Raw genomic sequence first — 57,671 nt, forward strand, 5'->3', positions numbered from 1 at the left:
CGTTATGAAAATGGTTTTTATTGAGGGTTTATGAAACATACAATTAGTTTATTTATTACATTATTAGCGTTTTGGCTGCTTAATTCGGGTCATTACTCGCTATTGATTTTATCCCTTGGATTAGCATCTATAGTATTAACCTTAATTATTGCTCATAAAATGGATGTGGTTGATCAAGAATCGCAACCTCTGCACCTAACACGTAATATATTTGGCTACTATATATGGCTTATCAAAGAGATTATTCAAGCAAATATCACTGTTGTTAAACATATTTGGCTTGGAGAACAGAGTATATCACCCACCCTAAAGAAGATAAAAATCAGTCAGCAAACAGATATGGGAAAAGTAATATATGCCAATTCTATTACCTTAACTCCTGGTACTGTTGCTATCGACTTGTTTGAAGATGAAATTATTGTACATGCCTTGTTGTATAAGGATATTGAATCGTTAGAAGCCGGTGAAATGGATCGCCGCGTAACTATGTTGGAACGCTAATGTTAATTGCTGCTACGCTCGCTATTTTTGTCGCTATGATTTTAGCAATCATTAGAGGCATTGCTGGGCCAACTTTATACGACCGTATTTTAGCGGTAAATATGTTTGGTACTAAAACCGTGTTACTTATTTCTTTATTAGGTTTTGTAATGGGCAGACCTGAATTTGTGGATATTGCCATAGTGTATGCACTGATCAATTTCATCAGTGTTATCGGAGTATTACGTTACTCAGATACTAATCAATTTAAACATACGCCTAATGATGATGAATCGATAGAAAAGGAGCTTTAAATGGATATTGTAATAACTATAAGTAGTGGCTTCTTTTTATTAGTTGGTGGCTTTCTTTGTATTTCAGGCGGTGTTGGTCTTTTACGTTTTCCTGATTTTTATACGCGCATGCATGCCGTTGGTGTGACAGATACCTTGGGTGCCGGAATGATTTTGATAGGGCTTATGATACTTAGCACAGATTTATTAGTGCTTGCTAAGCTAGTTATGGTGTTGCTTTTAACATTACTTATTGGTCCTACAACAAGTCATGTTTTAGCTAAAGCCGCGTTTCATAATGGTTTAAAACCTCAAAAATTAAATAATCAGGAACAAAATAATAATAAGGAGATATCCTCATCGAACCCTTAATTAATATTATTTTACTTACCTTATTAGTCATTGTTGCAATTGCGATAATCCGATCAAAAGATCTGGTTGTAGTCGTTATGCTTTTAGGTATTTATGGACTTATATCTGCAAGCTTTTTTGTTGCTATGGACGCGGTAGATGTTGCTTTTACTGAAGCTGCTGTAGGTGCGGGTATTTCAACTTTACTCATGTTGGTTGTTATTGCTATGACTGGACGAAAAGAAAAAACTAATCGTCATAAGCCATTGTCTGCTCTGTTCATTGTTTTGATAACTGGAGGATTACTAATATACGGCACCTTAGATATGCCACATTTTGGCGACCCTGATGCGCCAGTTCACAAACATGTGGCGCCTCGTTATATCAATGAATCAATGGCAGAGGTTGGTGTACCTAATATTGTAACTTCTGTACTTGCTAGTTATAGAGCATTCGACACTTTTGGCGAGGTGGTGGTTATATTCACTGCGGGTATTGGCGTGTTAACACTATTATCAGTTGCACGTCGTAAAGAAGATGAAGAAGAAACTTCATTAATAAATGATTCTATGCATGAGCAACATTTGGTTATTCGTATTGTGGCAAAAATGTTGATCCCTTTTATTTTCTTATTCGCGCTATATGTTCAATTTCATGGCGATTTTGGTCCTGGTGGGGGGTTTCAAGCAGGTGTGATATTCGCTGCCGCTATTATTTTATATGCAATGTTATTTGGTTTAAGTACTGCACGTAAGGTTATCAATCAAACGTTTATACAGCTGATTGCTGCTATGGGCGTGCTGCTTTATGGTTGTGTTGGTATTGTTTCTTTAATGAGCGGTGGACATTTCTTTGATTATAATGTGTTAGCGAGTGACCCTATTGCGGGCCAACATTTGGGTATTTTATTAATCGAATGGGGCGTAGGTTGTACTGTTGCTTCAGTGATGATTATTATATTTTTCAACTTTGCTGGGCGACAAGAGTTGCATCAAAATAACGAGCACCTGAAGAATAAGGAGCCTTCGTAATGTTAATGGATCTTTTCAATCACTGGGTCGTTATCACTTTGATGATGAGTGGCTTATATATAGTTATTGCGCAAGGCAATTTAATTAAAAAAATTGTTGGTCTAGCGGTTTTTCAAACATCGGTATTCATATTTTATATCAGCATGGCCAAAGTTGAAGGAGGGACAGCCCCTATTTTAGCTGACAATATAACTCAATATTCTAACCCTTTACCTCATGTACTTATTCTTACTGCCATTGTTGTGGGTATTGCTACTACTGCTTTAGGTTTGTCATTAGTGGTTCGTATAAAAGAAGCTTACGGTTCAATTGAAGAAGAAATTATTCAACAACAAGATAATGAAGCCTTGGCCGAAAGTAACTTGGAGAAAAAAGCGTGATAGAACATTTACCTATTTTACAGGTGATTATTCCGCTTATGGCGGCACCTATCTGTTTGATTTTTAAACGCGCTCAACTGGTTTGGTTATTTTCACTCTTTGCTAGTGGTTTGGCATTTGCGGTAAGTATTTTGTTATTACAACAGGTAATGACATCAGGCGTAATTAGTTACGAACTAGGGGGATGGCAAGCACCATGGGGTATAGAGTATAGAGTTGATAGGCTCAACGCTTTTTTACTGTTGATTATTTCAGGCATAAGTACGGTTGTTTTATTTGCTGCTCAAGCTAGTATTGAAAAAGAAATACCTAAAGATAAGCACATTTATTTTTACGTTCTATATCTACTATCCCTTACTGGTATGTTAGGTATTGTAGCTACGGGCGATGCTTTTAATGTGTTTGTATTTTTAGAGATATCATCGCTATCTGCTTATGCATTAATCGGGATGGGGAAAAAAAGACAAGCGCTTTGGGCTTCGTATCAATATTTGATCATGGGAACCATAGGTGCCACATTTATTTTGATTGGTATTGGTTTGATGTATCAAATGACCGGCACACTCAATATGCATGACTTGTCGCAACGTTTACCTGAAGTCACACAAACTCGTACCGTACTAGCTGCGTTTGCTTTTGTGATTGTTGGTGTATGTTTAAAATTAGCTATGTTTCCACTACATTTATGGTTACCGAATGCTTACGCCTATGCACCCTCTATTGTAACTGCTTTTTTTGCCGCAACCGCAACCAAAGTCGCTGTTTATTTACTTATTAGATTTACTTTCTCAGTATTTGGTATCTCTTTTTCTTTTTCTACTATTCCATTACAAACTGTGTTCATGGCACTTGGCCTGATCGGTATTTTTTCCGCTTCAATATCTGCTATATATCAAAGTAATGTTAAGCATCTTTTTGCGTATTCAAGTATTGCTCAAATTGGCTATATGATTGTGGGTTTTAGTTTGAGTACCTTATCAGGTTTGACTGCAACATTATTGCACTTGTTCAATCACGCGTTAATGAAAGGCGCAATATTTTTAGCCTTAGCTGCGGTTGTTTATCGAGTAGGTAACGTTGAACTTAATAACCTTCGAGGCTTAGGTCGTAAAATGCCATTTACTATGGCGGCAATTGTTGTTGGTGGGTTAAGTTTAATTGGCGTGCCATTAACGGTTGGCTTTGTCAGCAAATGGTATTTACTGATAGCGTTAATTGAGCAAGGTTGGTGGTCTGTTGCTGTACTTATTCTTTTAGGATCAATGTTGGCGGTTATTTATGTGTGGCGAGTTGTAGAAGTCGCTTATTTTAAAGAACCACTTGATAACAACTTAACAGTTAAAGAAGCGCCTATGAGCTTTCTTATTCCTATATGGACGCTTGTCATCGCTAATATTTATTTTGGTATAGATACTCGCCTTAGTGTACAAGTAGCTGAAGCTGCTGCTCAGAGTTTATTTGGAGGTTCATTATGAATCTTTCCTTAGAATTAATGCTTCAACTCACCATTATTATCCCTTTTTTGGCGACGTTGGCTATTGCTGCAACAGGAAAATGGCCAAATGTTAGAGAAAGCGTAACTATTGCGGCTAGTTTAGCCCTGATATTTTTAGTTGTTAATTTATATCAAGGTTTATCAGCAGGAGAATCTATCAGTGTTTTCTGGTGGGAGCTTTTACCTGGTTTAACTATTAGCTTTGATATTGAACCACTGGGTATGTTGTTCGCGTTAATTGCTAGCTTCCTTTGGCTGGTTACAACGTGTTATGCCATTGGTTATATGCGCCACCACGAAGAAGATAATCAAACACGTTTTTATATCTGTTTCGCCATAGCAATAAGTGCGGTGATGGGACTGGCTTTTTCAGCGAATCTTTTCACCTTGTTTATTTTCTATGAAGTATTAACTCTATCTACTTATCCTTTAGTTACACATGCAGGTACTGAAAAAGCTAAAAAGGGTGGGCGAATATATCTTGGTATTTTGCTTACAACTTCAATCGTTTTCTTCCTACTGGCTATTGTTAGTACGTGGTTTGTTGCTGGCACATTAGACTTTAAACTTGGCGGTATTTTTGCTGATGATGTTGATAAAGTAGTTGCGGGTATTTTATTAGTACTGTTCATTTTTGGCATTGGCAAGGCTGCCATTATGCCATTTCATCGCTGGTTACCTGCAGCTATGGTTGCACCCACTCCCGTGAGTTCGCTCTTACATGCCGTTGCGGTGGTAAAGGCAGGTGTATTTACCGTGCTAAAAGTATGTATATTTATTTTTGGTTTAGATTTACTGGCTGTATTACCAACAACCCAGTTTTTACTATATTTAGCTGGCGCTTCAGTATTACTTGCCTCAATCATTGCTATGCGACAAGACAATTTAAAAGCAAGACTGGCATATTCAACGGTTAGCCAATTGGGGTATGTAACAATAGGCGCTTTATTGGCAACCACATCAGGTGTTATTGGGAGTTCTATGCATATCGCTATGCATGCTTTTGGTAAAATAACCTTGTTCTTTTGTGCAGGGGCAATTTTAGTCAGTTTACATAAATCAAAAATTAGTGAAATGCGCGGTATTGGTCGCCAAATGCCTTTAACTATGTTCGCCTTTTTTATTGCTAGCCTTAGTATTATTGGGGTTCCTCCTACTGGGGGAACATGGAGCAAATGGTATTTAATGATGGGAACAATAGAAACTGAACAATTTGTACTCATGGTAATTTTAATGCTGAGTTCTTTACTTAACATTGCGTATTTATTGCCTATTCCGTTCCATGCTTTTTTTCCTAATCTTATGTCTTTTAAAGCATCTATGAATGTTACTCACAATGAAACCTCTGACAATAAATTGTCGGGTTTTGATATAAAAGAAGCTCCTTTGCCTTCATTGATCGCTATCGTTGTAACAACAATGGGTTGCTTAATGTTATTTATTTACCCCCAACCTTTATTTGAGTTGGCCTCAGCCGTTTTGACCGGTAGGGAATAGTTCATGAAAGATGAAAAAAAATACCTATTTGATGATCCTAAAAACATAAAGCGTTTAATGCATATCTTCTATGCATGTTGTGTTTTATTGGTTGTTTTGGATTTCGTTATTCATCGTCATACCATGCACGAATGGGACAAGTTATGGGCTTTTTATCCTATCTATGGTTTTGTAGGCTGTGTGGTTTTAGTTATTGTTGCGAGTTGGATGCGAACTTTCCTTATGCGCCCTGAGGATTATTATGACAATCCCACTAAAACAACTAAAGACAATTTGATTAAAAAGGAAGAACAACATGTGGATGACTGAGCTTCCGCCATTTGTACCTTTTTTCATTGGTGCATTACTTTTATTATGTACTCGCGGTATGTTGCGAGGTGCAGTAATGATCGCAATACCGATCCTCAGTGGAATGCACTTATGGATGATCCCAGAAGGAATTCACTTACAGTTTGCTTTTCTTGATTATCAATTAACGCCCTACCGCGTAGATAAGTTGAGCATAATGTTTGGTTATGTTTTTCATATTGCGGCCTTAATCGGCATTATCTACTCGTTACATCTTCGCGATACGATGCAGCAAGTAGCAGCTATGTTATATGCAGGAAGTGCTTTAGGTGCAGTATTTGCTGGCGATTTGTTAACTTTATTCCTCTTTTGGGAGTTACTAGCATTTACTTCTGTATTTTTGATTTTGGCTCGCCGAACCCAGCGAGCTTATGATGCAGCGATGCGCTACCTTATTATTCAAGTGCTTTCCGGCGTTATATTACTTGCCGGTGCGCTTTTTTATGCACATGAAAACAATAGTTTAGCGTTTGGCTATATTGGCTTAGACAGCATTGCAGGCTGGCTTATTCTTATTGCAGTCGGTATAAAATGTGCATTCCCTTTTGCTCATAACTGGTTAACGGATTCCTACCCAGAAGCAACCGTAACAGGTACGGTATTTCTTAGTGCTTTTACCACAAAGGTTGCTGTTTATGCATTGGCACGTGCCTTCCCCGGTGCTGAAATATTAATCTATATTGGTGCGGCAATGACTTGTTTCCCAATATTTTTTGCGGTAATTGAAAATGATTTACGCCGTGTATTAGCATACAGCTTAATCAACCAAGTAGGTTTCATGGTTGTTGGTATCGGTATTGGTACAGCACTTGCGATTAATGGTGCTGTCTCTCACGCCTTTAATGATGTTATTTTTAAAGGCTTGCTCTTTATGTCAATGGGGGCCGTGTTACATATGACAGGCCGAATTAATGGTTCTGATCTTGGTGGTTTATATAAAACCATGCCCAAAACAACCATACTTTGTATCGTTGGTGCAGCATCTATTTCAGCTTTTCCTTTATTTAGTGGTTTTGTTAGTAAATCAATGGTGATGACTGCAGCCCTTGAAGAAGGCTTTAACTGGATTTGGTTAATGCTATTGTTTGCTTCAGCAGGTGTATTCCATCACGCAGGAATTAAGATCCCATATTTTGCCTTCTTTGCACATGATTCAGGTATTAGAGCAAGTGATCCACCAAACAATATGTTGTTAGCTATGGCAATTGCAGCGGCGCTTTGTATTGCTATTGGCATTTACCCACAAGCATTATATTCATTGTTACCTTACAACACAGGTTATAACCCATATGATGCAACTCATGTGTTGGCACAAACTCAATTATTATTCTTTTCTGCATTGGCTTTTGTTTGGCTTAATCTTAAAGGCATGTATCCACCAGAGTTACGTTCAACTCACTTAGATTTTGATTGGATTTATCGCCGTGCAATGCCAAATGTATTACAACAAATGTTTAGCGTTATCTGGAAAGCTGATCGTACATTACGAGATGGGGTGAAATTAAGACTTAATACCTGCTTAGGTTATTTTGCTGGTAAAAATGATCGACTAAGCATCTTACTCTCACGAAGCTACCCTATTGGTAGTATGGCTATGTGGGTTGCTGTAGTGTTAGCTGTATACCTATTACTGAGTTTTATCAAGTGAGAAGGCGTTTAGGTGGTGTATATATCCGTAAGCATTCAAGATGCAGGTTTCAGTGGGAACTAAAAATAATTTAGGCACAGGTTTCATGTTCCAAACAAAATATAAGGTCTACATCTATGTATGCAAGGCATTAAATTTACGTCATGGTTATTATCGGTAACTGCTTCTGCGTTATCCTAATATCCTACATCCGTGTAGGAACCAGACTAAAATTAATAAGCCCCATAAATTGTTTTTAGACCCATCGAAGAAGCGCTCTGAAATAGCCTCTTGAGTGGTAACGGATATATACTTTATTTATTCCAACTGATTAGGGGATTGGCGTTACTGTACTTCAGCATAAAAGCAACCGAAAGGCTGTAACTCAATGCTGTTACCAACGACTTTACCTACAGCGAGTTTATGGCCTGTTTGTTCAGTTAAGTTGTTAAATGAGCTTGTATTAAACGTTTGCGTTGTATCACTTAAGTTGAAGCATACAAGCAGATTTTGACTCTCGAAGGTTCGGGTAAATACTAATAAAGATTCATCTGAGTCTATAAATTCAATGTCGCCATAAAGTAGTGCAGGGTGCTGTTTGCGCCAATGGGTAAATGCCCTGTAGCTATTTAATACCGATGTAGGTTCAAGGTCTTGTTCGCTTACAGCTAGCGGTTTATGACTGTCGATCATAGGTAACCATGGTGTGTTTTCAGAAAACCCTGCGTTAGTCTCGTTTTTATTCCAAGGGTGAGGTGTTCTACAACCATCGCGACCTTTAAATTGTGGCCAAAAAGTTTTGCCGTAAGGGTCTTGAATGTCTTCAAAGGCAATTTCACCTTCAGGTAATCCTAGCTCTTCACCTTGGTAACTACAGACACTGCCACGTAATGATGATATTAAAGCAAATAGCATTTTGGCAAAATTTGGTGCAGCAGCTAGGTTGTTTTTAGCCCCCCAACGACTGACTACACGTTGCACATCGTGATTGCTGATAGACCAGCAAGGCCAGCCGTCAGATACGCTTGCCTCTAAAGATTTTACTACTTGCTTTATATAGCTGGCGGTAAAGTTGTCGGTTAATAAATCGAAGCTATAACCCATGTGTAATCGGCTATCACCTTGGGTGTACTCAGCCATGGTTTTAAGTGAGTCTTCAGACGATATTTCACCTAAAGCCACTGTACCTGGGTACTGATTAAGTAGTGATCTGATTGATTCAATAAAGCCTAAATTTTCATCTTGGGTATTATTAAAATAATGGTATTGATAAGCGTATGGGTTTTTCTCATCAAAACCTATGCTTTGTCTTAACTCTTTAGGTTTTGGCGGGTTGTCGCGCAGTTGAGCGTCGTGAAAACAAAAGTTAATCGCGTCTAATCTGAAACCATCCACACCACGTTTTAGCCAAAATTCAACATTGTCTAATACCGCTTGGCGAACCTCAGGATTATGAAAGTTTAAGTCAGGTTGGCTCGTTAAAAAGTTATGCAGGTAATATTGCTGTCTGCGTGGCTCCCATGTCCAACCCATACCACCAAAAATAGATAACCAATTGTTAGGCGCTGTTCCGTCTGGCTTAGCGTCAGCCCAAACATACCAGTCGGCTTTATCGTTAGTTTGGCTTTCGCGGCTTTCAATAAACCATTGGTGTTGATCTGAAGTGTGGCTTAACACTTGGTCGATCATTATTTTAATATTTAGCGCATGCGCTTTTGCGATTAGTTCATCAAAGTCGGCTAAGTTACCAAAAATAGGATCTATGTCTCGGTAGTCGCTAATATCATAACCAAAATCTTTCATTGGAGATTTGAAAAAAGGCGAAATCCAAATCGCATCTACACCTAAACTTGCAATGTAATCTAGCTTAGCAACAATACCTTGTAAATCACCAATGCCATCGTTATTGCTGTCATTGAAGCTTCGAGGATAAACTTGATAAATTACGGCTCCTCGCCACCACATTTGTTCTAACATTATTAAAGCTCCAACCGTTTGACTAAAGCGGCTTGAATTATTGCCACTCGTTATCGTATTCATATAATGTACTAAGAATACGCTAAGAAGCCCTACCTATCATAGGCTTTGCATACGTATGTATTGTGTAACATACGTATGCATTTATTTGAAAAAAAATAACCAATAGTTTGGAGAAATTAAGGAGATAAAAGAGGGGTAGAGGTAACCTACCGTTTATACCCGTTACCAATCAAGAGGCTATTTCAGAGTGCTTGAGCGATATCAATTCAAGGCAATGCTTTGTAATAATGGTCGTTCCCTTATAAAAAGTATTAACGCAGAAGTGATTTTGCTCAAGCGCTTCTTCGATGGGTCTAAAAACAATTTATGCTTCGTTATTAACTTTAGTCAGGTTCCTACACGGATGTAGGACATTAGGGTAACGCAGGAGCAGTTACCGAGAATAACCATGACGTAAACTTAATGCCTTGCCTAAATTGTTTTTAGTTCCCACTGAAACCTGCATCTTGAATAGTAACGGGTATATTTAACAGTAGGCTTTAAACCGTTAAGCTTGAAAGGGTTATTTCAGCATTGCTAATAATTTAGCATTATTAATAGGGCTATTTAATAGCAGAACTTTTACATCGTGAGCATTAACTTGCACGCTTAACTGCTTTTGTTCTGGGGTAATAGTTAACAGTTCTTTAGATTGAGCGTCTTGCCAAACTCCAGCGTTTAATAATTTATTAACAGTAATGGTTTCAGGGTTATCGCTTTTATTTAAAAAAACCAAAGCCGTTTGGTTAACGCCATCCTTTTGATAAACACGATAAAAAACAGCGGTGTTTTGCTTGAACTCTACATTCAGTTGTACACCTTTTTGTAGGGCGATGTTGTGTTTACGTATTTGGGCTATTTGGGTTAATTCTTGATGAATAATATGCTTTTTAGCGCGCTCTATATTCGCTTGTCCTAAGTAATTTCGGTTACCTTCATGCTCTGCTTTTCCAGTCATAAAGTTGATTTCTGAACCATAATAAATCACCGGAATACCACGAGAGGTAAACAACCAATTATTCGCATCAATAAAGCCATTATCGTTAGCGTTCATACGCGGCATATCGTGGTTGTCGTAAAAGGTCATTAACTCATAGGGATTTTGGTATAAACCATCAGTTAAATGTAAGTAAGAAAGCAGATCTGCATAGCTACTGTTAGGATTTTCAAACACACCCGTTATTGCTTTTTGTCCTGGAAAATCTAAAACGCTAACGCCGCCATTTTCTGGTTTAGTATGCTCTGCAATAAACGTTGCATCGTATGAAAAGCTTTCAGCAAAAATAAAGAGATCAGGATGTTGTGCGCGAAGATTGTCAGTTAATTTTTTCCAAAAATGGTGTGGCATATGTTTAATGGTATCAATACGAATAGAATCCGCACCTTGGTTTAACCAATATAAATAAGCTTTAGTAAAGTAGGCTAAAACCTCTGGATTATTTTCATTAAAGTCTGAGAGTTCACCAATGTCGGGTTTGTTATTAAAAAACAGATGCAGTGGTTCATTTTCATTAAGATCTTTTGGAGCAAGGTTTTGATGATTGGCCACTAAGGTATTGTTTTCATCATACAGCTTACCAAAAGATTTTTGATTAACCGGCATGGTATAAGAAGGTGAACCATGATTAGCAACAATATCAAGCACAAAATCTAGCTGGAAATCTTTGTTTAAACGTTGGGTAAATTCAGAAAAACCTAAGGCAGGGGAGGTTAAGTGTTCGTCTGTTTTAAAAAAGTTAACGCCCCAATAACCATGGTAACCAGTTTTTCCGCCGTCTTTAAATTTTCCGCCATAGGTAATAGGTGAACCACCTGAAAAGGCTTCATCAGGATTGTCATAAATAGGCGTTAACCACACAGAGGTAAAGCCCATATCTTTAATATATTGTGCGTTATTAATAACACCTTGAAAGTCGCCTCCAAGATAACCTACATTAGCTGTTTCGCCGTTCTCACCCACTAAAGGTCTATCAAATGTTGGATGTTCGCCGCCTTGATTTTCATGGTTATTACTTGGGTCACCATCTACAAACCTATCGGTCATTAAGAAATAAATAGCTTCTTTCGCGTAATCGTTTGTAGTGCCGTAAATGTTATTTGTGCTTTGTGTTATCGCCGCATTATTCGGTGTTTTATTGTTATCTACGGAAGAACAACTGATGGATAAAGCTCCAAGCACCATAATATTGATCAAGTTAAAAAATGGTGGCTTAGATAAGCGAACAGCATGTAAATAATTACGCATAAAAGGATCTCAAAATTGTTATTTAAAGCATGCTATGACGTTGCTAATAACTGTACAAGTTAGTGCATACGTATTCAAATAACAAACCTACTGATATGAATATTGTGGTTATATATTTCCAGCTAACTTTAATTTTTGAAAATTTATACTAGTATTATTTAAGTTGGTATAGATGAAATTTACTCGTTTGACAACAAAACAGCCACTAGAGATGATAAGCATGAAGCGTTAATTGATTGTTTATTAAAATAAATTTAAATTATTAAGTCTATACCCGTTACCAATCAAGAGGCTATTTCAGAGTGCTTGAGCGATATCAATTCAAGGCAATGCAATGCTTTGTAATAATGGTCGTTCCCTTATAAAAAGCATTAACGACGAAGTGATTTTGCTCAAGCGCTTCTTCGATGGGTCTAAAAACAATTTATGGGGCTTATTAACTTTAGTCAGGTTCCTACATGGATGAGGGCATTAGGGTAACGCAGGAGCAATTACCGAGAATAACCATGACGTAAACTTAATGCCTTACATACATGGATGTAGACCTTAGATTTCGTCTGGAACATGAAATCTGTGCCTAAATTTTTTTTAGTTCCCACTGAAACCTGCATCTTGAATGGTTACGGGTATATATATATAGGGTTTTGGATGGATTATTCTTGGCTGCTTACTACAGCTTTTTTAGTGTTTTTGATGCAAGCAGGTTTTTTGTGTTTAGAAAGTGGAAAAATCCGCAGTAAAAATAGTATAAATGTTGCCGCCAAAAATATTTCTGATTTTATTGTTGCTGTAACCGTTTATTGGACTATTGGCTTTGCTTTAATGTTTGGTGAATCTTTTTATGGTTTATTCGGCACAAGCGAGTTCTTTTTTGGTGATGATCAAACACCTTTTCAAATTAGCTTCTTTATTTTTCAAATGATGTTTTGCGGTACGGCTGCCACCCTTTTATCAGGTGCTGTAGCTGAACGTATGACATATCGCGGCTATATTTATGGCACATTAATTTTGTCTGCGATTATTTATCCTATATGTGGTCATTGGGCTTGGTCATCTATTTATTCAGACAATAATCAGGGGTGGCTGGAAAGTTTAGGTTTTGTTGATTTTGCCGGAGCAACGGTTGTTCATTCGGTTGGAGGAAGTGTGGCACTTGCCGCCGTATTAATTATTGGCCCTCGATTAGGGCGATTCAATCCTAAGAGAAAGTTTCCACAAGGAAGTAACTTACCTATTGCTGTATTAGGCGTTTTATTGATTTGGTTAGGGTGGTTTGGCTTTAATGGTGGAAGCACTTTAGCTCTTAATGAGCAAGTTCCAAGTATTATATTAAACACCTGTATATCTGCAGTATTTGGCGGCATATTTGCGTCAATGATTCACAACTATCATCATAAATTTATTGATGTGAGTTATATTTTAAACGGTGTTATTTCAGGCTTGGTTGCTATTACGGCATGTTGTAACAGCGTTAGCGCTAAAGAAGCTATGCTTATTGGTATTATCGCTGGTGTTGTTTTGTATTATGGAACATACGTTATTGAAAAGTTAAAAATTGATGATGCTTTAGGTGTTATTCCTGTGCATTTATTTGCAGGTATTTGGGGAACATTAGCGGTTGCTTTATTTTCCGATTTAACCGTATTAGATACAGGGTTATCACGCTTTGAGCAATTTAATGCTCAGCTTATTGGTATTTTTTCTATCTTCTCTTTCAGCTTCATTGTTAGTTTTATTTTGTTCAAAATAATTGATCATTTTGTTCCACTGCGTGTGTCAGCTAAAAATGAAATGATCGGTATGAATATTTCAGAGCATAGAGCCTCAACTGAGCTCATCGACTTACTTGATTCAATGCGTTTACAGCAAACGGAAGGTGAGTTTTCAGCTTCGGTACCCGAAGAGCCTTTTACAGAGGTTGGTCAAATAGCTAAGCAATACAATAAGGTTATTAAACGCGTTAATAATGAAATTACACAACGAGATAATGCTATTGATCAATTTCGTTCTAGCGAAAAACGCAAAAGTGCCATCTTAGATTCATCAATGGACAGTATTGTAACCGTTGATTTACATGGCAATATTCTTGAGTTTAATCCTGCGTCAGAAAAAATATTTGGCTATTTAAAAAGAAGTGTTATTGGAAAAAACTTTATCGAGCTATTTATTCAAGAAGATGAGCAAGAAGCAATTAAAGAAAGTTTAAAGCATCAATTTTCTACGGCCCAAGGACTTTTACATAATAGAAGAAATACCATCACATTAAATAGCCAAGCCAGTGGCGAATTTCCCGCTGAGGTATCGGTAACAAGAACCAATTTAGGTAGCGTTTTTAAAAATGAATTTACCTTACATATTCGTAATATTTCTAGGCAATTAAAATTACAAAATAAGCTAAAACAATTAGCATATAGCGATTCATTAACGGGCTTATATAACCGAACTTATTTAATGAACTGCTTAGAAAGTTTTATTAAAAAACCGGTCAATGATACACAACACATTATTCTTTTCTTTTTAGATTTAGACCGCTTTAAACAAGTTAATGACACTTTAGGTCATAAAGCAGGAGACATTTTGTTATGTGAAGTTGCTAGCCGATTAATTGAAGTAACACGTTCTTCAGACATTATTGCTCGCTGGGGAGGCGATGAATTTATTGTGATGATGGAAGGTGAGTTAAGTTCACTTGACGCAATAAATAAAGCGCAAGAAATATTAAGTGTGTTACGTAGCCCTATTGAATTAGAAGGGCATATGGTCAATATATTAACCAGTATCGGTATCGCTTTATCTAAAGTGGTAAAAGCCAATGCGCAAGAGTTAATAAAACAGGCTGATATGGCAATGTACCATGCTAAAAAAAATGGCCGTAACAATTTTCAATTATTCCAGCCTGACATGGAACATGTTGATATTATCAACTTTACTTATGAACAAGACATGAGAAGCGCAATAAATGATCCTGAGCAATTCCATTTTGTTTATCAGCCAAAAGTTAATGAACGTGATCATGTTATTGGTTTTGAAGCCTTAGCTCGTTGGCTACACTCTGATGGTAATTATATTTCGCCCAGTATATTTATTCCTATTGCTGAAAATTCAGAAGCCATTATTACGATAGGCGAGTTAGCCATAAAAAACGTTTTAGAACAACAGATGCAATGGAGTCAGCAAGGATTAAATATTGTGCCCATATCGGTGAATATTTCAGGAAAACACCTAATTTCAGGGCAACTGATTCCTTTTATAAAAGCGCAGTTATCAAAAAATAATATCTCGGGTGAGTTTTTAGAAATAGAAATAACAGAAGGCGTGTTATTAACAGAGGTTGAAGAGTGTATTAACGTTCTTTCGCAATTAAAAGAAATGGATATTAAAATATCAGTAGATGACTTTGGGACGGGTTATTCTTCATTGAGTTATTTAAAACGTTTACCTATTGATATATTAAAAATTGATCGCTCATTTGTTAATGAATGCGCATCAACCACCGAAGACGGACAAATATGTTCAACCATTATTAATTTAGCCAACAACCTTAGTTTATCAACTATAGCTGAAGGGGTTGAAACCGAAGAACAAAAAGCCTTTTTGTTAAAAAATGGCTGTTCAAATTTTCAAGGCTATCTCTTCTCAAAACCTATCACAGTAGAGCAAGCGACGCCTTTATTAAGGTTAAAAGATATTACATTTTAATTTTAGGTTTATACGGCACTAACTAAGTTTATTAAGTCAGGAAATTGTTATTTTAAGCATGCTATACGTTGCTAATAACTGTACAAGTTAGTGCATACGTATTCAGCTGCGGTACAAAGATATTTAACGTTACTATTCAGTCTATACTGAAACTGTACGCAAAAATAAATAGGTACCTACATGCACACTGGCTTTATTATTTTTAATATTAAACATCAGCTTACTTCTTATAAAAATAGCCTGTTACTGTCGTTACTTCTTTTTTTAGGTTGTGCTTTTAGTGCTTATGCTCTCGAACAAAAACCTAACGTTACTCTAGTCGATTATGAGTTTAATCATAGCGTATTAAAAATTAAAACGGAGGAGGGCAGTGTTTGGCTTACTGCCTACGGTGAAGAAGCTATTGAAGTGGTTTATCACAACCAAAGGAATAAGAATTTACCGTCGTTTGCTATAGCCCCCTCTACACAAAAACAAAAAACAAGTGTTATTAATAAAGTTAAATCTCTTACTTTTTCAGCCGGAAAATTATCGGCAGTTATTACTAAAGTACCTTTCAATATAAGTTTTTATAAAAACACTGAACAATTGATTTCTCAAGTCCCTCAGTATCTATTAGATGATAACAAAACGAATGAATCTGTAAATAAATCAGAAGTTAAGTTGAAGTTTACATTAAGTGATGAAGAGATATTACTCGGTGGCGGAGAAAGAATACTCGGCATGAATAGGCGTGGCCATGCTATGCCACTTTATAATAAAGCTCATTACGGTTACAGCACTGAATCTAACCAAATGTATTTTGGTCTACCAGCCGTTATGTCGAATAAAAAGTATATTTTGCTTTTTGATAATTCGGCTAAAGGAATGATGGATATAGGTAAAACACAGCATAATACACTTGAATTTAACGCGGTAGGTGGACGAAATGCTTACCTTGTTATTGCGGGTGATACTTACCCTAAGTTAATTGAAAACTATGTTCACGTTACAGGTAAACAACCTTTGCCAGCTCGTTGGACATTAGGAAGCTTTGCCTCTCGTTTTGGTTACCGAAGCGAGCAAGAAGTACGTAACGTTGTTAATAAATATCAGCAAGAAGATTTTCCCTTAGATGCGCTTATTTTAGATTTATATTGGTTTGGTAAAGATATTAAAGGCCACATGGGTAATTTAGATTGGGATAAAAACGCGTTTCCAACACCGATAAAAATGATTGAAGATCTGAAACGTAAAGGCGTAAAAACCATTGCGATAACAGAGCCTTTTATTTTAAGTTCTTCAAAAAAATGGCAATCTGCTGTTGAAAATAATGCCTTAGCAATGGATAAGAATGGCCATGCTAAAACGTTTGATTTTTACTTTGGTAATACTGGCTTAGTTGATGTGTTCAATAAAAGTGGTCGAGAGTGGTTTAATCAAAGTTATCAAAGGTTACACGAACAAGGTATTGCTGGTTGGTGGGGCGATTTAGGCGAGCCAGAAGTACACCCAAGCGCTAGCATACATAGGTTAGATAACGGAATGCATGTTACCGCTGATGAAATTCATAATGTGTATGGTCATCGTTGGGCACAAATGGTGTATAACCAACAATTAGCCATGGCTCCAAATACAAGGCCTTTTGTTATGATGCGCTCAGGTTTCGCAGGTTCACAGCGTTATGGCATTATGCCTTGGACAGGCGACGTAAGCCGAACATGGGGAGGTTTGCAATCTCAAGTTGAACTGAGCTTACAAATGAGTTTGTTTGGTTTAGCTTATACGCATTCTGATTTAGGTGGTTTTGCTGGCGGAGACACTTTTAATGCCGAGCTTTATACGCGTTGGTTACAGTACGGGGTTTTTCAACCTGTGTTTCGTCCTCATGGCCAAGATCATATTGCATCAGAACCTGTGTTTCATGATGAAAAAACGAAAAACATACTCAGAAAATACGTTAAATTACGCTACCAATTATTACCCTATAATTACACGTTAGCTTACCAAAATAGCACGACAGGAATGCCTTTAATGCGTCCGCTATTTTTTGAGAATGAAGATGATCTTAAGCTAATCAATAATACTAAAAGTTATTTATGGGGAGATGCTTTTCTTGTAACTCCCATCGTTGAAGCCGATACAAAAAGTGTAAACATACCATTACCCAAAGGTACTTGGACTGATTACTGGAACGGAACTGAGTATCAAGGTAATCAAGTTATCAATATGCCTGTTTCTTTAGAGCACATACCTGTACTGGTTAGAGGCGGATCTTTTATTCCTATGATTGATAGCATTCAATCAACCCAAAATTACTCGAGTGATGCTGTTAGCTTGCATTATTACGCAGACGAATCCGTTAATTTTAGCCAAGCTAAAATGTATGAAGACGACGGTGAAAGCAATCAAGCTTTGGAAAAAGGGCTATTTGAATTATTACAATTCAGTGCACAAAGACATGGCGCAAAAAATGAAGAATTGCATTTTGTTTTTTCAAAATTAAAAAATGGTTTTGATGCTTCACCTAAAATGAGAAAGATAACCCTAGTTATCCATAATTATAAAGGAGAAGCGAAAAACATAGCGCTTGTTCAAGGCGAAAATAAAACCATATTTAAACTAGAAAAACCAAGTTCAAACAGCGAGTTAAATAAAGAACAACCGTTACATAATAAAGTGGCTCGTTGGAATGAAGAAAAGCAAACACTTACGATGAGCTTTAATTGGCAACAGCAGGATATAAACTTGTTTGTGCGTTAAATTAAAATAAAAACGAATAAATGAGCAAATACAGCATACCTGTGAATACGTATGCAGGTGATAGCGATTTAGTTTTATTGTACGTATATTATTTATTCACTAGATACACCAATATTTGCTGTAACTTTTTGATCATATCTACTTACTATTTACTTTCCATAAGAGTCTAAAAATGAGTGAAACCACAACAACCTATAATAATAAACAGAAACCTCAACTTAGTTTTTGGCAAATATGGAACGTAAGCTTTGGCTTTTTAGGTGTGCAATTTGGCTTTGCTTTACAAAACGCCAATGTTAGTAGAATACTGTCAGACCTTGGGGCAGATTTACACTCCCTTTCCTTATTTTGGTTAGTGGCCCCTGTTATGGGGTTATTAATTCAGCCGATAGTTGGTGCAGCGTCTGATCGAACATGGAATAAGTTTGGCCGTCGTATACCTTATCTTTTATTGGGGTCTGTAGCTGCGGCAATCGGTATGATATTAATGCCTAATGCGCCTTTGGTGGTAACTTTAGTGCCACCGATATTATTTGGTGCAGTAATGCTGGCGATTATGGATGCGTCATTTAATGTGGCCTTTCAACCTTTCAGAGCGCTAGTGTCAGACATGGTACCTAACAACCAACGTAATATTGGTTATTCTGTGCAATCGTTACTTATTAATATTGGTGCAGTTATTGGTTCTCTTCTACCTTTTATTTTAACGAATGTGGTTGGGTTAGATAATACTTCTTCAAGCGGTGAAGTTGCGCCATCAGTTATTTGGGCGTTTTATATTGGTGCAACCGTATTATTAGGTTCGGTGCTGTGGACTGCCGTAATGACCAAAGAATATGCACCAGGTAGTTATTCTCTTCCTGAGCTTGAAAGCTCTGCAACAAGTACCGATACAAAAGAGTCACTTGTTAAACGTTTTTCTGGTTTTGTTGGTTTGGTTAAATCAATGCCAAGTACTATGAAGCAATTGGCTTTAGTGCAATTTTTCTCGTGGTTCGCGTTGTTTATTTTATGGGTGTATACCATGCCAGCGCTAGCGCAACATATTTGGGGAATTGATGCTAAATGGTTTGATTCTCAATATTTAAAACAAGTGGGCGAGGTGCCTGAAGCGATATTATTAGCCAAAGGTGCAGCAGGCGATTGGGTGGGTATTTTGTTTGCAGCATACTCGTTATTTGCTGCGGTATTTTCTGTGTTTTTATCTAAATTAGCTAATACGATTGGTCGTAAAACTACGTATTCGCTTGCTTTATTTGCGGGCGGTATTGGTTACGTTAGTATGTACTTTTTACAAGATCCAACACTAACAACCGTTAGCTTTTTTGGCGGACAAATTGATCTTCCTCAAGGAGCTGTAAATTTATTAATTCCTATGGCGGGTATCGGTATGGCATGGGCGGCAATTTTAGCTATGCCTTACGCAATATTAGCTGGCGCTTTACCGGTGAAACAAACGGGAGTTTATATGGGGATTTTCAACTTTACTATTGCTGCCCCACAAATACTTTCAGGTGTTTTAACGGGCTGGATTTTAACTACATTTTTTAATAATCAGGCTATTTACATTATTATATTAGCGGGTATTGCGATGTTTCTTGCGGCAATATCAGTGTATTTTGTAAAAGATGATCAAAGTTCATGATTATTTAACCAGACAATTTATTAGAATTTAGGTAGCCATTATTCCCATAGGATAATGGCTCTTTGCGTTATTAAGCACCACAAGATTTTCGTACCACAAGCTCGGTCGGCATTAAACTCGCTTCTACTTGTTCACCATGAATTAATTGCAGCAGCTTGGTCACTAAAATATCACCGGCTAATTGCGTGTTTTGCTTAACAGTGGTTAATGGTGGAAAGGTAAAACTGGCAATTGCTATATCATCAAAACCCACCACAGCAACTTGATCAGGAATAGTCATTCCTTTTTCTTGTAACGCTCGCATTGCACCTATGGCTATTAAATCACTAGCGGCAAAAATAGCATCAAAATTTTCACCACTTTCTATAAGTTTACAGGCTGCGTGATAGCCTGAGTCTTCGGTGAAAATAGCCGCGATTTGTAATTTCTCATTAACAGCTAAATTATTGTTTTTTAGTGCTTGGCAATGGCCTTGATAACGCGCTAAAAATTCAGGCGAATGGTTTGAAGCATCACCTAAAAAAGCAAAGTTTTTACGGCCTTGCTTAATAACATGTTCGGTAATTTTCATACCACCTTGAAAATTATCGCAACCAATCGAAATAATAGGTAGCTCTTTTACTTCTGCGCCCCAAAGCACAAAATGTGTGCCTTGTTCTATTAATGTACGTAGTTTTTCTTCGTAATCTTCGTAGTCGCCATAGCCAAGTAAAATAAGTCCGTCGGCTTTGTTACTATCTTCAAAATCGGCATGCCAGTCGTTACTTGATTGTTGAAAAGATACGAGTAAATCAAAGCCTTTATTCGAACATGCACGCGTTATGCTGCCTAACATAGATAAGAAAAAAGGATTAATTGATGAATCATCGTTACTCGGATCTTCGAACAGGAGCAAAGCTATGGTGTCACTTTGTTGCGATCTTAAATTACTCGCATTTTTGTCAACTTTATAATTGAGCTCTTTGGCAATCGCTTGAATTTTAGCGCGAGTTTCTTCATTTACTAGCGGACTATTTCTTAGCGCTCTAGATACTGTAGATTGCGATACACCTGCCTGATAGGCAATATCAAAAGATGTGGCTTTAGCTTTCACTAATGTTTTTCCGAAAAACAATATATACCTGAATATACCTCAGAGGGGCGTTTTATACAATGAAGTGTCGTTGCGCAATTTACCCTAATATTTCTTCTGTATTTTCTATTACTATCAATAAAATAGTGGATTTATACTCATCTCGCAACTTGGATGAGATCTTGTATAATAAAGCACGTATATTTTTTGGTAACAAAAGACTAAAAAAAGCTAACTTTATCGCTTATTTATTGTCGTTTTATCACTCATTAATTAAAGAGCTATTTATGATCACTCATGAACCTAATCCAAGCTACATTGCAGACGCTAACCGTTATAAAGAAATGGAATATCCTCGTTGTGGTAAAAGTGGTTTAAAGCTACCTAAAATTTCATTAGGCCTTTGGCAAAATTTTGGTGAAGTCGATTCACAATCAAATGCGGCTAATATTTTACAAAAAGCGTTTGATTTAGGTATTAATCATTTCGATTTAGCGAATAACTATGGGCCTCCGTATGGTTCGGCTGAATCGACTTTTGGTCAAATTTTTCAACGTAATTTTAAACATTATCGTGACGAACTTATTGTTTCTAGCAAAGCCGGTTACGACATGTGGGCTGGGCCTTTTGGTATTGGTGGTTCAAGAAAGTATTTAATATCAAGTTGTGAACAAAGCTTAAAACGTACAGGTTTAGATTACTTTGATATTTTTTATCATCATTGTCCAGATCCTGAAACACCTATAGAAGAAACAATGGCAGCGCTTGATTACCTTGTTCGTTCAGGCAAAGCACTTTATGTAGGCATTTCAAATTATCGTCCGGCTGATTGTATTAAAGCGATTAAAATTCTTAACGATTTAGGTACGCCGTTGTTGATTCATCAACCAAGATACAACATGTTTGATCGTTGGATTGAAGATGGCTTAACAGATGTGTTACTAAATGAAGGTGTGGGGTCTATTGTGTTTTCACCTCTTGCTCAAGGCTTGTTAACCGACAAATACCTTAATGGTATTCCGGCTAATTCAAGAGCTGCTCGTAACGAAATAATTCATTTTAATAGTGACCAAATAACACCTGAAAAGCTAACTAAAGTGAAAGCATTAAATGCTTTAGCGTTAGAGCGCGGACAAACTTTAGCGCAAATGGCTATCGCATGGAATCTTAACAATAAAGCGGTAACATCGTGTTTAATTGGTGCAAGCAGCGCAGCACAAGTTGAAGTGTCGGTAGATGCTTTAAAGCAACAAAACTTTAGCGCTGAAGAGTTACAGTTAATTGAGAAAATATTAGCCTCGTAATAGTGTTTATTATCTAATTAACCTCAACTCGGGTTAATGAATGTTAGATAATGAATTAAAATTATTATTTATCAAAATCTTAACCTGTACCGTTGTTTTCCTAAGTTATATTAGTCTCTCAACATTGATATTTTTGTGTATAACAAGGCGAATTTCTCTATCTAATAGCTAGCTATTAGTAATAAATTCAACGAAGTTAGGCATAAAAATAGCTTGTTGAGTAACTTTGCTTATCCCGAGCTGAGGTTAATTAGCTCTAATTTGAACTGAGATTAGTTAAAAAAAAGCCTCGTGAGCCATAAAACTCATGAGGCTTTTTTATACATGGTTACGGGTATATACCCATTACTCGTTGTCTTTGTTTCCGAGCCAATTTATTTTATATAAGTCGCGACGCCTGTCTAAATAATTTCTTACTGAGCCTTCATTTTGTAATGTACTGAGTTTTTCTAAGTCAAGATCAACAATTAACGTCATTTCTGTATTTGGTGTTGTTTCGGCCATAATTGCATCATGAGGGAAAGAGAAGTCTGATGGCGAAAATACGGCAGATTGAGCATATTGAATGTCGGCACCATCTACTTTAGGTAAATTACCCACACTACCGGCTATAGCCACATAACATTCATTTTCAATAGCTCGAGCTTGTGCGCAACAACGAACTCTTAAGTAGGCATTCTTTGTGTCTGTCCAAAAAGGCACAAATAATAATTGCATACCTTTTTCCGATTGAAGTCGAGCAAGTTCAGGAAATTCAATATCGTAACAAATTAAAATACCAATTTTTCCGAAGTCGGTATCAAAAACTCGTAAATTATCACCACCTTGCATAATCCAAGCGCGTTTTTCATGGGGGGTAGGGTGAATTTTATATTGTGATTCTAGTGTTCCATCACGGCGACAAAAATAAGACACATTATATAGCTGGTTATCTTCCATAACGGGTAATGAACCCGCAATGATATTGATATTATAGCTAACGGCTAGACGAGAAATTGCTTCAATTATTTCTTCAGAAAATTCAGATAACGCTTTAATTGAATCAATAGAGTTTTGATGCGCTTCAATTCCCATTAAAGGTGCATTAAAAAACTCAGGCAATAAAGCTAAATCACATTGGTAATCTGAGAGGGCATCAACAAAAAACTCTACTTGCTGAATAAGTTCTTCTACAGACTTAAGTGGCCTCATTTGCCATTGAACACAACCAACTCTTGCTGTTTTTTTGATAGCACCAAACAAGGGCGCTTTTTCATCATCGTAATATAAATTGGTCCATTCCAGCAGGGTGGCATAACCTTTCGATTCTTTGTCTTCAGGTAAGTATTTACTAAGAACGCGCCTTACTTCGAAATCGTTTGATAACTGAAAAGTTAAAATGGGATCATAAATTTCTTTCTTTTTAACAAGCTCAATATATTTTTGAGGTGACATGTCTTTTGCATGGTTTTGATAGTTGGGTATACGCCCACCTGCCACAATAGATTTAAGGTTTAAATTTTGGCAAAGTTCTTTTCTTGCTTCATACAATCGTCTACCAAGACGCATGCCTTGATAGTCTGGATGTACCACAACCTCAGCACCATATAATACATCGCCTAATGGATCATGAGTTGTTAGGTAGGCATCACCCGTAATTTCTTCGTAAGTGTGATGATCTCCAAATTTGTCATAATCTACAACAAGCGAAAAAGCTGCGGCAATCACTTTTCCATGATCTTCAATGCATATTTGGCCTTCTGGGAAAGTAGAAAGTTGCGCTTTAAATTTTTTTTCTGGCCCAGCGCCCCCCATGTCAGGATAGATGAGTTCCATGACTTCTTTTAAATCGTCAAAATCACTTAATTCTAAGTTGCGTAAATTTAGTTTGTGTTCCGATTCATCAGTAAAAGTATTATCGTTCATTTTTATACCAAATTTTTACAATTTTTAAGTTTATTAAACTTTAAAAATAACGCCACACTTAGTGGCAAAAATAGCTGACTATATGTGCGTGGTACGAAAAACAGTCAGATATGTGTACTCTGTTGAATTAATTGCTAAGTGCTTTTTATACCCGTTATCATTCAAGATGCAGGTTTCAGTGGGAACTAAAAACAATTTAGGCACAGATTTCATGTTCCAGACGAAATCTAAGGTCTACATCCATGTATGCAAGGCATTAAGTTTACGTCATGGTTATTCTCGGTAACTGCTCCTGCGTTACCCTAATGTCCTACATCCGTGTAGGAACCTTACTAAAGTTAATAAGCCCCATAAATTGTTTTTAGACCCATCGGAGAAGCGCTTGAGCAAAATCACTTCGTCGTTAATGCTTTTTATAAGGGAACGCATTATTACAAAACATTGCCTTGAATTGATATCGCTCAAGCACTCTGAAATAGCCTCTTGAGTGGTAACGGGTATATATACTCAAATTAACATTTAATATATAAACTAAAACTATTCTTTATGCATCATTTATTAGGCTTGATGTATGTGTATTAAACCTAATAGAACGATTATGTAAGTCATGAATGAACCTGTCAGAAATAATAAATAATTTGTCACAGCGAAAGAGTTTAGAAACAAAATTGATGAGTTCTTTAGTCAAACATTTCCTAAGATAGGTGTAAGCTATTACGTTTAAGTGAGTCAGTACTAAGTAACCTGAACTCAGGTTATTTATAAATAAGGGTTTTTATTTATTCGCTAACATTCATTAATCTGAGTTGAGGTTAAGTAGAGTAATGGGTAAGTTGAGTATCAATAAATAGCGAAATTTTAATCTTTAAAATCTCGCTATACACATCTTAATTTAAGAGCCCTTAGCGGTAATAGCCAAGGAATTCAGTAACATTTTTGTGAATACTGATTAACCGATAACCGTCATTTCGTTTAAGCTAAATTCTGCAATAGCACCTTCTGTAGCTGCAGAGTAATCAGCTAAATTTGGATTAGCCATATGAGCTTGCCATAATTCACGTGTTTCCCAATTTTCATAGAAAGTGAAATGTGCTGGGTTTTCGTTATCTTGATGTAAGTCGTAATTAATACAACCTTCTTCAGCACGAGTAGCATCAATAAGCTTTATTAGTTCAGCTTTTACTAATTCAATTTTATCTTCGTTTGCTACTATTTTTGCAATAACGGTTAACTGTGTCATTTTCTATATCCTTTAATATACTCTGAAATGCGTATCTTGATTAGTAACAGGTATAAGTAAGAGCTTAAAAGCCTGATAACACTATTTTTCCGATAGATGAGCCAGACTCTAATTCTTGATGAGCAGCTCTTAAGTTTTCAGCATTAATTTTACCTAAGTTTTTACCTATCGTTGTTTTGATCTTTCCTTGGTCGATAAGTTCAGATACGCGGCTTAATAATTTACCTTGCTCAACCATATCGTCGGTTTGGAACATTGAACGAGTGTACATAAAAGTCCAATGCAGCGATAAGCTTTTCATTTTTAATTTTTTAATATCAATTGCTTCAGGATCATCAATTAAGGCGATTTTTCCAAAAGGAATAAGTTGTTCAACATAAGCATCTATGTACGCATCGGTATTATTTAAACTGGCTACATGCGTTAATGGACCAATGTTTAATGCTTCAATTTGTGGGGATAATGGCTTCGAATGATCAACTACATAATCAGCCCCTAAATCAGTAACCCATTGTTTTGAGCTTTCGCGTGATGCCGTTGCAATAATCGTTGCATTAGTTAGTTTTTTAGCGAGTTGAATAAGTATTGAACCTACACCACCAGCAGCACCTACAACTAAAATTACTTCATCTTTTTGTGCTGGGTTAGACGTTTGTTGTTTTATTTCTAAATGTTCAAATAACATTTCCCAAGCGGTGATTGACGTTAAAGGTAATGCAGCTGCTTCAGCGTCTGAGATGTTTTTAGGTTTTAAACCTACTAGCTTTTCATCTACTAACTGAAATTCAGCATTGCTGCCTTGGCGTAGTAAATCACCCGCATAAAAAACGGTATCGCCTACATTAAAACGAGTAACATCATTACCTGTTTCAACCACTTCACCGACAGCATCCCAGCCAATAACTTTGTAGTTATCATCTGTTGGCGCCACGTTTTGACGAATTTTATAATCAACAGGGTTTACTGCTATTGCTTTAACTTTTATCAGTAAGTCGTTACCTGTTGCTGTAGGTTTAGTTAATTCAATATCTTGTAAAGAGTCTGCATTGGTAATAGGTAATGATTCTTTATATCCGATCGCTTTCATTGTGTTGCTCCAAAAATGGGTAGGTATTTATTACGTTGGAGACATGATAGAGGTTAATGAGGTTTTAATGAATAGGGTAATTGCAGAATCATTATCAAAAAATAATTGATAATAAAGGGCTATTACCCGCATATAATCAAAAAATGTGGTTTGTTAGCCACCACTAATTAAAATTAACTTTCCTGTTTTTGGATCTTTATAAACTTGTCCTAACGATTCTAACCCATTTGCTTTTGCATTCGTTGGGTTTGAAAGTGATTCAGGCGCATCAACTAATTCAGTTCCTGTCGTTACTTCAATGGTTTCTGTTTTATTAGATTCTATCGAGAACTTTTCTTGTAATTCTTTACTTTGGGCAACTAAAGCTAGCATTAAGCCAAGTGCAAAAACTAACATAACATCCATTATATTAGCGAAGCCTGCGAGTGGGTCGGTGTCTTGTTCAGCAAATTGAGATGATTGCCACGATGATTTATTAGACATAATATTCTCCTAAATTTACTCAGCAGTTGCAGAAGTGATTTTCTGCCATGTTTGATCGTACCAACGTCGACGAATTCGACCTAGGGTATAAGCTACTAAACCAATCAATAAGCCAACAACTGTGGTATCGAATGCTACCGTTAACGCTGTCGCTAAAATATCGATGTTGCCAGAACCTAAGGCCGTTAATCCCGGACCTAAAGGGATCAAAGTGCCCATTAAACCTAAGATAGGGCCTGATCGCGCAAATAAGTCAATACGTTCTAAGCGTTTGGTAGCATGAGCTTGAAACTCTTGTTCAATCTCTGTGTGGTTTAATTTTGTTACTGGTGTTTTAGTTGAAATTAAAGCAGAATCAGAAGCCGAACCTTTTCTTGAAACTGAAAGAGCCGCTTGAGTAAAGGCTTTTAAAATATAATAACGCTCTGCAAAAGCTAAACCTAGCTCCCATAAAACACCTATTACGGCTAAAGCTAAAACAAAAATAACAGGATAAAGTAACCACCCAACAAACTGATGCAATAGTCCTAATATTATTCCGTATTCCATGTGCATGTTATTGCTCTCCTGTTGAAGATCTATGGGTTAAGCTTTTGGCTTTTGTTACTCCGCGATAAAAACCGAACAGTATAAAGGCGACAAGTATTAGAGCCAGCCACCATTGCCATGTTGAGTTATTTTCCGTTTCGCTTTCAGCTGTTTCGTCTGCTGGCTTTTGTTCAGCGCTAGCGGTGTTTGTATCTGTTGTTTTATCACTATCTGCGTTTTCTGGCGCAAGCTCCTCTGCTTTTAGTTTCAGCTCCGCAACTCGATGAACTTCCTCAGGTTCAACTTGTGTATCGTTACCTTTGGCTAAGGCGATAACTTGCGCGAGATCTTGCCATTGCTCGGCAGATAAATGTTGTTCTAACCATGGCAACATAGGATTGTCAGGATCTGAATGCCCACTGCCCGGTAAACCATTGGCTTTTACTAAACGTACAAAGCTAGCGGCAAGTTGCTCGATTGTGGCTTTATCCGCATCCCAAAAGTCTTTTTGAACGGCCACTAACATAATCGCAAGCATGTTACTTTTAACATGAGCGTTGTGGCCTTTTTCTAAAAACTGATCTAATTGAAGATCGTATCGATCGTCTATATAAACCGCTTTAACTTCTTCCCATGCCCAATCTCCTACTAATGTTGGATTGGTGACTTGCCAGCCCCATAAGTATTCAAGAAACTCACTGCCCATAGTACGAGCACCGGCATAGTCATGTTCCATTTGCGCTTTTAACCAAGCAGGATTTAAGAAGCGACCGCGAAGTTCTTGTCGAAGTGCAGGCCCTAAACGTTTCGTTTTTACGTTGTCAGGATCGGCATGATCAATAATATAATTCTTTGGTGGTTTACCCGTTAAGGTTTCTACCGCTAAGCTTAAGCCGCCAAGATAATCGAAAGCATCGTTGTTATCGATTAAGCCATAAAGGTTACTTGAACGACCAAAGTAAGTATTTTCCACATCACGTAAAACACGCTTAAAGGTGTTTTGTGCTGGCGTACCAAATGATGACAAACCATAGCTGTGGCCTAAACGTCGGGTATAAACTTTAGCGAGTTCTTCACGTTTTTCCCATGCGCCTGAGCGTTCTACTAAACGGTTAATACCTGCGCCATAACTACCGGGAGCATCGCCAAATACGCGTAAACTTGCGCTAATACCTGCATCTTTTGCGTTAAAGCCAGCGGCAAGTAACTCTTTAGCTTGAATCACCCAGTTAGCGGCTACTTGGTTAATTTTAAGTGATTCGTTACCACCTATGGCTTCTTTACCTAATACTTCTAATGCGTTTGTTAGTGATAAACTTAGCGCAGGGTAATCAGTTCTGATAGTGTCAGCACTGGCATCTATCGCCATTAAGGTGGCTTTGTCTAACAGTAGCATTTGTTGGCCGTATAAGTCGCGGAATAAGCCTGACGTGGTAAATACCATATCGCGACGTACTCGCTTTGCTTCATCACTTTGATTTTGCAGATCTTGGCGCTTTAAGCCTTTAACTAAACCTCGACTGTTCCATACAGGTTCAAGTCCTAACATGTCTAAACCAAAGGCGATCATTACGCCTTCATCGCGCACTACGTCAGACGCCCAAAGAATTAGCGCTTCACGTTTATCGGCTGCTTTTTCGTTATTTTCTCTTGCTGATTTTGCCATTTCTTGACCAAGCTGCCATGCAACTCGACTTGGAATTAACGAGCTATCAAGGGCATAGAAGTTACGACCTGTCGGTAAACTTGCTGGGCTTCTTATTGGATCGTTGCCTTGCCCCGGTGTGATAAAACCACCTTTTAAGCCATTGAGTAGGGCGGTCATTTCAGCTTTTGGTGAAGCGACTAATCTTGCTGTTATGTCTTTTTTCAATACGCTATCTTGGCTGTCTGCTCGGGTAAGCATTGAATTTAGCATCATTTCTACCGCATTTTCTTGCCAGTCTTTACCAAAAATATGTAAGCCTAATGGCATGAAACGTTCTTGTAAGTCGGTAAGGTAATGACCCACTTCGTGCACCATCATATCGTCGTCAACTTCTTCAAAACTTATGCCCATTACGGCAAGTTCAGCTGACATAGCTTGGGCGAGTTCTTCTTTGAGTTCGAGCTTGTCGACTTTCTCACGTATTTGTTTTACGAGTCTTTTAGCCAGCACTTCGTTATCAGTACCGTGGCTAGTTTCAAAGCTTTCTATAAGTTGTCTAAGTTGTAGTAACTCGTCGTAAAGTGGTGTGCTAGCAAGAGGTGGCGTTAGGTGATCTACCATCACAGCTAAACCACGACGCTTAGCTTGAATACCTTCGCCAACACCATCAACAATATATGGATAAACACCCGGTACATCGCCTGCGATAATACGCGAGTAATCGTCTGGTGCTAAACCTACAGAGCGGCGCGGTAAAAACTCATAAGTTGAATGGCGGCCTAAATGCACAAACGCATCGGCTTTAAATTTGTTACGTAAAAAGTGATAAAACGCTAAATATTGATGCGGCGGTGGAAAAGCTAAATTTGCGTGTAATAGCTCTTCGTTAATTTCCCAACCTCTTGGTGGTTGCGGACCAATAAAAATATTGCCGAAAGTTAAACCGGGCAAAAGTAGCTCATCATTAAAGGTCATTACTTTACCGGGTGCTTTGCCCCAGCCACCTAATCCTTCAATGCCGGTTTTTTGTAGCGCGTCAATAATTTTAGGCGCGTCACTCATACAGGTTTGTTGTTCTGGTGTTTTGATGACGTTTAAGTAACAGGTTTCTAACTGACCTAATAAGGCTAATGCGCGAGTGCGACCTTTGTGATCAACCCCTTCAAGTAAATGATGCATTTCTTCAACGGTATGATGTAGTGCATCGGATGCGAGTTTGCCTTTGTTTTGGCTAATGGCAGCGGTAAGTTGCTCGTGTAATAAACCAAACGGGCCTTGTTCCATTTCGCGCCGAACACTGGCGGGTAAGGTTTTAAACCAAGCGCTGTATTCGGCACTTGTCATACGTTCAATATGTTGGCTCATGGAAGCGAGAGCACCAGAGTCGCGTGGTAAATTTACGCCACGAGCTTGCATCATATCGAGTAGGTCTTCTTGTGATTTAGGTAGCTCGCCGGTGTTATAACCTGCGGCTTTTAATTGATTTAATATTTGCCATAACGATGCGGGAACATCTAAGTTATCGGCACCTATGTTATGACGCCCTGGAGGATGATTGTAATAAATAATCGCCACTTTTTTATCGACATTTTCTTTTGTCTGGAGTTGGTTCCAACGCTGTGCACGCGTTAATAACGAATGAATCGAGCTGGTTTCAGCGGTAACACCTTGTACACGAATACCTGTTAGCGGATCGTTACTGGCGTTTCCTGCCGTTGCAATAACTAATGGTTGGCTAGCACCTTGTAGTTCAGGCATAGCTACTTGGTAGTAGACTTTGTCTTGTGCTAATCCGTCTGACGAAAGCTGACGTTCAATGGCAGTTCGGTCACGTAGTTTTATGGCTTTGATAACAGGAACATTAAGTTGTGTGAGTAATTCGGTAACTTCTGAACGACCATCGCCACCACCAATTACAAAGTCTTGCAGCATGATCACGGCACTTAAACGATCTTTAATGGGTACTAATTGTTTAATCGCATCTACACCGGCTTTACCCCAAGCGGCGATAGCGCCTAAACATTGATTGTTATATTGAGTAGTGGCGAGATCACATATTTCGCGTAGTAGCTTAGTATCAGCAGGGCGTGCGCCACCTGCGTGATCAATTATGGCAACAACTGGTTGTTGGTTAAGCTTTGATAGTTCGGTATGGGTGAGTTGATTATAAAAGCTATTATTAATAACCCAACGTAATTCAGGTGTAGGAACTGGCGCATTGAATTTGATGTTTTCGCCTAAGGCACTAAAAATTGAAGCGAACATTTCAGCGCTGTTGTTGGCACCGCCTGCTTTCCAGTAGCCTCGGGTTTGTAGCCATATTTCTTTATTTGGGTATTGCTGTATTTGCTCTGCAAGGTCTTGAAGGAAATTCTCACCGGGTTGATTCTTAGCTATTTCTCGCATTTGTTCAGCATCAGGAAATAGTGGTGAGTTCCCAAATTGGCTTAATATAACTAAACGATGGTCGCTGTTAATAAGTAATTTAGGCTTTTTAAATTGTGTTAATAACGACTTTAAATTAGGAACGCTAGCACCGTATAAACCAAAACCTAAAATAGCTCGACTGTTGTTAATTAATGCTGAACGTTCTTCGGGTGATAACTCCCATAACTGCACATCGCTGCGAGCTTTAATGGCTAGCTGTTTTTGCTTGGGATGCGCGATATAAAATAATCGCGCGGCTTCGGCTATGGTTTCAGAGTTGCGTTGTGAAGCGAGTACGAGTAAATACTCGTCTTCTGCAGCAGAGCAAATAGAAGTAATAAAGAGTAAAGATAAGATCAAAAAACGCATAAATTCTCAAAGCCAATTAAAAATAAGGGAGAGAATTAAATAAAGAACAGCGGGTGTTTATTTGGTTCTAGGATTGAAGTAACAGTCTAAGCTCTATATTCGGATGACATAGAGTAAAGGCTAAAAATCTAGAAAGTTGCTGTGCTAAATTGAGTATTCTCGCTCAAAACAGTAGGTATCAGCATCATGTGTCTGGCTTATGTTATTGAAAATACATATTTTCAATAACAAATACAGTTGCGAGGACAGCTCCAGATTTATAACAAAAAAAGTGTTACTACTGGATTCCATGAGGCGCATTTAAACGATTTAAACATCAATAAAAATGAGCATGCTGAGAACAATGCCTTTTTACAGACTTCAGCTATTATTGTCAATAAAGCTATTTTTACATTCTCTATTTTAGTGATGAATGAGCAGATTAACATTGTTATCTTTTACTGTTTTATCTGTGTTTATTATTTTAATAATTTTCACAATTCATTACGTAAGTGACGTCGAAGTCAATATTTTTTAAATTAATTTGTATTAGTAGTTTTGGTTTTATATTACTGTTTATTAGGGTTTTTATCTGATTTGTTGTTGTGAGCCTAGCGACTTCTTTATTTTGTGTTATTGATACACTCTTGACATAAAAATGATTCCGAAGTACAAATATGGGTAAGGGCAATAAATAATCATTAAAACAGCCCTATTATTGTTCGCACATTTAACATGAATTTTTTGTACTTATTATTTTAAGTAGAGGATGAGGAATAACACATGAAGCCAGTTATACGAAATAAGCTCTTGAAAACCACATTAGCACTAGCGATTGCTAATACTTTTTTGAGTCAAGCCGCTTTAGCTGAAGAAGCTAGCGTAGAGAAAGAATCACATAAAATTGAAAAAATTGTTGTTACTGCCAACAGACACTCGCAAGACTTACAAGAAGTGTCATCTTCAATTACTGCATTAGGTTCAGATGATGTTGAACGTGCAGGTATTATTGATATAACTGGTTTGCAGCAAGTTGTTCCAGGATTAAAAGTAGGTAGCTCTGGTGGTGAAGTTAGACCCGCTATGCGTGGTGCTCGTACTAACGAAGTAGGGGTTGCAGGTACAGGTATTGCTGAGCAAATAGTCGGTATTTTCCAAGACGGTATTTATGTACCAACAACAACAGCGGGCATGGGGGCTTTTGTTGATATTGAACGTATTGAAGTATTACGTGGTCCTCAAGGTACACTTTACGGCCGTAACACTTTTGCGGGTAGTATTAACGTTATTACTAATCGTCCGAACATGGATGAAGTAGAAGGTAATATTAAAATTACTACGGGTGCATACAATCGTAGCGCTTATGAAGGGGTATTAAATCTTCCTTTAACTGATCACTTAGCAACACGCGTTGTTGTCGCTTCAGACCGACATGATGGTTATATTGAAAACCACTTTGTACCTGGTCCATCAGATGACCTACGTGAGAAAAATTCTTTTTACGCTCGTTCAATCACTCGATATGAACCTAGCCAAAATTTTAATGCTACTTTCCGTTTAGATTACTCAAAGAAAGATGCTAACTCTGAAGCTATTTGGGGTTATCAACAAATTGCGGGTTATTCATTAACAGAAACCAGCCCTGGAATTTATGACCCTGTTGCAACTGTTACTGAAGGTCATACTTATCAACCCGCTGATGTTGAACGTAATGATATTGGCCCATACGATGTATACCGAAATGGTATGTCGCTTGATAAGCAGGAAGCATTCTCTGCTACAGCAACATTAGAGTGGTACACAGATATTGCTGATTTTAAGTGGACATCAAACTACTCTGAGTTAAGTGGTAAGCAGTATTATGACAGTGACTTTAGTGATGGCGGATTAGATTTTGTTGGTGGTTTTGGCCGTCAAGATGATCAAAAAACGATTTCAACAGAATTACAAATCTCTTCAAATAATGAAGGCCCTTTACAGTGGATTGCAGGTTTATATTATTTCGATCAAGAAGCTGATTGGGAGTGGTTGTCGAGCGCAGATACTACAGGAAATGGTGTTCCAGATTCAATCGTTGTGCCTAGTTGGGGTAATCCAACTCACGATCCTCATACGTCAGATTCAATCGCTGTATTTGGTCAATTACGTTATGAGGTATCTGAGGACTTACGTTTAGTCGGTGGCTTACGCTATAACAAAGATGAAAAGAGTTTTACAGGAGATGATATTCCTGATTGGGATGATTCAGCCGTATTGTGGAAAGCTGCTGTTGAGTTTGACCAAAGTGATGATTTAATGATGTACGCATCTGCCGCTACAGGTGTTCGCACAGGTGGTGCTAATGATGGTCGTGTTGTTTCTCGTGGTGCGGATCCTCTTTATGATAACGAAGAAGTAACTTCTTATGAAATAGGGATGAAAAGTACCTTACTTGATGGCGAAATGCGTTTAAATATTTCGGCTTTCGTTAATGAATACGACGATGTTAAAGCACAGTTATTTGCTGTTGCATGTAATGATACTACTAGTACAGATACCGTGTTGGAATGTGTTGAAGCAGGTCAAACTCAAACCTTTGAATATTACGAGAATGGTGGAAGTATTGAAACGACAGGTATTGAGATGGATATGCAGTGGTATCCAACAGATAGCTTATCTATTAACGGTACGTTAACTTGGCTTGATGCTGAATTTTCAGATGACTATGCGGTAGGTAACGATCAATTACGTCCTTTATTAGCCTTGGGTAATTTTGAAGGTCGTCAAGATATTAACGATAATAGCAGTCAATTTAGTTTTGCTGGCTGGTCTCCAGCAATGGCACCAGAATACACTGTTGGTTTAGGCGTGACTTATGAAGCTGAATTAGATAATGGTGGATTTTTAATTCCACATCTTCAAGCGACATACTCTGACGATTACTATGCTTTTGATGTGAATACACCTGAAACTCGAGTTGATGCTCATGCCATTGTTAATGCACGTTTAACATGGATTATTAAAGAAGACTTACAACTTGATTTCTTTGTTAAAAACTTAACAGATGAAGCCGTGCTAACACGTGCAGTTGTTCATTCTCAAATTTTAGATGGCCAACCAATTAACTCAGTACAAGCTAACTGGAATGACCCTCGTACATGGGGTGCAAGCCTTAAGTACACTTTCTAAGACTTATCTAAAGTTTATTAGTTAAGCCCTTAAAAAACCGCAGAATATCTGCGGTTTTTTATGGACAAAGAAAGTTAGCTCGTAAATTAAATATAAGTCGTTAAAAATCAAAGTTTACGTTGCTTTGAAAATTATTACCTCCTCAACAATACTGATTTAATAGGAATGAATATGTCAAATACACTTGAAGTTGCTCATCAATTTTTTGATGCATGCGAAACTGGAAAAGGCTGGGATTTTTGTAGCAAATTTTGTCATCAAGACGCAACATTTTCATCACAAACATCTGCATTAGAAGGTATATCGTCTCTTGATGCATATTGCGAATGGATGAAAAACTTATTAATTATAATTCCTGATGGAAAATATGAATTAAAATTTATTGCCGCTGATGAAGAGCGAAATTGTGTTGCTGCCTTAGGGATTATAGAAGGCACCCATACTGGTGAAGGAGGACCTGTTCCACCAACAGGTAACTCCTTTATTGCTGATTATGCTTATAATATGGAATTCGAGAATGGGCTGATCAAACACATGACAAAAATTTGGAACGACACCATTAGTTTGCAACAACTAGGCTGGGGCTAAACATTAGAGCATTATTTTCTCCAAATAATGCTCATTTATTAGTGGTATGGGTATATACCATCAGCAAGATGCAGTTTCAGGACTTCTGAGCTAATCATGATCAAGGCACATTTTTTATTAATGGTTGCTCTTTAAAAACAGATGTAACGAAGAGCGTTTTTTGCTCAGAAGTCCCTAAAAGCTTTGTTCAAAAATTTATTTCTATCCAATTAATAAAATATTTGAACACCGTTCATCGCTTAATAATATCTGGTACAACTCATTTACATTTAGGCGTGACGGCTCAATACATTGAAAAAAATAATTTCTATTAAAGTAAAGTATGGAAATAATTTTTCTTTTTAATGACTTATTCTTGTTTAGATAATATGTTCTCGATATCATAAGACGAACATTTTGATGTTGTAGTACTAGCGTAAATTTTCTAGCAAGAGGCTTTAATATATTCATAGTTAAGCTTCTAAAAAGATATGACTGCCGGACCCTTTATTGTATTTAAAAATGTCAAATAGCAATGATCTATTTTTCCCTCAACGTAGAGTAATTATCGATGAAACCAATATTATTTCTTTTAAAAATGCCATTCGAAGATGGGCCAGAAAAAAAAATGTGGATATGCCCACCCTGTGCGCTTGTTGAGGGAGCTTTATTGTCAAATAAGCACTGGGAGGATGTTGTAGATATTCGCCGAGTAGATTTCCCAAGACCAAGAAAAGAGGTGATTGATATGTTAGGTGAAGAAAATCAAGGGCTTCCTGCACTAATAGTGGATAATGAAAATTTCCTTACAGACGCAAAGGAAATAATTAATTATTTAGCAAATGAATTTGGTGGAGCGGCAGCACTTCCGTAATTTTTAGTAAGCCGAATATACAAATCTTATTAATATACCTAAGCGCTCTGAAATATGCATCTTGATTGGTAACAGGTATAAATCGAGTATGTGTTTTATTTTTTGTGGAAATCGTATTCTATTTAGCTGCGAATAGGCAGCTAAATAGACAGTAAATAAATAACTACTTACTCGCTGGGTGTGGCTCTATATCAAAGCCCCCACAGAAGCCTTTATGATAATATTGCAATTAGGTTACTTTCCAGTTTTCTCTATTTCTTTTATTTGTTTATGTATTTCTTCTGCTTCAAAGGTTAATTCTGAGTAACTTTTTATGTCGCCATTTCTTTGGGCCTGCATGGCTTTTTCTAGTTTAGCTTCATAAAGTTTATTGAGCTTTTTGGTTGGGTCTGATTTAAATAGTGAAAACATTAAGTTTCTCGATAGCGGTAGTTAAGTAGCAATACGATTGAATCACCATAATAGATTACTTGTGGTGAGAATTAAAAAGAATGGGTCAGTTTTTCCTCTAATCTTCTCTTTAGTTTTTCTCTGTGGTTTAAAATCATTGTTTAAAGAAGGGGAGCTGTACACGGATAAGTTAATAATGAATTCGGTCAATTAACGCTATACACCTTTCTCTTGAACTCTTCTCTGTGGTTTAAAATCATTGTTTAAAGAAAGGAAGCTGTACACGGATAATTTAAAAACAAATTCAGTGGGTTAACGCTGTGCACCTTTCTCTTGAACTCTTCTCTATGGTTTAAAATCATTGTTTAAAGAAAGGGAGCTGTACACGGATAAGTTAACAATGAATTCAGTCAATTAACGCTATGTATCTTTCTCTTAATCTTTTCTCTATGGTTTAAAATCAATGTTTAAATAAGGGGAGCTGTACACGGATAAGTTAACAATGAATTCAGTCAATTAACGCTATGTATCTTTCTCTTAATCTTTTCTCTGTGGTTAATAAATTTTTTAAAAAGTAGAATTTTTAGAAGGGGAGGCGTGCTTGAATGTATATCGCTCTAAATTAAGAGCGATATACATTTAATGTTGATTCAGCGTTTATATTTATACAAACGGATAACTAAGGCCATATTGCTTGTATAAAGCTAACCAGTCTATTTGTAATTGTTCTTCTACAATATGTTTATTTTCTATAGTCAGCACTGAAATAACCGGCACACGAATACGCTTAATTTTACCGTTATCAATATAGTCGCCATCAATATGCCACTTTACTGCAAGTGAGCTTTCTGCTTTATCAACACATATGTTTTCTAACTGGCAATAACTGCGGTTCATACGATTATGTACTTTCAGTTGAAAGTCGCGTAGTTGCTTAAAACCTTCATGAGAGCCAAAGCCTGCTATTTGTATATGTGCATTATCGCTATAAATGTTTTTAAAGCTAGCGAGTTGTTTTCCTTGCCATATATTCCACCATTGATTTACCGTTTCGCTAATGCTGTTAGGTAAGTCACATACATCGTTAGGCGTGGCATGATAACTTTTAGGGTGTAACTGATGATCAAATTGACTGAGTAACAAAGGATCTGGTGTTGGCAGCGCATCAATTAAAACACTAGGCTCTTGCTGTAATAATTTGGCAAGGGCTAAGGTATCTACTACACAATGCAAACGTTTAATATGCTCGTTGTTATGCTCAAAGAAAAAAGTGATAGAAACGTTTTCGTTGTTACTTGACGATTCTTTCGATAGTTCTATATATAGTGCTGAAAAATTATCGCCCTGTATTTCTTGCTGCTTAGTTACTTGTAAAAAGCCAAATTGCTCTAAGCTTTTAAGCCATAACTTGTTTATTTGCATACTACCGTAAGCGGTAAAGTCGTGCTGTTTCCATGCCGTGCTGTGCAAAATACGAGACGATAACTGTGCTAAATCACCTTCTGTGTATAACGAGATAAGTTGATTAAACATCATTAAACTCCTTGTGCTAATAATGGTAGTGAATGACCCGACTCGCGGATCATATTAGCGTATAAAGAAATTTCATCGAATACGGTAACTTCTTTAATTATTTTCTGATTTTTTACTCGCATATGGGTACAACCTAATACAAAAAAGCGGTTACCTTTTAATGATGATAATCTGTCGATATGTGGGTTAAAGGTTCCAGCTACCGACCATCTAATGGCAATATCTATTGTGTCGTCGTCAAAGCCTGTTACGCCAATATGATCAATCGTCATTTTGGCGTCAGGGCATTGTGCTAACCACTGAATTAAGGTGCCGCTAATTTGAGCTAAACCTGTTGATTGTCTACCTCCTGGCCATTGATGCGCAGCCGCAACATGATAAAACTGCGTTAAGGTAGAAAATTGTTTTTGATTAAATAAGGTTTGCGCCCAAGCATGAACAAAGCTTTCAGTTGTCCAACTACTTTCGGTAAAGCTTAACTCTGTTCTGTGTTTTGCTTCGAGTACACGATTGTATTCACTGTTATACCATTCGTTAAAGGTATCGTTAGGTGTAAGGGCTGAAAAATGAATAGCAGCATCAATAAGATCAAGCCCTAATTGGCTGATCAAAAAGCTATTATCTCGCACTAACCATTCTTTAATTATTTTGTTTTCAAAACAAACACAATCAGCAATAGTCGTTACTCGTCCTGTTTTATTGGTGGCTAAACCAAAATCAGAATTACCTGTGTTGGTCATAATACTGGTAATTAAATGTGACGAATAATAAGTGCCGTCAGCTTCTTCTTTCCATATAACGTTTTCGCCAATTAAGCTTCTGTCAGGGAAAGCTGCAATGGTTTTTAGAGTGTTTTGAACCACTTGCTCAACACATTCAGAATATCCACCCAAGGTAAATACTGGGCAAATTTCGCCGTAATATCGGTAGCATAATCCCACATTTTTTTGTTCCCAAATGCGGTGAGTTATACGAATAATGTAATCAACAATATCAACGAATTCATCATCGAACCCTGTAAGCGCTTGTTGCTTGGTACCTGCTGGCTCTAACAACGTTGTTAGAGGTTGCCAATGTACCTGTGTTATTGATTTGTTTAACTTAATACTCATAGTTTAACTCGTTACTTTAAATGAATAGCTCAAAAGAGAATAAAAATACTAGGGTGAAAATGAAGAAGCCAAAGAGTGAATAACAGACTTTGTCGACCTTGCCTGGTACTAAATACCAACCATTTTCTTTTTCTGGTTTGCCACTATCGGCAAAGGCTTTAATTTGACCTTTAACGCTATAAGGCGAGTATTCAGCTTGTTTACCATCAATGGCAATACTGGCAATAATCGTAATAACAACGTTAACGAAAGCGCCTATAGCTGCGTACCAAGGCCATGCTACATCGGTGTAAATGGCGGTATAAGCAACAGCTAATACACCAACAAATGTGCCTACTAATAGCCCACGCTCCGTTGCGTGTTTAGAGAAAAAACCTAAACCAAACATCCCTAATTGTGCACCAACGAAATACGAGCCGACTTTACTTAACACTTCTAAAATAGAGCCTGAGCTGTGTAGGTGGTACATAATGGCAGGGAAAACAATTACCGCAGCCCAAAACACCGTGAAAACGCGCGATACCTTGAGGTAATGCTTATCGGTTTCATTAGGTTTGAAATACTTTTTATAAAAATCTAGCGTTGATACGGTAGATAAAGAATTAAATGCGGAGTCTAAACTCGACATAGAAGCAGCCATAACTGCAGCAGCAATAATACCCATTAAGCCAGGCATTCCATATTGAGAAGCAAATTCTAAAATAATGGTGTTTTCGTTTTCAAACGGTTTACCTTGATAATAGTTGTAAAACAAAATACCTAAAATAATGAAAAAGAAGTAAACAAAGAAAGCTAAAAATCCCATTAATAAGTAAGACTTTTTAGCATCACCAATGTTTTTAGCCGCTAGCGTACGTTGCACCATCATTTGGTTAGTGCCGTATACGGTAATATGGTAAAGAGTCATTGCTAATATACCTGACCAAACGGTGGTGGTATTGGCAAAATCGAAATCGAAATTAAGTGGATTGGTTTTACCTTGAGCTTTCAGTTGTGCAAGGCTTTCCATCACTGGGGTTGTACTTGTGTCGATAAGTGCGTACATAATGATACCTGCACCTAAAAACAGTATGCCCGACTGAATAACATCGGTCCAAATAACGGCGGTTATTCCTCCCATTACGGTATAAATAAGGGCTATTATAGTCACAATAAATATGGCGGTAATTTCAGGAATACCCGTAATAAAACTCAGTACAATGGAGGTCGCATAAAGTACCGCCGCTGAGCTCATAGTTTGCGATATTAACCAAATTCCTGATATTAACCCACGTGCTTTCTTACCAAAGCGTTTTTCTTGGTATTCGTAAATCGAGGCAACGCCAGCGTTATAAAAGAATGGGAAGAAAAAAGTAATTACCGCAATAATAACAAGTGGGTAATTAAGGTGAATAGCAATAACCGATAGGCCGTCTTTGTATGCCCATGCTGGCGCACCTAAAAAAGTTAATGCACTCACGTAAGTGGCAATAACAGAAATACCTATTGCCCACCAAGGGGTTGTTTTTTGTCCGAGGTAAAAGTCGTCAGACGAACTCACTTTTTTACTGACCACATAACCAAGAAAAAGGTTACCGAGTATATAAACGATTAATATCGTCCAATTTAGCATTCCAAATTCTGTCATAGATATCTCTCTTTAAGATTATATTGAAGTCTTATATTGTTACTCATTCTTCGTTGACTTCGAAGTCATTTAAACATAGCATTGTTTAAAATAATATGAAAGTAGATATTCAGTAAATTGAGTGGAAACATTTCATTTTAAGCATAAAATTAACCCAAAGGTTTAATGTAGCTGATAATTTTAACCTTATTATTTTTTTAGCTGTATTGGAAAATTGAGACTATAAATGACAAACGAACAAGAAAATAAAAACTTTATACTTGAGTATTATCAGGCGTTAGAAGCATCAACATCTGAAACAGTAGGTGATGTATTAGCTCAATATATGAGTGATGATTGCCAATGGTATGGCGTGCATCCATTTAATGAACAAAAAGGGCCGCAAGCTGTCAATGAGGTGTTTTGGCAGCCTTTTATGCATGCCTTTAAAAGCATTCAACGTCGACAAGATGTATTCATGGCTGGAGTTAGTGGTAACGACAAAGCTAACTGGGTAACGAGTATGGGGCACTTTATGGTGCAGTTCGATAAAGACTGGTTAGGTATTCCGCGTTCAGGCAGAATGGCTATGGTGCGTTATGCTGATTTTAACTGTATTGAAAACGGTAAAATTATACGCTCTGGTTTTTTCTGCGACATTATTAGTGTTATGAATCAAGTGGGTATTAATCCTTTACCGCAAGCAACAGGGCATTCATTTATTTACCCCGGCCCAAGAACTCATGATGGAATTCAGTTAGACGATAAAGATCCTGCTGAAGCTGAAAAAACCATGGCATTGCTCAATCAAATGATTGAGGACTTCTCGCAACTCAATAAAACGGCTAATGATAATTATCCACCTGAAATTTTAGAAAAAACATGGTCTAAAGACATGGTGTGGTACGGTCCTGCAGGAATAGGCGCTACTTATACTATTCCTAAGTTTCAAGAGCAGCATTCTTACCCGTTTAGGCAAGGGTTAAAAGACAAGGTATTTAATGGCCATATTTGTCGATACGCAGAAGGTAACTATGCGTGCTTCTTTGGCTGGCCTAATTTAAGCAGTACGCCTATTGGGGGCTTTTTAGGTTTACCCGGTGGCGACATAAGAGCTGACATGAGAGTGGTTGATGTATATCGTCGTGAAGGTGATAAGTTAATGGAAAACTGGGTCTTAATTGATATTCCTTATTGGTTAAAACAACAAGGTTTAGATATTTTAGAACGTAGTAGAAAAATTAATAACCCAAGTTAACGAGCGTTTATGCTTATTAAAGATATAAAAAAGGAAGCTCAATGCTTCCTATTTTGATTTTTAAAACAGCTATTTATGGTAAAGATTAACAGGCTTTACCTTGTTTTTGTTCTCTCATCATGGCAAATACATCAATACCCATTTGCATGCACATATCAATAATATCAATAGCGACCCAGTTTTCTTTAAGTAACTCACCTTCGCGGCGCCATATGTCCATAACTCGTAGCGATAATTCTTTATTGGTAGGTGGTAAACCTAACCAGCCGCCAACAGAATGTGTACCGTGCATATGTGGCCAACCACCTGTTGATACATAATTATTGTGTGCTACCAAGGTGGCTTTATGATCAACACTTCTGTCAGGGAAACTAAATACAAATGGTCCTTGATGATTATCTCTAAAGCCTTCAATACCGCGTGTAGTGCCTATTCCTGCAGGACCATACCACATAAAGTCGCTGTGCCAAAAGTTTTGTAATTGCATGCTGGCTAACGACTTTCCGTCGAAACGGCCAAGCTCATCAAGCATATCAATAACTAATTGTTGAGACTTTTGTGATTCGCTTTCATCTGCTTTGTTTGAATCGCCGTAGCATAAACCGTCCATTGTTGATGGCGGCATAATTAAACCATCGTGACCTAGGCTTTTTCTTAACGGGTTAACGCCTGCTTGGTTCATGGCATCTAAAAAGTCGAGAATAATAAAGCATTCTTTAACTTTACCTTCTTCTAGCTTTACCAGTTCGGTATAACGTAAATAGAGGGTTCTATTGGTAGCAGGTATATCAAGTAAATCTTTTGCAAAAGTACCTACAAAATAACCTGTACCGGCAATCCATTGTGCGCCTTGGTATTCACTTTCAATGTGAATAAAGGGCTTTCTTTCAATATCGGGTAGGGCGGTAATTAAAGGTTGCCAAAACTGACTTAACATTTGTGCTTTGTTATGTAGCTCGTTAATTGGAGCACTAACATTCCATTGCACATCATCAGCTACGTAAGCTTCAATATTATCGGCAGAAGATTTAAGTTGTAGATATAATTTATCTAGCAATGTTGTCATTTTATTTCTCCATCAAAAGTTTTACTTGAAATACATTTTTTGCAGAGTATCATTGAATGACTTCGAAGTCATAGTGTTTTTTTAGTTGAATTTAAATATTATGGCAAAGAGCCACAAGAGAGAGCAGCAATGGAACAATTACATACAAATCATAAAGCATTACTTAAACCATTAAGGCAGGCTTTATATAATTTTGATCGCGTATCCGTTTTAAATGAGTTGAACCACGTGTTAGCGTCTGATGCAGTGGTGAAATTATCTTATCCGTTCGAAACGTTACATGGCGCTCAAACTTTTTTCGATATAGCTTACCAGCCTTTAAATAATGCTATACCCGATCTAGAACGTAGAGAAACTATAGTCATGGCAGGCGATAGTGAAGACGGTAGTCATTGGGTTGGTATGTGTGGATATTACACAGGCAGCTTTGAAAAAAGTTGGTTAGATATTCCGCCTACAGGCCATCAAGTCTCAATGCGTTTTCATGAGTTTTACCGCATTAAAAATAACAAAGTGGTAGAAATACAAGCTATTTGGGATGTGCCAGAAGTAATGATACAAGCCAAAGCTTGGCCTATGGTACCTAGTTTAGGAAGAGAGTGGCATGTGCCAGCTCCGGCGACACAAGATGGCTTAAGTATTCAAGAAAATCATTTGTCAGCTAGCAGTATTAAGTTAGTTGAAGATATGTGTAACTCGTTAGGTAACTATGCCACAGGCGGTGTTGAAGCGATGGAACTTGAAAAGTACTGGCATCCTAAATGTAGCTGGTATGGTCCGTCGGGTATAGGAACAGGGCGAGGCATTAAAGGCTTTAGAAATTGGCATCAAATTCCGTTTTTAAATGGCATGCCTAACCGAGTGGGTGATGTTGAAAAAGGCTATTTATTTGGTGATGGAAACTATGTAGGTTTTACCGCATGGCCCGGTATGCAAATGACGATTAGTAACGACGGCTGGTTAGGTATAGCACCGGCTAATCAACAAATTACTATGCGCAGTTTAGATTTTTGGCGCTGCGAAAACGGTGTAATAAGAGAAAACTGGGTGTTAGTAGACATACTACATGTTTATCATCAAATAGGGGTTGATGTATTAGCGCGTATGCGAGAATTTAATAAAGCGCGTTGTTAGCATACTGCTAGATTTGAAGAGTACTGCAGGTGCAGTACTCTTTGTGTTTTGATCAAAGGATGATTAACCAAAAATAGCGCGCATTAAACCAATAGCTTGTTCTACGCTTTTACCACCTTTTACTTGGTTAATAAGTGTATCGCGCTTGCTGTGTAAATATTCTGGAATATCTTCCGACTCTAGCGCTTTATCTACTAGCATTTCAGCAGATTCTTTACTGCGTTTTTTAGGTGTTGCTCTTGATTTAGTCGCTGCTTTATTTAGCGCTTTATCACGAAAACGAATAAAGTTAGAGTTTTGCGCTAAATCAGCATCAGCAAATAAAAATAAATCAATTAATACCGCGCGGTTTTTCCATAAAGTGAGTTCTTTATTTTCAGCATCTACTTCTGTGCTATCAGCAACTGTTGGCTCAGCCTGATTCCACCATGCGAAAGTGTGCAAGGTTGCTATCATGTCTTGCCAGTATGATGAAAAATCAGTATTTTTAAATTTAGGGATCGACATACCTTGGCATAAAATATCTATTTTATTATTGTTTAATGCAATAAATTGGTCGGGTCTACGCATAGCTAATAAGCGTGTTGCAGCAGCTAATGGCGCTTTGGTCTTTTGTGGTTTTTCCGGAGCATACTCTTCAAAAATTTTCTGATAATCGCTAACAAAACTTTGGTAGTTTTCGTAAGTTACATCACCCGTTAAAGGAATATGAGCTAATGCAATATCAAATTTTTCTGGCGACTGTTCAAGTAATACGTGAAAAGCTTTGGCACCTTTAGTACTCGCAAACCATTCAATATCAAAATTATAAATACTATGGTCGTGTTCGCTTGTATGTTTACCTGCAAAAGCTAAACGGTCTTCTATCAGTAATTCAGCTAAAGGTTTTTCACGTATGCCATCAATATAGGTGAGTAAAAGTAAGCGTTCATCTAAAGCATGTATAGTGTTTTGCTGCTCAATAAAATCAACAAATATTGGCCATGGTGCAATACGAGCCATTTTAAACTGGCTAAGGGTAAAGCCCGCTTCAAGTACATCTTGCATTTTTTTTAATGGGACTAATTGTTCATCTTCAACAAGATCCATATTAAGATCTTCACGACATAATCTGATTAATTCCCCACACCAGCCTAAAAAATCATCTGGCCAATGTTCAACTTTTATCGCCATCAAATTTAAGCTCAGCGGCGGAACATATTTAAGGAAATTTTGATAAACCTGATTTTCAGCTTCAGACAATGGCATTTCTACGGGTAAAGATAACAACTTTTTCATTAAATTCTACAAACTCTAGTAGGAGGACTATTTTCAGTCATATTGGCTACAACAATGAAAATACAAAGGGGAATATGGATCATACGCACTTATCAAGGCATTGCAAATAATAGTAAAGCATAAGACCACACGGAAAAATGAGATTTAGCCCGAAATGATTATTTGCAATGAATAAAAGGCTTTTATTAAGGAGTAATAAAAACATATTGAAAAATAAACTAATAGAATCATATGTTTAATTTTTATTTAAATTTTTATGAAAAAAATTTGGAATAAACATCATGCACCAACCGTTACCTTAGTGAATTTACTAAAAACTCTCTGAGGACAACATTATGATGAATTTAACTAAAACAGCTTTATATATTTCATGTGCACTAACAACAACTGTATTTGCAAATACTGACGCAAACTTAACTTTTTCAAAAAACAGCAATACACAAGCTGAATATCAAGCAGAGCAAACTCAACTTGATACTTCGTCAAATATGCAAAACGATGCGAGTGCGTCATCTGAGCAACAAGTTGCAACAGATACAAATCAATCAGCACAAGCAAGCGAATCAACGCAAAGTAATAACCAACTTATGCTTGCAGACAATAATAGTCTTGATGCAAATGCTGATAAAGAGAACGGTGCAGAAGGTGGTGGCTCAGTAACAAAAGAGTCAACCACAGAACCTAAAACGGAAACGAAAGAAAACACCAACACAGCCAAAGCTAATTCTGAAAGCGAAACGAGTAGTGAAACATCAATGTCGTTAGATAGCGCATTGTATACTGAAACGTTAACGAAAACGGGTACACAATTACAAACTCAGTTAGGTGAAAGTCAAACCTTGTTGCAAGAGTCGTTAACATCAGGTGTTACAACAAGTCAAAACGTGCTCTTAGCAAGTGGCGAAAAAATAGACCTTGCTGTAACCGGTAGTGCGCAACAAGCTACAGCAATAGGTAATAATTTGTCATCAAGTGTTGAACAAAACACAAGCGTTATTGTAGAGCAAGCGATTGATCATACCGTTAATGCCAATTTAGCTGGCGAGTTATTAAGTAGCACAGAAGCACTCACTAATGCGGAAGTAAACAATGTATTAACGCAAACTATTAGCGCGACAATTAATGCCACTACTGAGCAAAGTGTGAATAGCAGCCTGACTCAAAATATATCAGACCAAATTAACAATGCAGTTGCCTTAACGGTTGATAACTCAGTAGACAATGCGATTAACGCTAGCTCAGGCTTAGGTATCTAATTTACCTCATAAAAAGGCGAGTTCCCCTCTCGTCTTTTCTTTCACTTTTTTAATTTTATTTATGCCGTATTCTGGAGCATCCACATGAAAAAACTTAACCAACCTTTAATCATTAGCACATTATTCGTTTCAGCGATTGCTAGCGTAGTGCATGCCGATGCTGTTGGCCTAACTTGGGAAATTAACAGTGGCCTAAAACATGACGATACGTTAACCGTTGCCGAGCTTGATCAAGTAAGCGAACAATCGGATGTTGCATTAACCTTGCAAGGCGAAGCAAAAATAAAATGGAAAATATCGCCTAAATTAACCTTAAAATCTAACTTAAGTTATCAAGTAAACGACTACCAAACTTATAACGATTATGATTTAAATTTAGCAAAAATAGCTTTTGATTTAGATTATCGTTTTACCGATGCAACCCTAGGTACTAGTTATTACTTTGTAGATGCCGAATTAGCAAAGGAAGATTTTTTACAGTTTAGTCAAAACAGTATTTATTGGTCGAGGTTGTTTGACCAACGTTATTTATTACGTGTTTCAGCCGACTATAAAAAGAAAGAATTTGCGAATTTAACTGACAGAGACGCAACAAGTTTTGGAGTTAGTAATCAACATTTTTTCTTTTTTAACCAAGCCAAAAGCTTTGTTTCACTCAACTTAAATATCGACAATGAAAACGCAAACAACAACCAGTTTGATCACCAAGCCTTAGGTGCTCGCGTCATGTATTCACATAGTTTTGAAGGTTGGGATCATAAACAACAAATACAGTTTGGCTGGCAGTTTAACAAAAAAGATTATCAACAAATAACGACCAACGAACCGTTTAGCCCTACGGATCAATTTGGCTCTAACGAGCAACCTGAGAGTAACGCACAAGCGCAACGTAAAGATAAAAGCCAAGTAGTAGACGCGCAATGGATATTCAACATAACACCCAACTGGTCGCTCAATACTAAAGTGGAATACGGTCATTATGAATCAACAATTGCTTCGTTAAATTACGACGAAACAATTAGTACGTTATCGATAAAAGGAGTGTTTTAGTTATTGCTGAGCTGGAATCTGGTAAAGGAGTAGTACGGGAGCTTATTGAATAACGCTGATCTTCCCAACTAACGCATACGAACATTATTTTTAAAGGCAAACTACCGACAAAAAAATACTAAAACGCATTAACTTGCTTATTAAAGACATTCAAAGAACTCCCTATGAGGGAATTGGAAAACTGGAACCTTTAAAGCACGGCTTATCTGGATACTGGTCTAGGCGAATAAATGACGAACATCGAATTGTTTATAAACAATTCGATGATTCAATTCTAATTGCCCAATTGCGTTATCATTATGGGGTATAAGGTTTGGATAAATAGAATAAATTGTGAAGTAATAGCTTACTGCTTTAATCCCCTAATCGACCATAACCAAATAATGGATCGTGACCTTTCTCTCCTAAATCGACAGCTTGTTGGGTTAAAAGCTGTAACAAGTCATCTTGTTTATTTTTAAACTTTGCACACGCGGCATAAGCCGTTACTACGGGTGCAGCCATCGATGTTCCGCTTTCGTAGCCAAAGTCTCCAGACAAACGGGCCGTTTTAACTGAAACACCACGCGCTGAAAAATCAACATAATCACCTCGGTTAGCCCAGCGATATAATTTATTATTTTTATCAACAGCCGTTACGCCAATTACATTTTTATAAGCTGCAGGATATAAAGGTGGTGAGTGCGGTCCTTCATTTCCTACGGCCGCAACAATGGTAATGTTTTTGGCTAAAGCCGATTCAATTACCGTAGCTAAAATAGCGTTGTTTGGCCCAGCTAAACTCATATTAATCACTGAAACGTGTTGCTCTAATAACCAATTAATACCCGCCACTAAACTAAATAAATTCGCTCCTTGGCTAAAATCGCTTTGGCCATAAAACACTTCAGCGGCAAATAACTTAGCATTAGGTAATAAAGCGGGTAGTTGTGGCGAACTGCTTATTAACAAGGCTGAAACGGCTGTGCCATGAGCTTTAGGTGGGGTTAAATTAGTAGGAACAAAACGTTGTCGTGTTACCGACTTATTCTTAAATACAGGATGTTGAACATCTATTGCGGTGTCCACCATACCTATAGATAACGGTGCTAAACAAGCTGTACTTGTTATGTTAGTTTTATTTGCATAAGCAGGGATCTTAGTTTGGTTTAGCTCTTTTAATGATTGCGTTTGATACACGTAATCGCGTGTTAGTTTTTTATGTAACGATACAGGTAGTATGGAAACGATTTTTTCAGCGCTATCAAACGACGCTTGTACTTTAAATTGCACTAAGGTTAATGCCAAAGCATTAAAGCTTTTAGTGTTTACTATTTCAATACGGTTGTTTTGCGCGAGTTGCTTTAATTGTATTAACTCTTGTTGAGAGCTCATAACTAACCATTGGCGTTCTATGGCGCGCCAACCGTTTTCTACTTCAACATCTCTAAAGAGGATTTTGCCTGCGTTGTCTAAAATATTGAGGGGCTCGGTTAAATTACCCACGGGCAAAATTAAAGAACTTACTTCGCCTTCAGGTAATTTTATTAATAATTTATTTAGGTTAGTTTGTTGTGCTGCCTTCTTTCTTATTTCTTCTGCTTTTTTATTAATAATATTATTCTGGCGATTAATGACTCTATCGTTCAATATTGAATTTTCTATACTTGACAGCGGTTTACCTAATAATCCATCTGCCTTAAGTGAAGTAGGTAGTGTTATACTTATGCAGAATATTAATACGGCTTGCCTAATATTTATCATTGTTTTTCCTATAAAATTTGCGGGCTGTATTAAGAAAACGTATTAAAAGTAAAAAAATTCCAAAAATTTGGGAATAAACTTCATTGTCATTCGTCTACCTATTATACCCGTTATCATTCAAGATGCAGGTTTCAGTGGGAACGGGTATATAACGGAGAGATTAAATGAAAAATCAAATAATTGCTTTAGTACCTATGATACGTCGATTTGCTTATTCGCTAACGGGTAATCAACACGATGCAGACGATTTATTACAAAATACCATTGAACGCTTATTAACTAAAGGCGTGCCTGAAAACGTTGAGTTAAATAAATGGATGTTTCGGGTTTGTCGTAACTTATGGATTGATGAATATCGTTCTCGTAAAGTGAGGCAAACTGCGGCAGAATCACCAGAGTTAACCGATGGTCAAATAGTGAATGACGAAAAGCAGCAAACCGATAAAATTAGCCTACAAGAAGTTAATAACGCGATGGACATTTTACCCGACGAACAACGTTCAATTTTGTCTTTAGTGGCTATTCAGGGCATGTCGTATAAAGAAGTTGCTGAAACTTTAGAAATACCCATAGGAACCGTGATGAGTCGACTATCTCGAGCGCGAATTAGTCTTAGCCAATGTTTAAATAACAGCACAGGAGTAATGGCATGAATAACGATACCTTTAGCGATGAAACTTTATCTGCCTTTTTAGATGCTGAATTACCAGAGCAACAAATGGAGCGGATCAGAGCTGCATTACTTGAAGATGATAACTTAGCTAACCGCCTAGCTGATTTAGCTATGGTTGACGAAATGATTGCGAATGAATACGACAAAATTAATCAGCAACCATTACCTGCGGCTATTAACGAATTACTCGCGGCAATTCCTGAAGATTCAGCTCCAGTAGAATCAATAAAAGCTGCTGAGCAGTTTACTGATAAAGCGCAAGCGGCGAATAAAGCAAACCATACAAATAACGAAAGTAATGTGGTTAGCCTTTGGCAACGTACTAAAAAATCAACCAATAAACCTTTTGCTATTGCGGCAAGTGTTGCAGTTGCTGCTGGGCTTTTTGCAACAGTATTTACTCAAAGCAATACAGGTAATAGCTGGCAAGAGGTTGTTCAAATATTAGAACAACAAACCAGTGGTAATGAACAAGTATTATCAAATGGACAAACGATAAAAACACAGCTTACTTTTACAAATCAGCAAGGTGATTTTTGTCGTCAGTACGACATTAATAACGAGCAAGATGTTGAACATAGTATTGCTTGTAGAGTTAACCAACAATGGGAATTAAACTTAACGGTAATAGAACAAAAACACTCAACTCAAAATTACCAAACGGCTACGTCAACGAGTTTGTTACGAGAACAAATAGATAGCATGGCAGTAGGTGATTTTTTAGATAAACAGCAAGAACAACAATTTATTAATAACCGTTGGAAAAAATAACCAGATATACCCGTTACCATTCAAGATGCAGGTTTCAGTGGGAACTAAAAACAATTTAGGCACAGATTTTACGTTCCAAACAAAATCTAAGTACATACATCCATGTATGCAAGGCATTAAGTTTACGTCATGGTTATTCCCTTACTAAAGTTAATAACGAAGCATAAATTGTTTTTAGACCCATCGAAGAAGCGCTTGAGCAAAATCACTTCTTCGTTAATGCTTTTTATAAGGGAACGACCATTATTACAAAGCATTGCCTTGAATTGATATCGCTCAAGTGCTCTGAAATAGCCTCTTGATTGGTAACGGGTATAAATCACACGAGGAAAAAACAATGAAAAAAATTATCATGTTAGTCAGTATGGTCGGTTTACTTGCCGCTTGTGCGTCAAGCCCTGAATACAGAGCAGCAAAAAATAACGGTGTTGGTTATCAAGAGAGCATTTTGAACCAAGATAAAATACGCGTGCATTTTAAAACACGTACCGACAATAAGCTAAAAGCGATTGATTACACCTTTTTACGCGCTGCTGAATTAACGGTACAGCAAGGCTACGATTGGTTTGTTGTAACGAATCGCGATGTAATTATTGACGGACAAAATCAACCACGAAGCACTATACACACAGGTATTGGGACTCGTCGAGATTGTGGTATTTACGGTTGTAGCAATCAACCCAGTACACATTTAGGTATTGGCTTTAACTTAGGCGATCAAGGGCAAGAAATTGAAAGCATTATCGATATAAAACTAGGTAAAGGTGTTCGCCCAGAACAGCAAGAAAGCTACGAAGCCCGTGAGATAATCACAAACATGCGCGCTAAGTATGAGTTGAAAGGTGAGCAAACGAATTAATCTCTGTTCAGGATGATAAGTTGAACTAAACAGCTGTTTTATACCCGTAACCATTCAAGATACACTCTGAAACTGAATTTTGATTAGTAACGGGTATATGAGCGGATTTTTAAAGCAAAACAATTCAATCCTACAAAGGACAGGCATGAGGAAAGCTGTTTATTTAAATTTTTTAAAACTTTCAGCTTGCTTTATTGTTAACATTTAACTATTGATCTGTAATAGCAAGAAAGGCTATAGTCGAGAACAATATTTGTGCTTTATTTAAGCCATTCCAAGGTTAAATAACAAATTAGATTTACGAAAATAATCAAATAGAATTTATCTATAACAATAAAACTAGGAGAGTAATTATTATGAATCAAAGTAATCGGGGCGTTATTTATAAAGGACCAGGTAAAGTTGCTGTTGAGGGAATTGATTTTCCTAAGTTATCTATAGGTAAACGCAAGTGTAATCATGGTGTTATTTTACGTGTATTAACGACTAACATATGTGGTTCAGATCAACATATGGTGCGTGGTCGTACTACGGCTGAATCAGGGTTGGTATTAGGTCATGAAATTACTGGTCAAATTATTGAGTGTGGTAGTGACGTAGAGTTTCTTCATGAAGGTGATATTGTTTCTGTTCCATTCAATATAGCATGTGGTCGTTGTCGTAATTGTAAAGAAGGCTTAACAGGCATTTGCCTTAATGTTAATCCAGCTCGTCCTGGTGCCGCCTATGGTTATGTTGATATGGGTGGTTGGGTTGGTGGCCAAGCTGAATATGTTATGGTGCCATACGCAGATTTTAATTTGTTGAAATTTCCTAATTCAGATCAAGCCATGGAAAAAATACGTGATTTGACTCTATTATCTGATATTTTCCCTACAGGTTTTCATGGTTGTGTAACCGCTGGCGTTGGTCCAGGTTCTACAGTCTATATTGCTGGAGCAGGACCTGTTGGTTTAGCTGCAGCAGTGTCAGCACAGCTGCTAGGTGCCGCTTGTGTTATTGTTGGCGACATGATTGAAGATCGTCTAGCACAAGCAAGAAGCTTTGGTTGTGAAACCATTGATTTACGTGAAGATGGCGACATGGAAGATAAACTGGAAGTTATTTTAGGTGAGCGAGAAGTCGATGCTTTTGTTGACTGTGTTGGTTTTGAAGCACATGGTTGTGGATGTAATCATGGAAAAGAAGCTCCAGCTACTGTACTTAATTCAGCGATGCAAATTACGCGGGCAGGTGGTCAAATTGGTATTCCAGGCTTGTACGTAACCGAAGATCCAGGTGCACAAGATGATGCGGCTAAAATAGGAGCATTGAGCATGCGCTTTGGTTTAGGTTGGGCTAAGTCACATTCATTCCATACAGGTCAATGTCCAGCAATGCGTTATCAGCGTCCGTTGATGCAAGCTATTTTATTTGACAAAGTTAAAATAGCTGATGCTGTTAATGTACAAATGATATCTCTAGATCAAGCGCCTGAAGGCTACGCTGATTTTGATGGTGGGGCAGCGAAGAAGTTTGTTATTGATCCTCATGGTTCATTCATTTAAGACTTGTTGAGTTAGAATTACTTATCGAACGTAGTCATGTATTCTACGTTGTTACTAAAATAAAAAACGCCTCTCAGGCGTTTTTTATTTTATACGTTTAAAAATTTTCCATGAAATAAATATTATAGATATTGCCAGAGGCTAATAATTTAGACTGTTATTGAAATGACTTGAATATACTCGTTGCAGAATGCAACATAATCATTATGTTAACGGGTATATAATTAAAAATTGTGTAGAGAATATGGTTTGATTAAAAAAACTCATCTTATAATGGTTTGTTTAGCTCTAACGCTGACATCATGCACTTATCTAAAATATTCAGCCATTCAGGCTGAGTATACAAAGCTTCAAAATGCAGATCCCAGTCAAATTAATCTAAAGCATATGTTAGACCAAGAAACCTTTTTTGTTTGGGGGAAATCAATAGCTCATTCAAATAATTATGCTAATACCCCTATAGCTATTGCTGCGTATTCTAGCAAATTTAAAAACCGTGAGCGAGTTGACACAATGTTCTTTAAAAGAACCAACACGCATTATGGTTTAAACCTTCCTGAAGGTGAGTACACCTTACTTGTTTATGCCGATATAAATAAAGATGGATTGTTTCATCAATCTGAAATAGTTGGTGAGAAAGCGTTAGCTTTAAATACAACAAACTTTCCAGACAAACTTGCCAAGCAAATAGATATAAAGCTGATAACAAGTTCTAGTGTAGATTGGGCCGAGAATATTGTAACGCCTAAAATCATTGAGACAGAGCAATCCGCGTATTATCCAGCGGGAAGTATTCGCAGCTTAGATGACCCTATGTTTGATGAAAAAATTGCCACTATGGGTATGTACGATCCTGCTTCATTTTTAGAAAATGCAAAAACTATGTTTTATGCCTTAGAAGAAAATGTTGCACATAAAATTCCTGTTATTTTTGTTCATGGTATTGGCGGTAGCTCAAGATCGTTTAAACCCATTATTGAACACATGGATAAAAATCGTTATCAAGCGTGGTTTTTTTATTATCCTTCTGGTGGCGACCTTGATCAATTAGCCGACTTTTTTTACAACATTTTTCTCTCAGGAAACGTTATTCCTATGGGGGATATGCCTATGGTAATAGTTGCTCATAGTATGGGAGGCCTTGTAGTACGAGAAGCATTTAATCAATACGAAGGCAAAGTAAATGAAAATAAAGTTGAATTGTTTGTAAGTATATCAACTCCATTTGGTGGTCATCCTTCGGCAGCTGCAGGTGAAAAGCACGGACTTATCGTATTACCTTCTTGGCGAGATTTAAATCCAACAAGCAAATTTATAAAAGAACTCTATCGAAAACCATTATCTAGACTTGTAAATCATCAGCTTTTTTATACGTTTAATAACTCAGGTATGTTGAAGTTAGGCGAAAACAGTGATGGTGTTGTACCGTTATCAAGTCAGTTGCATCCTGAAGTACAAAAGCAATCGCGTGGGCAATTTGGCTTTAACAGCGGCCATGTAGATATTTTAGAAAATAAAGACATGATCTTACACCTATTGAAAAGCATGTCTGGTATTAAGAGTATTTTTCCTGAATCACATTTAAAGATACTCGTTAATGGTGGCTTCGACGTTAATTTAACAAATGATTACAGCCTTCGTAGCCAGCATTTAATTAGTTATGCGGGTAAATATATTGTGATGTTAGTTAAAGGCATGCTCAAACCTATTAATTCGCAGCAAGAGAGTTACATTAAAGCGATTAGGGGAGAAGTGGAAGCAACTACAGAAATGGAAAAAGAATTTATAAAGTTTATGAGGGAATACCCTGAAATAGTTGATAGTGTTTTATAAGAGTAACTTTGTACTTTAAATTAGAGCAAAAAGATAAAGCTAAATCTGAGTTTAATAAAATATTGCCAACGAACCTTTGTTTGTGCATCGCTATTTAAGCAACTATTATTTGCCTCTGAATGAGGCGTTAGGTTTACAAATTTTCAACTAAGGAGTGGTTATGTTAAAAAAAATAAATATCTTTATTTTAGTTATATTTATGTCTGGATTTTCATTTGCAGAGGGTGTGATTGATAAAGAACAAGTTCTTAATATTAATAGGGAGATATATCAAGCACTATTAGATGGAGATATATCTATTATCGAAAAATATATATCTCCAGAATCTAAGATTACTATTGATTTTGATCCTGCATTAGATAAAGGGGAAACAGAAGTCTCATATGATAACTATTTAAAAATGGCTAAAGTTACAATGTCTATGATGAAAAACCCTAATGTAAATATTGAATATAAGGAGGAGATAAAATCAGCCTTTTTAGATACCAAGAACAATCAAGTAATAGTCAAATCAAGAAGTACCACTATTAGTGAAATGATGGGGATGAAATTAGAAGATATATCAGAAGATGAAAGTGTTTATGGGATTGTTAATGAACAAATAAAGTTAATATTGTTCAAAAATAAATTGATTAGCTCTAAGCCAATGAAATAAACTTACAATTTACTCAAAAGGACTAAAATGGTTGGCAAAACGTTATGTGTTTTACCAATATTTATGGTTATTTAACCTAAGGATTTAAAAATGCTTAAGAAGATGATTTTATCGGTCAGTTTATTATTATCATGTAATGCATACTGTGCGGATTTCCCTAATGTAGCGCTTACTGCTGAGCAGTGTGAAGATTGGATTTATACCGAATATTTAAGTTTAACTGAAGATAATAAAAAGGTAGTTAAAAGCTCTTGCGCTAAACGATATTCTTCGGAAAATGGAATGAGTAATTGTACTGTTTTCGAAGGCGAAGATTTCATTAAACACTTAAAGAAGCTTGCTAAAGCACAGTGCAAGGAAGAGGAATAAACACTTAGCATCAACTTGGACATGATCAAAAAAGGAACATTTTTATGTTCCTTTTTTATTTTTAAAGCGATTACTTGTACATACTTTACTTTTTATTTGTTACTCTGCTCAATGGCTTTACTAAATGTTTGCTCTAACTGAGCAGCACCACTTAACATAAACCCATGATCTGAGCTTAATAAAAACAAGCTGACGCCGGCTTTTATCCAACGAGGTAACTCGGTTAAATCACCAACAAACATGCCGCAATTTTTATTGTGTTTTTTACATGCCGCTACTATTTTTTCTACCGCGACCATAACACTTGGGTGGCTAGCGTCTGTTTGTTGTAAGGCTACGGTTAAGTCCATTCTGCCAATAAAAATACAGTCGATTCCTTCTACTTGGCAAATTTCGTCAATGTTATCTACTGCTTCAAGATCTTCTATTTGCGCGATTACACAGGTTTCGTTTTTATTGGCTAATAAGTTTTCAGGGAGTTTATTCGTGGTGTATCCGGCAAAGCGTGTTGAGCCAGCATAGCCTCTACCATCTGGGCCAAAAAAGCATTTTTTAACAATTCGGCGAGCATGTTCAGCATTTAATACATGAGGAATAACGACGCCGTCGGCACCAGTGTCTAGCGCATTTAAAATGGTTGAGTTTTCACTGTCTGGAATACGAACTACCACAGGCTTTTTCTTCGACTTCGCTGCTAAAATACAAGTGTCTAAATCGCCACGATCAAAAGGAGCATGTTCGGCATCTAAGCATAATACGTCTAAATTAGTATGAGCTAATACTTCGGTATTATGAAAATGTGTGCTTTTGATAAAAGTACCTAATAATGGTTTTTTCTGCGCTAACTTTTCTTTTAAATTCATGATTATTTCCTAATGTTACGCGTTATCGGGTGATAAATACCAAAGTGTTAATGCATGAGATACTTTTTCAGCTTGCTCTAAAGGTGAAAAGTGTGCGCATTCATCCAATAATAATAAGTCACTGTTGGGTAATGATTTATGCATATATTGTTGATGCTCTACGGCACATATT

46 protein-coding genes and 1 pseudogene (1 of these 47 only partly in view) are annotated in these 57,671 nt (G+C 37.2%); 28 read left to right on the forward strand and 19 right to left on the reverse strand.

The features are described 5' to 3' along the window. Positions 1-30: 30 nt before the first annotated feature. Genes ACM9HF_RS16280 through ACM9HF_RS16320 form a run of 9 tightly spaced genes read left to right on the forward strand, consistent with a single transcriptional unit; the run spans position 31 to position 7,523 of the window. Positions 31-501, forward strand: coding sequence for a Na+/H+ antiporter subunit E (locus ACM9HF_RS16280; protein WP_473611371.1), 471 nt, complete (start codon positions 31-33; stop codon positions 499-501). Further along, positions 501-794: an MrpF/PhaF family protein gene (locus ACM9HF_RS16285; RefSeq protein ID WP_473611374.1), complete on the forward strand. Its 294-nt coding sequence runs from the start codon at positions 501-503 to the stop codon at positions 792-794. The genes ACM9HF_RS16280 and ACM9HF_RS16285 overlap by 1 nt, the downstream gene beginning before the upstream one ends. Beyond that, the gene (gene mnhG / locus ACM9HF_RS16290) at positions 795-1,145 is read left to right on the forward strand and encodes a monovalent cation/H(+) antiporter subunit G (protein WP_473611377.1); all 351 of its coding nucleotides are present in this window, start codon (positions 795-797) and stop codon (positions 1,143-1,145) included. Positions 1,146-1,174: 29 nt separating this feature from the next. Next, a complete protein-coding gene (locus tag ACM9HF_RS16295; protein ID WP_473618322.1) occupies positions 1,175-2,155 on the forward strand; it encodes a Na(+)/H(+) antiporter subunit B in 981 nt (326 codons plus the stop codon). Further along, positions 2,155-2,535 (forward strand): cation:proton antiporter subunit C, encoded by a 381-nt coding sequence (locus ACM9HF_RS16300; RefSeq protein WP_473611382.1) that lies wholly within the window; start codon positions 2,155-2,157, stop codon positions 2,533-2,535. The genes ACM9HF_RS16295 and ACM9HF_RS16300 overlap by 1 nt, the downstream gene beginning before the upstream one ends. Continuing rightward, on the forward strand, positions 2,532-4,010 hold the full coding sequence (locus tag ACM9HF_RS16305; protein ID WP_473611386.1) for a monovalent cation/H+ antiporter subunit D family protein: 1,479 nt from the start codon (positions 2,532-2,534) through the stop codon (positions 4,008-4,010). The genes ACM9HF_RS16300 and ACM9HF_RS16305 overlap by 4 nt, the downstream gene beginning before the upstream one ends. Further along, positions 4,007-5,527 (forward strand): monovalent cation/H+ antiporter subunit D family protein, encoded by a 1,521-nt coding sequence (locus tag ACM9HF_RS16310; protein WP_473611391.1) that lies wholly within the window; start codon positions 4,007-4,009, stop codon positions 5,525-5,527. Before ACM9HF_RS16305 ends, ACM9HF_RS16310 begins: the two co-directional genes overlap by 4 nt. A 3-nt stretch (positions 5,528-5,530) precedes the next feature. Beyond that, a complete protein-coding gene (locus ACM9HF_RS16315; protein WP_473611394.1) occupies positions 5,531-5,836 on the forward strand; it encodes a hypothetical protein in 306 nt (101 codons plus the stop codon). Further along, entirely contained in the window at positions 5,823-7,523 is a 1,701-nt protein-coding gene (locus ACM9HF_RS16320; protein WP_473611398.1) for a Na(+)/H(+) antiporter subunit D, read from the forward strand. Before ACM9HF_RS16315 ends, ACM9HF_RS16320 begins: the two co-directional genes overlap by 14 nt. Before the next feature lie 324 nt (positions 7,524-7,847). Here the strand turns inward: ACM9HF_RS16320 and ACM9HF_RS16325 are convergent, their stop codons facing one another. Further along, positions 7,848-9,479, reverse strand: coding sequence for an alpha-glucosidase (locus ACM9HF_RS16325; protein WP_473618323.1), 1,632 nt, complete (start codon positions 9,477-9,479; stop codon positions 7,848-7,850). Between the two features lie 565 nt (positions 9,480-10,044). Next, positions 10,045-11,766, reverse strand: a complete 1,722-nt coding sequence (locus ACM9HF_RS16330) for an alpha-amylase family glycosyl hydrolase (RefSeq protein WP_473611401.1) — start codon at positions 11,764-11,766, stop codon at positions 10,045-10,047. A gap of 648 nt (positions 11,767-12,414) precedes the next feature. Here ACM9HF_RS16330 and amt point away from each other — a divergent pair. The 3 genes from amt (at position 12,415) to ACM9HF_RS16345 (ending at position 19,852) form a co-directional block, all read left to right on the forward strand. Continuing rightward, on the forward strand, positions 12,415-15,465 hold the full coding sequence (gene amt / locus ACM9HF_RS16335; protein ID WP_473611406.1) for an ammonium transporter: 3,051 nt from the start codon (positions 12,415-12,417) through the stop codon (positions 15,463-15,465). 180 nt (positions 15,466-15,645) lie between these two features. After that, the gene (locus tag ACM9HF_RS16340) at positions 15,646-18,207 is read left to right on the forward strand and encodes a glycoside hydrolase family 31 protein (protein ID WP_473611410.1); all 2,562 of its coding nucleotides are present in this window, start codon (positions 15,646-15,648) and stop codon (positions 18,205-18,207) included. A gap of 172 nt (positions 18,208-18,379) precedes the next feature. Next, the gene (locus ACM9HF_RS16345; protein ID WP_473611414.1) at positions 18,380-19,852 is read left to right on the forward strand and encodes an MFS transporter; all 1,473 of its coding nucleotides are present in this window, start codon (positions 18,380-18,382) and stop codon (positions 19,850-19,852) included. A gap of 70 nt (positions 19,853-19,922) precedes the next feature. On the opposite strand, the gene ACM9HF_RS16350 is transcribed toward ACM9HF_RS16345, so the two are convergent. Further along, positions 19,923-20,945, reverse strand: coding sequence for a LacI family DNA-binding transcriptional regulator (locus ACM9HF_RS16350; protein ID WP_473611418.1), 1,023 nt, complete (start codon positions 20,943-20,945; stop codon positions 19,923-19,925). 59 nt (positions 20,946-21,004) lie between these two features. On the opposite strand from ACM9HF_RS16350, the gene ACM9HF_RS16355 reads away from it, so the two are divergent. Continuing rightward, positions 21,005-22,228, forward strand: a complete 1,224-nt coding sequence (locus ACM9HF_RS16355) for an aldo/keto reductase (protein ID WP_473611422.1) — start codon at positions 21,005-21,007, stop codon at positions 22,226-22,228. A 345-nt stretch (positions 22,229-22,573) separates the two neighbouring features. Here ACM9HF_RS16355 and ACM9HF_RS16360 read toward each other — a convergent pair whose 3' ends face one another. The 6 genes from ACM9HF_RS16360 to ACM9HF_RS16385 form a co-directional block, all read right to left on the reverse strand. Beyond that, a complete protein-coding gene (locus ACM9HF_RS16360) occupies positions 22,574-24,133 on the reverse strand; it encodes a bifunctional GNAT family N-acetyltransferase/carbon-nitrogen hydrolase family protein (protein ID WP_077340364.1) in 1,560 nt (519 codons plus the stop codon). A gap of 949 nt (positions 24,134-25,082) precedes the next feature. Beyond that, positions 25,083-25,373, reverse strand: coding sequence for a putative quinol monooxygenase (locus ACM9HF_RS16365; RefSeq protein ID WP_473611428.1), 291 nt, complete (start codon positions 25,371-25,373; stop codon positions 25,083-25,085). Positions 25,374-25,437: 64 nt separating this feature from the next. Next, entirely contained in the window at positions 25,438-26,460 is a 1,023-nt protein-coding gene (locus ACM9HF_RS16370; RefSeq protein WP_473611430.1) for a zinc-binding alcohol dehydrogenase family protein, read from the reverse strand. A gap of 153 nt (positions 26,461-26,613) precedes the next feature. Beyond that, on the reverse strand, positions 26,614-26,943 hold the full coding sequence (locus tag ACM9HF_RS16375) for a DUF2149 domain-containing protein (protein WP_473611433.1): 330 nt from the start codon (positions 26,941-26,943) through the stop codon (positions 26,614-26,616). 15 nt (positions 26,944-26,958) lie between these two features. Further along, positions 26,959-27,498 (reverse strand): MotA/TolQ/ExbB proton channel family protein, encoded by a 540-nt coding sequence (locus ACM9HF_RS16380; protein ID WP_473611437.1) that lies wholly within the window; start codon positions 27,496-27,498, stop codon positions 26,959-26,961. Position 27,499: 1 nt separating this feature from the next. After that, positions 27,500-31,915 carry a cobaltochelatase subunit CobN gene (locus tag ACM9HF_RS16385; protein WP_473611441.1) on the reverse strand — a complete coding sequence of 1,472 codons (4,416 nt, stop codon included), beginning with the start codon at positions 31,913-31,915 and terminating at the stop codon, positions 27,500-27,502. Between the two features lie 762 nt (positions 31,916-32,677). Here ACM9HF_RS16385 and ACM9HF_RS16390 point away from each other — a divergent pair. Together ACM9HF_RS16390 and ACM9HF_RS16395 are read left to right on the forward strand one after the other, a co-directional pair. Further along, a complete protein-coding gene (locus ACM9HF_RS16390; protein WP_473611444.1) occupies positions 32,678-35,062 on the forward strand; it encodes a TonB-dependent receptor in 2,385 nt (794 codons plus the stop codon). 171 nt (positions 35,063-35,233) lie between these two features. Continuing rightward, positions 35,234-35,650, forward strand: coding sequence for an ester cyclase (locus tag ACM9HF_RS16395; protein WP_473611448.1), 417 nt, complete (start codon positions 35,234-35,236; stop codon positions 35,648-35,650). Positions 35,651-35,851: 201 nt separating this feature from the next. Here ACM9HF_RS16395 and ACM9HF_RS16400 read toward each other — a convergent pair whose 3' ends face one another. Further along, entirely contained in the window at positions 35,852-36,100 is a 249-nt protein-coding gene (locus ACM9HF_RS16400; protein ID WP_473611452.1) for a BLUF domain-containing protein, read from the reverse strand. A 100-nt stretch (positions 36,101-36,200) separates the two neighbouring features. Here ACM9HF_RS16400 and ACM9HF_RS16405 point away from each other — a divergent pair, with 100 nt between their 5' ends. After that, on the forward strand, positions 36,201-36,503 hold the full coding sequence (locus tag ACM9HF_RS16405) for a DUF3088 family protein (protein ID WP_473611455.1): 303 nt from the start codon (positions 36,201-36,203) through the stop codon (positions 36,501-36,503). Between the two features lie 234 nt (positions 36,504-36,737). Here the strand turns inward: ACM9HF_RS16405 and ACM9HF_RS16410 are convergent, their stop codons facing one another. The 4 genes from ACM9HF_RS16410 to ACM9HF_RS16425 form a co-directional block, all read right to left on the reverse strand. Next, positions 36,738-36,914 (reverse strand): DUF6435 family protein, encoded by a 177-nt coding sequence (locus ACM9HF_RS16410; RefSeq protein ID WP_473611458.1) that lies wholly within the window; start codon positions 36,912-36,914, stop codon positions 36,738-36,740. A 642-nt stretch (positions 36,915-37,556) separates the two neighbouring features. After that, on the reverse strand, positions 37,557-38,429 hold the full coding sequence (locus tag ACM9HF_RS16415; RefSeq protein ID WP_473611462.1) for a nuclear transport factor 2 family protein: 873 nt from the start codon (positions 38,427-38,429) through the stop codon (positions 37,557-37,559). After that, positions 38,429-39,538, reverse strand: coding sequence for an ester cyclase (locus tag ACM9HF_RS16420; protein WP_473611466.1), 1,110 nt, complete (start codon positions 39,536-39,538; stop codon positions 38,429-38,431). Before ACM9HF_RS16420 ends, ACM9HF_RS16415 begins: the two co-directional genes overlap by 1 nt. Positions 39,539-39,554: 16 nt before the next feature. Continuing rightward, on the reverse strand, positions 39,555-41,165 hold the full coding sequence (locus tag ACM9HF_RS16425) for a sodium:solute symporter family transporter (protein ID WP_473611470.1): 1,611 nt from the start codon (positions 41,163-41,165) through the stop codon (positions 39,555-39,557). A gap of 226 nt (positions 41,166-41,391) precedes the next feature. Here ACM9HF_RS16425 and ACM9HF_RS16430 point away from each other — a divergent pair, with 226 nt between their 5' ends. Beyond that, a complete protein-coding gene (locus ACM9HF_RS16430; RefSeq protein ID WP_473611474.1) occupies positions 41,392-42,402 on the forward strand; it encodes a nuclear transport factor 2 family protein in 1,011 nt (336 codons plus the stop codon). 85 nt (positions 42,403-42,487) lie between these two features. On the opposite strand, the gene ACM9HF_RS16435 is transcribed toward ACM9HF_RS16430, so the two are convergent. Continuing rightward, positions 42,488-43,468, reverse strand: a complete 981-nt coding sequence (locus tag ACM9HF_RS16435) for an ester cyclase (protein WP_473611478.1) — start codon at positions 43,466-43,468, stop codon at positions 42,488-42,490. Positions 43,469-43,597: 129 nt separating this feature from the next. Between ACM9HF_RS16435 and ACM9HF_RS16440 the strand changes: the two genes are divergently transcribed. Then, entirely contained in the window at positions 43,598-44,602 is a 1,005-nt protein-coding gene (locus ACM9HF_RS16440) for an ester cyclase (protein WP_473611481.1), read from the forward strand. Positions 44,603-44,665: 63 nt separating this feature from the next. Here ACM9HF_RS16440 and ACM9HF_RS16445 read toward each other — a convergent pair whose 3' ends face one another. Further along, a complete protein-coding gene (locus tag ACM9HF_RS16445; protein ID WP_473611485.1) occupies positions 44,666-45,880 on the reverse strand; it encodes a hypothetical protein in 1,215 nt (404 codons plus the stop codon). Positions 45,881-46,215: 335 nt separating this feature from the next. Between ACM9HF_RS16445 and ACM9HF_RS16450 the strand changes: the two genes are divergently transcribed. From ACM9HF_RS16450 to ACM9HF_RS16460, 3 genes and pseudogenes are all read left to right on the forward strand, one after another. Then, positions 46,216-47,136, forward strand: coding sequence for a hypothetical protein (locus ACM9HF_RS16450; RefSeq protein ID WP_473611489.1), 921 nt, complete (start codon positions 46,216-46,218; stop codon positions 47,134-47,136). 84 nt (positions 47,137-47,220) lie between these two features. After that, positions 47,221-48,186, forward strand: a complete 966-nt coding sequence (locus tag ACM9HF_RS16455; RefSeq protein WP_473611492.1) for a hypothetical protein — start codon at positions 47,221-47,223, stop codon at positions 48,184-48,186. Positions 48,187-48,235: 49 nt separating this feature from the next. Further along, a pseudogene (locus ACM9HF_RS16460) lies at positions 48,236-48,496 on the forward strand (Txe/YoeB family addiction module toxin). Between the two features lie 44 nt (positions 48,497-48,540). On the opposite strand, the gene ACM9HF_RS16465 reads toward ACM9HF_RS16460, so the two are convergent. After that, positions 48,541-49,929 (reverse strand): S8 family serine peptidase, encoded by a 1,389-nt coding sequence (locus ACM9HF_RS16465; RefSeq protein ID WP_473611496.1) that lies wholly within the window; start codon positions 49,927-49,929, stop codon positions 48,541-48,543. Positions 49,930-50,093: 164 nt separating this feature from the next. On the opposite strand from ACM9HF_RS16465, the gene ACM9HF_RS16470 reads away from it, so the two are divergent. From ACM9HF_RS16470 to ACM9HF_RS16500, 7 genes are all read left to right on the forward strand, one after another. Then, positions 50,094-50,582, forward strand: a complete 489-nt coding sequence (locus tag ACM9HF_RS16470; protein ID WP_077340299.1) for an RNA polymerase sigma factor — start codon at positions 50,094-50,096, stop codon at positions 50,580-50,582. Beyond that, positions 50,579-51,373 carry an anti-sigma factor family protein gene (locus ACM9HF_RS16475; protein WP_473611501.1) on the forward strand — a complete coding sequence of 265 codons (795 nt, stop codon included), beginning with the start codon at positions 50,579-50,581 and terminating at the stop codon, positions 51,371-51,373. The genes ACM9HF_RS16470 and ACM9HF_RS16475 overlap by 4 nt, the downstream gene beginning before the upstream one ends. 337 nt (positions 51,374-51,710) lie before the next feature. Then, entirely contained in the window at positions 51,711-52,232 is a 522-nt protein-coding gene (locus ACM9HF_RS16480) for a CC0125/CC1285 family lipoprotein (RefSeq protein WP_473611504.1), read from the forward strand. 356 nt (positions 52,233-52,588) lie between these two features. Then, complete coding sequence (gene fdhA, locus ACM9HF_RS16485) at positions 52,589-53,779, forward strand: formaldehyde dehydrogenase, glutathione-independent (protein ID WP_473611508.1); 1,191 nt, start codon at positions 52,589-52,591, stop codon at positions 53,777-53,779. Between the two features lie 249 nt (positions 53,780-54,028). Further along, positions 54,029-55,612 (forward strand): lipase family alpha/beta hydrolase, encoded by a 1,584-nt coding sequence (locus tag ACM9HF_RS16490; RefSeq protein ID WP_473611510.1) that lies wholly within the window; start codon positions 54,029-54,031, stop codon positions 55,610-55,612. A 160-nt stretch (positions 55,613-55,772) separates the two neighbouring features. Next, a complete protein-coding gene (locus tag ACM9HF_RS16495; RefSeq protein ID WP_473611513.1) occupies positions 55,773-56,267 on the forward strand; it encodes a hypothetical protein in 495 nt (164 codons plus the stop codon). A gap of 90 nt (positions 56,268-56,357) precedes the next feature. Next, complete coding sequence (locus ACM9HF_RS16500; protein WP_473611517.1) at positions 56,358-56,636, forward strand: hypothetical protein; 279 nt, start codon at positions 56,358-56,360, stop codon at positions 56,634-56,636. A gap of 92 nt (positions 56,637-56,728) precedes the next feature. Here ACM9HF_RS16500 and ACM9HF_RS16505 read toward each other — a convergent pair whose 3' ends face one another. Then, positions 56,729-57,499: an HpcH/HpaI aldolase family protein gene (locus ACM9HF_RS16505; protein ID WP_473611519.1), complete on the reverse strand. Its 771-nt coding sequence runs from the start codon at positions 57,497-57,499 to the stop codon at positions 56,729-56,731. Between the two features lie 15 nt (positions 57,500-57,514). After that, positions 57,515-57,671 carry the end of an alpha/beta fold hydrolase gene (locus ACM9HF_RS16510; RefSeq protein WP_473611524.1) on the reverse strand. The gene runs 554 nt beyond the window's last position, so 157 of the gene's 711 nt are visible here — the last part of the coding sequence; the start codon falls outside the window, past its right edge — the gene reads right to left on this strand; its stop codon occupies positions 57,515-57,517.

Origin of the sequence: Colwellia sp. RE-S-Sl-9, assembly GCF_048296855.1 — a bacterium.
Classification (GTDB): domain Bacteria; phylum Pseudomonadota; class Gammaproteobacteria; order Enterobacterales; family Alteromonadaceae; genus Pseudocolwellia.

Coding starts and splice junctions, on each gene's coding strand:
- ACM9HF_RS16345 (WP_473611414.1), top strand. CDS start 18,380: ATGAGTGAAACCACAACAACCTATAATAATAAACAGAAACCTCAACTT.
- ACM9HF_RS16315 (WP_473611394.1), top strand. CDS start 5,531: ATGAAAGATGAAAAAAAATACCTATTTGATGATCCTAAAAACATAAAG.
- ACM9HF_RS16455 (WP_473611492.1), top strand. CDS start 47,221: ATGAAAAAACTTAACCAACCTTTAATCATTAGCACATTATTCGTTTCA.
- ACM9HF_RS16355 (WP_473611422.1), top strand. CDS start 21,005: ATGAAGTGTCGTTGCGCAATTTACCCTAATATTTCTTCTGTATTTTCT.
- ACM9HF_RS16370 (WP_473611430.1), bottom strand. CDS start 26,460: ATGAAAGCGATCGGATATAAAGAATCATTACCTATTACCAATGCAGAC.
- ACM9HF_RS16475 (WP_473611501.1), top strand. CDS start 50,579: ATGAATAACGATACCTTTAGCGATGAAACTTTATCTGCCTTTTTAGAT.
- ACM9HF_RS16430 (WP_473611474.1), top strand. CDS start 41,392: ATGACAAACGAACAAGAAAATAAAAACTTTATACTTGAGTATTATCAG.
- ACM9HF_RS16340 (WP_473611410.1), top strand. CDS start 15,646: ATGCACACTGGCTTTATTATTTTTAATATTAAACATCAGCTTACTTCT.
- ACM9HF_RS16495 (WP_473611513.1), top strand. CDS start 55,773: ATGTTAAAAAAAATAAATATCTTTATTTTAGTTATATTTATGTCTGGA.
- fdhA (WP_473611508.1), top strand. CDS start 52,589: ATGAATCAAAGTAATCGGGGCGTTATTTATAAAGGACCAGGTAAAGTT.
- ACM9HF_RS16390 (WP_473611444.1), top strand. CDS start 32,678: ATGAAGCCAGTTATACGAAATAAGCTCTTGAAAACCACATTAGCACTA.
- ACM9HF_RS16425 (WP_473611470.1), bottom strand. CDS start 41,165: ATGACAGAATTTGGAATGCTAAATTGGACGATATTAATCGTTTATATA.
- ACM9HF_RS16280 (WP_473611371.1), top strand. CDS start 31: ATGAAACATACAATTAGTTTATTTATTACATTATTAGCGTTTTGGCTG.
- ACM9HF_RS16450 (WP_473611489.1), top strand. CDS start 46,216: ATGATGAATTTAACTAAAACAGCTTTATATATTTCATGTGCACTAACA.
- amt (WP_473611406.1), top strand. CDS start 12,415: ATGGATTATTCTTGGCTGCTTACTACAGCTTTTTTAGTGTTTTTGATG.
- ACM9HF_RS16480 (WP_473611504.1), top strand. CDS start 51,711: ATGAAAAAAATTATCATGTTAGTCAGTATGGTCGGTTTACTTGCCGCT.
- ACM9HF_RS16395 (WP_473611448.1), top strand. CDS start 35,234: ATGTCAAATACACTTGAAGTTGCTCATCAATTTTTTGATGCATGCGAA.
- ACM9HF_RS16380 (WP_473611437.1), bottom strand. CDS start 27,498: ATGCACATGGAATACGGAATAATATTAGGACTATTGCATCAGTTTGTT.
- ACM9HF_RS16320 (WP_473611398.1), top strand. CDS start 5,823: ATGTGGATGACTGAGCTTCCGCCATTTGTACCTTTTTTCATTGGTGCA.
- ACM9HF_RS16505 (WP_473611519.1), bottom strand. CDS start 57,499: ATGAATTTAAAAGAAAAGTTAGCGCAGAAAAAACCATTATTAGGTACT.
- ACM9HF_RS16330 (WP_473611401.1), bottom strand. CDS start 11,766: ATGCGTAATTATTTACATGCTGTTCGCTTATCTAAGCCACCATTTTTT.
- ACM9HF_RS16470 (WP_077340299.1), top strand. CDS start 50,094: ATGAAAAATCAAATAATTGCTTTAGTACCTATGATACGTCGATTTGCT.
- ACM9HF_RS16285 (WP_473611374.1), top strand. CDS start 501: ATGTTAATTGCTGCTACGCTCGCTATTTTTGTCGCTATGATTTTAGCA.
- ACM9HF_RS16445 (WP_473611485.1), bottom strand. CDS start 45,880: ATGAAAAAGTTGTTATCTTTACCCGTAGAAATGCCATTGTCTGAAGCT.
- ACM9HF_RS16410 (WP_473611458.1), bottom strand. CDS start 36,914: ATGTTTTCACTATTTAAATCAGACCCAACCAAAAAGCTCAATAAACTT.
- mnhG (WP_473611377.1), top strand. CDS start 795: ATGGATATTGTAATAACTATAAGTAGTGGCTTCTTTTTATTAGTTGGT.
- ACM9HF_RS16435 (WP_473611478.1), bottom strand. CDS start 43,468: ATGACAACATTGCTAGATAAATTATATCTACAACTTAAATCTTCTGCC.
- ACM9HF_RS16500 (WP_473611517.1), top strand. CDS start 56,358: ATGCTTAAGAAGATGATTTTATCGGTCAGTTTATTATTATCATGTAAT.
- ACM9HF_RS16440 (WP_473611481.1), top strand. CDS start 43,598: ATGGAACAATTACATACAAATCATAAAGCATTACTTAAACCATTAAGG.
- ACM9HF_RS16300 (WP_473611382.1), top strand. CDS start 2,155: ATGTTAATGGATCTTTTCAATCACTGGGTCGTTATCACTTTGATGATG.
- ACM9HF_RS16325 (WP_473618323.1), bottom strand. CDS start 9,479: ATGTTAGAACAAATGTGGTGGCGAGGAGCCGTAATTTATCAAGTTTAT.
- ACM9HF_RS16385 (WP_473611441.1), bottom strand. CDS start 31,915: ATGCGTTTTTTGATCTTATCTTTACTCTTTATTACTTCTATTTGCTCT.
- ACM9HF_RS16415 (WP_473611462.1), bottom strand. CDS start 38,429: ATGATGTTTAATCAACTTATCTCGTTATACACAGAAGGTGATTTAGCA.
- ACM9HF_RS16405 (WP_473611455.1), top strand. CDS start 36,201: ATGAAACCAATATTATTTCTTTTAAAAATGCCATTCGAAGATGGGCCA.
- ACM9HF_RS16400 (WP_473611452.1), bottom strand. CDS start 36,100: ATGAATATATTAAAGCCTCTTGCTAGAAAATTTACGCTAGTACTACAA.
- ACM9HF_RS16365 (WP_473611428.1), bottom strand. CDS start 25,373: ATGACACAGTTAACCGTTATTGCAAAAATAGTAGCAAACGAAGATAAA.
- ACM9HF_RS16465 (WP_473611496.1), bottom strand. CDS start 49,929: ATGATAAATATTAGGCAAGCCGTATTAATATTCTGCATAAGTATAACA.
- ACM9HF_RS16360 (WP_077340364.1), bottom strand. CDS start 24,133: ATGAACGATAATACTTTTACTGATGAATCGGAACACAAACTAAATTTA.
- ACM9HF_RS16310 (WP_473611391.1), top strand. CDS start 4,007: ATGAATCTTTCCTTAGAATTAATGCTTCAACTCACCATTATTATCCCT.
- ACM9HF_RS16420 (WP_473611466.1), bottom strand. CDS start 39,538: ATGAGTATTAAGTTAAACAAATCAATAACACAGGTACATTGGCAACCT.
- ACM9HF_RS16375 (WP_473611433.1), bottom strand. CDS start 26,943: ATGTCTAATAAATCATCGTGGCAATCATCTCAATTTGCTGAACAAGAC.